This window comes from Thainema salinarum CENA647 (assembly GCF_057732415.1).
Window position 1 is genome coordinate 3683796 of the sequence record NZ_JBYJZJ010000022.1, and the last position, 56390, is coordinate 3740185.

Annotated in this window: 63 protein-coding genes (2 of these 63 cut by a window edge); 20 read left to right on the plus strand and 43 right to left on the minus strand. The window is 51.4% G+C overall.

The genetic code is table 11. The features are described 5' to 3' along the window. Positions 1-1315, plus strand: the 3' portion of a protein-coding gene (locus tag AC286M_RS22855) for an RluA family pseudouridine synthase (RefSeq protein ID WP_488206579.1). It extends 530 nt beyond the left edge of the window; only the last 1315 of its 1845 coding nucleotides appear in the window; its start codon lies beyond the left edge, outside the window; its stop codon occupies positions 1313-1315. A 69-nt stretch (positions 1316-1384) separates the two neighbouring features. Here the strand turns inward: AC286M_RS22855 and AC286M_RS22860 are convergent, their stop codons facing one another. After that, entirely contained in the window at positions 1385-1684 is a 300-nt protein-coding gene (locus AC286M_RS22860) for a DUF6439 family protein (RefSeq protein WP_488206580.1), read from the minus strand. Positions 1685-1870: 186 nt separating this feature from the next. Between AC286M_RS22860 and AC286M_RS22865 the strand changes: the two genes are divergently transcribed. Both AC286M_RS22865 and AC286M_RS22870 read left to right on the plus strand, forming a co-directional pair. Further along, positions 1871-2281, plus strand: a complete 411-nt coding sequence (locus AC286M_RS22865) for a sll0565 family protein (protein WP_488206581.1) — start codon at positions 1871-1873, stop codon at positions 2279-2281. 48 nt (positions 2282-2329) lie between these two features. Further along, positions 2330-4609 carry a CHASE2 domain-containing protein gene (locus AC286M_RS22870; RefSeq protein WP_488206582.1) on the plus strand — a complete coding sequence of 760 codons (2280 nt, stop codon included), beginning with the start codon at positions 2330-2332 and terminating at the stop codon, positions 4607-4609. Between the two features lie 79 nt (positions 4610-4688). Here the strand turns inward: AC286M_RS22870 and AC286M_RS22875 are convergent, their stop codons facing one another. Further along, the gene (locus AC286M_RS22875; protein WP_488206583.1) at positions 4689-4826 is read right to left on the minus strand and encodes a hypothetical protein; all 138 of its coding nucleotides are present in this window, start codon (positions 4824-4826) and stop codon (positions 4689-4691) included. Next, positions 4811-5434, minus strand: a complete 624-nt coding sequence (locus AC286M_RS22880; RefSeq protein WP_488206584.1) for a hypothetical protein — start codon at positions 5432-5434, stop codon at positions 4811-4813. Before AC286M_RS22880 ends, AC286M_RS22875 begins: the two co-directional genes overlap by 16 nt. Positions 5435-5752: 318 nt before the next feature. On the opposite strand from AC286M_RS22880, the gene AC286M_RS22885 reads away from it, so the two are divergent. After that, positions 5753-7180 carry a DNA cytosine methyltransferase gene (locus tag AC286M_RS22885; RefSeq protein ID WP_488206585.1) on the plus strand — a complete coding sequence of 476 codons (1428 nt, stop codon included), beginning with the start codon at positions 5753-5755 and terminating at the stop codon, positions 7178-7180. Here AC286M_RS22885 and AC286M_RS22890 read toward each other — a convergent pair. From AC286M_RS22890 to AC286M_RS22930, 9 genes are all read right to left on the minus strand, one after another. After that, positions 7172-7924 (minus strand): SinI family restriction endonuclease, encoded by a 753-nt coding sequence (locus AC286M_RS22890; protein ID WP_488206586.1) that lies wholly within the window; start codon positions 7922-7924, stop codon positions 7172-7174. The two genes, AC286M_RS22885 and AC286M_RS22890, sit on opposite strands and share 9 nt — an antisense overlap. Before the next feature lie 597 nt (positions 7925-8521). Beyond that, entirely contained in the window at positions 8522-8713 is a 192-nt protein-coding gene (locus AC286M_RS22895) for a hypothetical protein (protein WP_488206587.1), read from the minus strand. Between the two features lie 397 nt (positions 8714-9110). Further along, the gene (patR, locus tag AC286M_RS22900) at positions 9111-10181 is read right to left on the minus strand and encodes a heterocyst master regulator PatR (protein ID WP_488206588.1); all 1071 of its coding nucleotides are present in this window, start codon (positions 10179-10181) and stop codon (positions 9111-9113) included. A gap of 369 nt (positions 10182-10550) precedes the next feature. Continuing rightward, a complete protein-coding gene (locus AC286M_RS22905; RefSeq protein WP_488206589.1) occupies positions 10551-10763 on the minus strand; it encodes a ssl0294 family protein in 213 nt (70 codons plus the stop codon). 109 nt (positions 10764-10872) lie between these two features. Then, positions 10873-11832 carry an adenosylcobinamide-phosphate synthase CbiB gene (gene cbiB, locus AC286M_RS22910; protein WP_488206590.1) on the minus strand — a complete coding sequence of 320 codons (960 nt, stop codon included), beginning with the start codon at positions 11830-11832 and terminating at the stop codon, positions 10873-10875. A 144-nt stretch (positions 11833-11976) separates the two neighbouring features. Continuing rightward, the gene (locus AC286M_RS22915; protein WP_488206591.1) at positions 11977-13395 is read right to left on the minus strand and encodes a hybrid sensor histidine kinase/response regulator; all 1419 of its coding nucleotides are present in this window, start codon (positions 13393-13395) and stop codon (positions 11977-11979) included. A gap of 3 nt (positions 13396-13398) precedes the next feature. Then, positions 13399-14486, minus strand: a protein-coding gene (locus tag AC286M_RS22920; protein ID WP_488202786.1) for an ISKra4 family transposase whose coding sequence is annotated in 2 segments (ribosomal slippage) — positions 13399-14315 and positions 14315-14486 — 1089 coding nt in all. Because the reading frame shifts where the segments join, the coding sequence is not laid out codon by codon here. A gap of 29 nt (positions 14487-14515) precedes the next feature. Then, on the minus strand, positions 14516-15067 hold the full coding sequence (locus AC286M_RS22925) for a hypothetical protein (RefSeq protein ID WP_488206592.1): 552 nt from the start codon (positions 15065-15067) through the stop codon (positions 14516-14518). A gap of 173 nt (positions 15068-15240) precedes the next feature. Beyond that, a complete protein-coding gene (locus AC286M_RS22930; protein WP_488206593.1) occupies positions 15241-15684 on the minus strand; it encodes an RrF2 family transcriptional regulator in 444 nt (147 codons plus the stop codon). Positions 15685-16577: 893 nt separating this feature from the next. Here AC286M_RS22930 and AC286M_RS22935 point away from each other — a divergent pair. Continuing rightward, entirely contained in the window at positions 16578-16709 is a 132-nt protein-coding gene (locus AC286M_RS22935) for a hypothetical protein (protein WP_488206594.1), read from the plus strand. An 88-nt stretch (positions 16710-16797) separates the two neighbouring features. Beyond that, on the plus strand, positions 16798-17184 hold the full coding sequence (locus AC286M_RS22940) for an AbrB/MazE/SpoVT family DNA-binding domain-containing protein (RefSeq protein WP_488206595.1): 387 nt from the start codon (positions 16798-16800) through the stop codon (positions 17182-17184). A 311-nt stretch (positions 17185-17495) separates the two neighbouring features. Here the strand turns inward: AC286M_RS22940 and AC286M_RS22945 are convergent, their stop codons facing one another. From AC286M_RS22945 to AC286M_RS22955, 3 genes are all read right to left on the minus strand, one after another. Beyond that, the gene (locus AC286M_RS22945; protein WP_488206596.1) at positions 17496-18677 is read right to left on the minus strand and encodes a TRC40/GET3/ArsA family transport-energizing ATPase; all 1182 of its coding nucleotides are present in this window, start codon (positions 18675-18677) and stop codon (positions 17496-17498) included. 315 nt (positions 18678-18992) lie between these two features. Beyond that, on the minus strand, positions 18993-19886 hold the full coding sequence (locus AC286M_RS22950; RefSeq protein WP_488206597.1) for a tyrosinase family protein: 894 nt from the start codon (positions 19884-19886) through the stop codon (positions 18993-18995). Positions 19887-20089: 203 nt separating this feature from the next. Beyond that, entirely contained in the window at positions 20090-20605 is a 516-nt protein-coding gene (locus AC286M_RS22955; RefSeq protein WP_488206598.1) for a hypothetical protein, read from the minus strand. A gap of 405 nt (positions 20606-21010) precedes the next feature. Here AC286M_RS22955 and AC286M_RS22960 point away from each other — a divergent pair, with 405 nt between their 5' ends. The 4 genes from AC286M_RS22960 to crcB (AC286M_RS22975) all read left to right on the plus strand — a co-directional run bounded on the left by AC286M_RS22960 (position 21011) and on the right by crcB (AC286M_RS22975) (position 23824). Further along, positions 21011-21871: a hypothetical protein gene (locus AC286M_RS22960; RefSeq protein WP_488206599.1), complete on the plus strand. Its 861-nt coding sequence runs from the start codon at positions 21011-21013 to the stop codon at positions 21869-21871. Between the two features lie 73 nt (positions 21872-21944). Beyond that, the gene (gene pyrH / locus AC286M_RS22965) at positions 21945-22673 is read left to right on the plus strand and encodes a UMP kinase (protein ID WP_488206600.1); all 729 of its coding nucleotides are present in this window, start codon (positions 21945-21947) and stop codon (positions 22671-22673) included. Beyond that, positions 22660-23208: a ribosome recycling factor gene (gene frr, locus AC286M_RS22970; RefSeq protein ID WP_488206601.1), complete on the plus strand. Its 549-nt coding sequence runs from the start codon at positions 22660-22662 to the stop codon at positions 23206-23208. Before pyrH ends, frr begins: the two co-directional genes overlap by 14 nt. Before the next feature lie 202 nt (positions 23209-23410). Beyond that, complete coding sequence (gene crcB / locus AC286M_RS22975) at positions 23411-23824, plus strand: fluoride efflux transporter CrcB (protein WP_488206602.1); 414 nt, start codon at positions 23411-23413, stop codon at positions 23822-23824. Positions 23825-23845: 21 nt separating this feature from the next. Here crcB (AC286M_RS22975) and crcB (AC286M_RS22980) read toward each other — a convergent pair whose 3' ends face one another. The 4 genes from crcB (AC286M_RS22980) to AC286M_RS22995 all read right to left on the minus strand — a co-directional run bounded on the left by crcB (AC286M_RS22980) (position 23846) and on the right by AC286M_RS22995 (position 25971). Further along, positions 23846-24223, minus strand: a complete 378-nt coding sequence (gene crcB / locus AC286M_RS22980) for a fluoride efflux transporter CrcB (RefSeq protein ID WP_488206603.1) — start codon at positions 24221-24223, stop codon at positions 23846-23848. Positions 24224-24311: 88 nt separating this feature from the next. Beyond that, positions 24312-24851, minus strand: coding sequence for a hypothetical protein (locus AC286M_RS22985; RefSeq protein WP_488206604.1), 540 nt, complete (start codon positions 24849-24851; stop codon positions 24312-24314). Positions 24852-25009: 158 nt separating this feature from the next. After that, positions 25010-25573, minus strand: a complete 564-nt coding sequence (locus AC286M_RS22990) for a hypothetical protein (RefSeq protein WP_488206605.1) — start codon at positions 25571-25573, stop codon at positions 25010-25012. A 119-nt stretch (positions 25574-25692) separates the two neighbouring features. After that, a complete protein-coding gene (locus tag AC286M_RS22995; protein ID WP_488206606.1) occupies positions 25693-25971 on the minus strand; it encodes a GlsB/YeaQ/YmgE family stress response membrane protein in 279 nt (92 codons plus the stop codon). Between the two features lie 686 nt (positions 25972-26657). Between AC286M_RS22995 and AC286M_RS23000 the strand changes: the two genes are divergently transcribed. From AC286M_RS23000 to AC286M_RS23020, 5 genes are all read left to right on the plus strand, one after another. After that, entirely contained in the window at positions 26658-27872 is a 1215-nt protein-coding gene (locus tag AC286M_RS23000; protein ID WP_488206607.1) for an AAA-like domain-containing protein, read from the plus strand. Positions 27873-27927: 55 nt separating this feature from the next. After that, complete coding sequence (locus tag AC286M_RS23005; protein ID WP_488203724.1) at positions 27928-28419, plus strand: helix-turn-helix domain-containing protein; 492 nt, start codon at positions 27928-27930, stop codon at positions 28417-28419. After that, positions 28371-28958 (plus strand): transposase, encoded by a 588-nt coding sequence (locus AC286M_RS23010; RefSeq protein ID WP_488206608.1) that lies wholly within the window; start codon positions 28371-28373, stop codon positions 28956-28958. Before AC286M_RS23005 ends, AC286M_RS23010 begins: the two co-directional genes overlap by 49 nt. Then, positions 28946-29191: an AAA-like domain-containing protein gene (locus tag AC286M_RS23015; RefSeq protein ID WP_488206609.1), complete on the plus strand. Its 246-nt coding sequence runs from the start codon at positions 28946-28948 to the stop codon at positions 29189-29191. The genes AC286M_RS23010 and AC286M_RS23015 overlap by 13 nt, the downstream gene beginning before the upstream one ends. A gap of 217 nt (positions 29192-29408) precedes the next feature. Continuing rightward, a complete protein-coding gene (locus AC286M_RS23020; RefSeq protein WP_488206610.1) occupies positions 29409-30650 on the plus strand; it encodes an AAA-like domain-containing protein in 1242 nt (413 codons plus the stop codon). Here AC286M_RS23020 and AC286M_RS23025 read toward each other — a convergent pair. Beyond that, a complete protein-coding gene (locus AC286M_RS23025; RefSeq protein ID WP_488206611.1) occupies positions 30643-30936 on the minus strand; it encodes a hypothetical protein in 294 nt (97 codons plus the stop codon). The genes AC286M_RS23020 and AC286M_RS23025 overlap by 8 nt on opposite strands. 43 nt (positions 30937-30979) lie before the next feature. Here AC286M_RS23025 and AC286M_RS23030 point away from each other — a divergent pair, with 43 nt between their 5' ends. Beyond that, entirely contained in the window at positions 30980-32674 is a 1695-nt protein-coding gene (locus AC286M_RS23030; protein WP_488206612.1) for a GDSL-type esterase/lipase family protein, read from the plus strand. Between the two features lie 110 nt (positions 32675-32784). Here the strand turns inward: AC286M_RS23030 and AC286M_RS23035 are convergent, their stop codons facing one another. Then, complete coding sequence (locus tag AC286M_RS23035) at positions 32785-33837, minus strand: fatty acid desaturase (protein ID WP_488206613.1); 1053 nt, start codon at positions 33835-33837, stop codon at positions 32785-32787. A gap of 331 nt (positions 33838-34168) precedes the next feature. Further along, the gene (locus AC286M_RS23040; protein ID WP_488206614.1) at positions 34169-34792 is read right to left on the minus strand and encodes a fasciclin domain-containing protein; all 624 of its coding nucleotides are present in this window, start codon (positions 34790-34792) and stop codon (positions 34169-34171) included. A gap of 452 nt (positions 34793-35244) precedes the next feature. Between AC286M_RS23040 and AC286M_RS23045 the strand changes: the two genes are divergently transcribed. After that, positions 35245-36036: an SDR family NAD(P)-dependent oxidoreductase gene (locus AC286M_RS23045; RefSeq protein ID WP_488206615.1), complete on the plus strand. Its 792-nt coding sequence runs from the start codon at positions 35245-35247 to the stop codon at positions 36034-36036. Between the two features lie 156 nt (positions 36037-36192). Here AC286M_RS23045 and AC286M_RS23050 read toward each other — a convergent pair whose 3' ends face one another. From AC286M_RS23050 to AC286M_RS23090, 9 genes are all read right to left on the minus strand, one after another. Next, on the minus strand, positions 36193-36330 hold the full coding sequence (locus AC286M_RS23050) for a hypothetical protein (RefSeq protein ID WP_488206616.1): 138 nt from the start codon (positions 36328-36330) through the stop codon (positions 36193-36195). Between the two features lie 354 nt (positions 36331-36684). Beyond that, the gene (locus AC286M_RS23055; protein ID WP_488206617.1) at positions 36685-36951 is read right to left on the minus strand and encodes a hypothetical protein; all 267 of its coding nucleotides are present in this window, start codon (positions 36949-36951) and stop codon (positions 36685-36687) included. Then, a complete protein-coding gene (locus tag AC286M_RS23060) occupies positions 36948-38327 on the minus strand; it encodes a hypothetical protein (RefSeq protein ID WP_488206618.1) in 1380 nt (459 codons plus the stop codon). The genes AC286M_RS23055 and AC286M_RS23060 overlap by 4 nt, the downstream gene beginning before the upstream one ends. Beyond that, entirely contained in the window at positions 38317-39072 is a 756-nt protein-coding gene (locus AC286M_RS23065) for a hypothetical protein (protein ID WP_488206619.1), read from the minus strand. The genes AC286M_RS23060 and AC286M_RS23065 overlap by 11 nt, the downstream gene beginning before the upstream one ends. 578 nt (positions 39073-39650) lie before the next feature. Continuing rightward, on the minus strand, positions 39651-42146 hold the full coding sequence (locus AC286M_RS23070) for a hypothetical protein (protein ID WP_488206620.1): 2496 nt from the start codon (positions 42144-42146) through the stop codon (positions 39651-39653). Then, positions 42143-42643: a hypothetical protein gene (locus tag AC286M_RS23075; RefSeq protein ID WP_488206621.1), complete on the minus strand. Its 501-nt coding sequence runs from the start codon at positions 42641-42643 to the stop codon at positions 42143-42145. The genes AC286M_RS23070 and AC286M_RS23075 overlap by 4 nt, the downstream gene beginning before the upstream one ends. A gap of 1 nt (position 42644) precedes the next feature. Next, positions 42645-46535: a hypothetical protein gene (locus AC286M_RS23080; RefSeq protein ID WP_488206622.1), complete on the minus strand. Its 3891-nt coding sequence runs from the start codon at positions 46533-46535 to the stop codon at positions 42645-42647. After that, the gene (locus AC286M_RS23085) at positions 46528-47115 is read right to left on the minus strand and encodes a hypothetical protein (RefSeq protein WP_488206623.1); all 588 of its coding nucleotides are present in this window, start codon (positions 47113-47115) and stop codon (positions 46528-46530) included. The genes AC286M_RS23080 and AC286M_RS23085 overlap by 8 nt, the downstream gene beginning before the upstream one ends. 63 nt (positions 47116-47178) lie before the next feature. After that, positions 47179-47823, minus strand: a complete 645-nt coding sequence (locus AC286M_RS23090) for a hypothetical protein (RefSeq protein ID WP_488206624.1) — start codon at positions 47821-47823, stop codon at positions 47179-47181. Between the two features lie 205 nt (positions 47824-48028). On the opposite strand from AC286M_RS23090, the gene AC286M_RS23095 reads away from it, so the two are divergent. Further along, complete coding sequence (locus AC286M_RS23095; protein ID WP_488203413.1) at positions 48029-49228, plus strand: IS4 family transposase; 1200 nt, start codon at positions 48029-48031, stop codon at positions 49226-49228. 77 nt (positions 49229-49305) lie between these two features. On the opposite strand, the gene AC286M_RS23100 is transcribed toward AC286M_RS23095, so the two are convergent. The 9 genes from AC286M_RS23100 to AC286M_RS23140 form a co-directional block, all read right to left on the minus strand. Beyond that, on the minus strand, positions 49306-49764 hold the full coding sequence (locus AC286M_RS23100; protein ID WP_488206625.1) for a hypothetical protein: 459 nt from the start codon (positions 49762-49764) through the stop codon (positions 49306-49308). Positions 49765-49773: 9 nt separating this feature from the next. Beyond that, on the minus strand, positions 49774-50085 hold the full coding sequence (locus AC286M_RS23105) for an HU family DNA-binding protein (protein ID WP_488206626.1): 312 nt from the start codon (positions 50083-50085) through the stop codon (positions 49774-49776). Between the two features lie 9 nt (positions 50086-50094). Then, positions 50095-50520 carry a gp436 family protein gene (locus AC286M_RS23110; protein WP_488206627.1) on the minus strand — a complete coding sequence of 142 codons (426 nt, stop codon included), beginning with the start codon at positions 50518-50520 and terminating at the stop codon, positions 50095-50097. Then, positions 50520-50783, minus strand: coding sequence for a hypothetical protein (locus AC286M_RS23115; protein ID WP_488206628.1), 264 nt, complete (start codon positions 50781-50783; stop codon positions 50520-50522). The genes AC286M_RS23110 and AC286M_RS23115 overlap by 1 nt, the downstream gene beginning before the upstream one ends. After that, positions 50755-50943: a hypothetical protein gene (locus AC286M_RS23120; RefSeq protein ID WP_488206629.1), complete on the minus strand. Its 189-nt coding sequence runs from the start codon at positions 50941-50943 to the stop codon at positions 50755-50757. The genes AC286M_RS23115 and AC286M_RS23120 overlap by 29 nt, the downstream gene beginning before the upstream one ends. Continuing rightward, positions 50943-51359, minus strand: a complete 417-nt coding sequence (locus AC286M_RS23125; RefSeq protein ID WP_488206630.1) for a helix-hairpin-helix domain-containing protein — start codon at positions 51357-51359, stop codon at positions 50943-50945. Before AC286M_RS23125 ends, AC286M_RS23120 begins: the two co-directional genes overlap by 1 nt. A 79-nt stretch (positions 51360-51438) precedes the next feature. Beyond that, positions 51439-52383 carry a hypothetical protein gene (locus tag AC286M_RS23130; RefSeq protein WP_488206631.1) on the minus strand — a complete coding sequence of 315 codons (945 nt, stop codon included), beginning with the start codon at positions 52381-52383 and terminating at the stop codon, positions 51439-51441. Positions 52384-52389: 6 nt separating this feature from the next. Then, positions 52390-52776 carry a hypothetical protein gene (locus AC286M_RS23135; RefSeq protein WP_488206632.1) on the minus strand — a complete coding sequence of 129 codons (387 nt, stop codon included), beginning with the start codon at positions 52774-52776 and terminating at the stop codon, positions 52390-52392. After that, positions 52776-53867 (minus strand): hypothetical protein, encoded by a 1092-nt coding sequence (locus AC286M_RS23140; protein ID WP_488206633.1) that lies wholly within the window; start codon positions 53865-53867, stop codon positions 52776-52778. The genes AC286M_RS23135 and AC286M_RS23140 overlap by 1 nt, the downstream gene beginning before the upstream one ends. Before the next feature lie 130 nt (positions 53868-53997). Here AC286M_RS23140 and AC286M_RS23145 point away from each other — a divergent pair, with 130 nt between their 5' ends. Both AC286M_RS23145 and AC286M_RS23150 read left to right on the plus strand, forming a co-directional pair. After that, a complete protein-coding gene (locus AC286M_RS23145; protein ID WP_488206634.1) occupies positions 53998-54345 on the plus strand; it encodes a hypothetical protein in 348 nt (115 codons plus the stop codon). Then, positions 54342-55202, plus strand: coding sequence for a hypothetical protein (locus AC286M_RS23150; RefSeq protein ID WP_488206635.1), 861 nt, complete (start codon positions 54342-54344; stop codon positions 55200-55202). The genes AC286M_RS23145 and AC286M_RS23150 overlap by 4 nt, the downstream gene beginning before the upstream one ends. Before the next feature lie 135 nt (positions 55203-55337). Here AC286M_RS23150 and AC286M_RS23155 read toward each other — a convergent pair whose 3' ends face one another. The 3 genes in view from AC286M_RS23155 to AC286M_RS23165 are tightly spaced (each overlapping or abutting the next) and all read right to left on the minus strand, a layout consistent with a single transcriptional unit that may run on beyond the window. Then, on the minus strand, positions 55338-56102 hold the full coding sequence (locus AC286M_RS23155) for a YcbK family protein (protein ID WP_488206636.1): 765 nt from the start codon (positions 56100-56102) through the stop codon (positions 55338-55340). Beyond that, entirely contained in the window at positions 56080-56256 is a 177-nt protein-coding gene (locus AC286M_RS23160; RefSeq protein ID WP_488206637.1) for a hypothetical protein, read from the minus strand. The genes AC286M_RS23155 and AC286M_RS23160 overlap by 23 nt, the downstream gene beginning before the upstream one ends. Continuing rightward, positions 56246-56390, minus strand: the final stretch of a protein-coding gene (locus AC286M_RS23165; protein ID WP_488206638.1) for a phage minor head protein. Its footprint extends 1664 nt past the window's final position; 145 of the gene's 1809 nt are visible here — the last part of the coding sequence; the start codon falls outside the window, past its right edge; the stop codon is at positions 56246-56248. The genes AC286M_RS23160 and AC286M_RS23165 overlap by 11 nt, the downstream gene beginning before the upstream one ends.

The following is a 56390-nucleotide window of genomic DNA, read 5'->3' on the forward strand; positions in this document are numbered from 1 at the left end:
GTTGCGCCACCAATTGCAAGCCACGCTTAGCGGCAGCGAACTGGCCGCCGCTCTGGCACACTTAGATCGTCAGAGCCAGCAAGACGGAATCGCCCGCCGTCGCCTCAAACAGCAGCGCGATGCGGCCCTAAAACCTCTGCAAGATGAGGTCAATGCCGCAGATGCCACAATGCATCAGCTCAAACAGCAGCGTAAACAAATTTCGCGTCAGCTCCAAGACCAAATGCACGCGGCCTATCAGCTCACCAATTTTGCCGGAGAGTCAGTTAGCCTAGATCAACTAATGCCCGCTCTGCCGACGGGTACAGGCGATTGCTGCGCCCCTAAGCTGTTGCACTATGCTGCGACCCACGGATTGAAACCACTGGCAATGGCCGAATTCTGGTGGGACGGGACGTTTAAGACTGATACTAATCGTGATGCTAATCGTAACGGTATAACCGAGAGCGATACGGACAATAGCGGGAAGCAGTCAGGTTGCTTCTATGGAGCCTGCACTGAACGCTGCCAGCCGATTATGGGCTTTTTGCTATCGGGACTGACGCATTTTGCCGATGTAGTGGTTAGCTCTCACCCTAAATCCCTCTCCCACAGGGGGAGGGACTTTGAGGTTCCTGCACCTTTGCTGGACATCATTTACGAAGATGCCGATTTGATTGCCGTCAATAAACCTGCGGGTCTTTTATCAGTACCCGGTCGCTATCTTCACAATCAAGATAGCGTGCTCAGTCGCTTACGCTGTCAGTATCAAGAGGGTGAACCCAATAGTGAACCCAATCATGATGGCCTTAGCGCTGTGCATCGCCTTGATCAGGATACATCCGGCATTTTGCTGATTGCTCGTCATGCCGCCGCTGCCCGTCATCTCCGTCAGCAGTTTCAGCAGCGCCAAGTACACAAGCGGTACGTCGCTATTCTTGCAGGTCAGGTATTGGCCCAATCCGGGGTGATTGAACTACCGCTCCGTGCCGATCCGACCGATCGACCTCGACAGATTGTGGACTGGCAACAGGGCAAGCCTTGTGTCACCAAGTTTCAGGTGTTAGCTTCCGTACAAATCGCAGAGGGCTACCGTACAGAGGTTGAGTTTTTTCCAGTTACCGGACGTACCCATCAACTGCGAGTCCACGCTGCGGCACCAGAGGGTTTGAATGCGCCGATTTTGTGCGATCGCATTTACGGTACCCAAACTGTCGCTCACAGCGATCGGCTGTATCTACACGCCCAATCCCTGCAAATACAGCATCCCCGTACTGACAAGTGGCTGCACCTACAAACGCCAGGACCTTGGCCTGATTGGAAAAGTGAGGAGTGAAGAGTGAGGCGAGAGGAATTAGGAGTGAGGCGTAAATTCAATCTCACTCAGCACTCAGCACGTTTCTCCCTAATGGCCATGCGTGGGACAGGGTGGCGCAGAAATTGAGCGATCGAGCCAGCCTGTAGCCTGCTGTAGACGAGCGAGGGCTTCTTCCGGCTGATTGTTGAGCAGATAGACTAATGCTGATGCCGCTTGCTCTTGGGCGCGGGCTTTGCGGTTGCCCTTGAGGCGGTGCCAATCATTCGGTGCGATCGCAAGTTTTTCAGCCAGAACTTGAGCCAGCACAGCGGGGTCAGCCTGCCGCAAATCGTTTAGGTCAGGAGTCGGAACCGATTGGGGTACAGATTGAACAGTGGAGTCAGCCATAATATTTGTGAGAATGTGCTTTGCCATCAATATGCTGACTTCATTGTGACGTAGATTTTGCGCCTTGCGTCACTGGATTGAAAACGGGGCAAAGTGTGACGTTCTTTTTCAAAACAGTGAATTCAATCGCCAATTTAGACTATGTATAGATGGCCGTGCTGAACATAACGCTAAATAACGCCTTACATGTCTGCATCTCCACCTCCCTCCAACCCTGAATCACCAGAACCCAACGCTCCGGTTGAAGGATGGGATGAACTCGTAGCACAACTGCAAGTAACCGAGCAGTCGCTTCAAGAATTGCGGTTGCGGTTCGAACAGGTGGAAACTAGCTATCAGCACCAACAATATCTAGAGCAGCAGCAGCAGCGAGCCAAACAGGATCTAAAGCAGGCCAATGACGAACAGCAGCAATCCCGGCAGCAAGAGCTAAAACAAGAACTCAAGCGGGTGCAGCAGCAGCTTGATGAAGTGGAACTCGCGCTGGAAAGCCGCTTGTTCTCGTGGCGTAGTTTTCGGGAACCCTTTTGGCAAGCCGTTCGATTTGGTGGTATCGGGGTGATATTAGGCTGGATTTTAAAGTCTTGTGCTGGCTAGTTTGGCACTTGATTAGGCCATTAATTTGGTACTACAGCGGGATAACACATGCAGATCGACTGGCGGCACCTGATTTGGCGATGGCGCGGAGCCTTGATTGCAGCACCCAGCATGGCTGGGCTAGTTATCCTGCTGCGCCTCATGGGCCTACTGCAACCCTGGGAATGGAGTGCCTACGACTGGATGTTGCGATCGCGCCCATCAGAATCAATCCGCGATCGCATTGTCATTGTCGGAATTAACGAAGCAGATATTCAGGCATTAGGGCAAGCCAGCCTGCCGGATGCAGTCTATGCCGAAGCACTAGACATCCTGATAGCTCAACAGCCCCGCGCCATTGGGCTCGATATTTATCGAGATGTGCCCGTAGAACCGGGTCATACAGAACTCGTCCAGATCTTTGAGTCTACGCCCAATCTGATTGGCATTCAGAAAGTGGTCGGAGATGCCGAGCAGGATGTGGTTGCGCCACCGCCTGCGCTGCAAGCTAAGGGTCAGGTGGGTGCAAACGACATTATTCTGGACGCCGACGGTCGAGTGCGACGCGGCTTCATTTCGGTCACGGGCGCAGCGGGAAACGAGGTATTTAGCCTCGGTGCCTATCTGGCGCTGCTGTACTTGAATGCAGAAGGGATTGGGTTTGACATAGTTGATGAGCAGTCTTGGTGGCTGGGGGACAGCTTATTCACACCGCTAGAAGCCAATGACGGCAGCTACGTCCGTACCGATGCCGGAGGCTATCAGATTTTGCTCAACTACCATCATCCAGATCATTCCACCAGATCATCCGACACAATATTTGACACGGTTTCCTTAACCGCCGTGCTCAACCAGCAAATTCCTCCAGACTGGGGCCGCGATCGCATTATTCTCATCGGCAATCTTAGTGAAAGCTCCAAAGATGCCTTTTTTACGCCCTACAGCGGCGGAGTATTAGGTTCACCCCGACCGATGATGGGAGTAGAAATTCATGCCCATCTCACCAGCCAAATCCTGAGCGCTGCGCTGGATAGCCGCTCCCTCATCCAAGTGTGGCCAGATAGCGTGGAAAACTTGTGGATTGTAATCTGGTCAAGCGTTGGCGCACTGCTAGCGTGGCGATTCCGCTTACCCACTCAGCATCGGCTACGAGTAGCCGAGCGGATAGGAACTTTGGCGATCGCAATTCTCAGTTTGATCACCATCGGCTACGGCGCACTGGTTGCAGGCTGGTGGATTCCCGTCGTACCGCCGCTGTTAGGCTTGGTCGGATCTGCGATCGCAGTTATGGGTTACGTGGCCTATACGGCTAGCGATATTCGCCGCACGTTTGGTCGCTATCTCAGTGATGACGTGGTGGCGACGCTGCTGGAGCAACCCGGTGGGCTGCAACTAGGCGGCGAACGACGCACCATCACAATTTTGACCTCCGACCTGCGCGGTTTTACCACCGTCTCGGCTCAGCTCTCGCCGGAAATGGTGATCCGAGTGCTCAACTTTTATCTGGGCCGGATGGCCGATGTGATTACGGCCTACGGCGGCACAATTGACGAGTTTATGGGCGATGGCATTCTGGTGCTGTTTGGTGCGCCAACGCAGCATGAGGACGACGTGGAGCGGGCGGTGGCCTGTGCGATCGCAATGCAGCAGGCCATGCCCCAAGTTAATCAACAGATTACCGACTGGCAACTTTCACCTTTGGCAATGGGAATTGCGGTGCATCTGGGTGAGGTGGTGGTGGGCAATATCGGTTCCGAGAAGCGCGCAAAGTATGGTGTGGTAGGCAGCGCGGTGAATCTCACCTATCGGATTGAGTCCTACACCACGGGAGGACAAGTACTGGTGTCGGATGCAGTGCTGGCAGCAGTGCCTGATCTGCTCCAGATTGACAAGTCGTTTGAGATTCAGCCCAAGGGAGTGGCGGAACCGATTCAGATTCACAGCGTTCGGGGGGTGGCCGGAACGCATCAGCTCTATTTACCGACGACCGAGGAAACCTGGCAAGATTTGACAGAACCCGTGGCGGTTCAATATGCCGTTTTGGTCGGCAAGCAGGTGCAGCCGCATCAGTTTACGGGACAAATTCTGCGCCTTTCCCAACAGGGGGCACTGATTCAAGGTAATCCCACAATTCGGCGCTCGGCGTTAGATCCAAGCGGTATGGCAATTGCGATGCGTCCCTATCTCAATCTCAAAATCAGCTTTGTCTCAACTCATCCGCTGCTGCAAAATTTGGAAATCTATGCCAAAGTCCGCGATAAAAAGGCGAAAGCGGGCCAGTTTTTTGTCGAATTTACCAGTCCGTCTACGGCATTGGCTCAATATGTAACATTGCGATCGCAGAAGTAGTTGAAGTCACGCTTGATGGAAATGGTGCGTTCTAATCAACTGCGCTACAAACAGCAAAGGTTGTATTAAGGAAAGCATCCTACAAGAACTGCGATCGCACTAACGGTTCGGGTGAGCGGTTGCCAGAACCTTTGCAACTCAGCAAGTGGCTTAGGTAAATCTGCTGCACCCGAATTGTTAGATTGCTGGAAAGTGCCTTGATTAAGGGCAACCCCATGATGTCACAGCCAACAAACTTGCACCTTCGCTTTTTACCTTTTCTAAAGCTCTTGGAATAGCATAAAGAGCATCTGAAACATCCTTTGCTGCGTGATCATCAAATCCCGCATAATCTAACACCAGCTTTGATCGCTCAAAATAAGCCTCCCAGTCAACATCAAGAATACGTGAGACAGATGCTAGCGTTGTCTCAACTTCACTTGCATGAATTAGCATATTGCCGAGATGACCTGGAAGCTGAGCAAACCTTTCACTACCAATTCCCATTAGCAGAATAGCGGGCGGAGCTACGCGAGATTGCATGACCATCTCAACAATACTTTCAGGAGATAAAGGGAAATCCTCCTGCAAGATTCGATAACCTATCTCGTTAAAAGGTTCGTGATAGAGACTGGAACTCAAGTCTCCTCCTGCCAATACACCTTCTAGCACGGAGTAAGCATAATCCTCAGTTACAGGAATGGGTGGGTTCTTGGGTCGAGGTGCAAGGTTTGGCACTTCAGGAAGATCAGGTACTCCTTGCATTGCTTGCTCGAATTCTGACTGCACGACTGAAAATTCAGATTCCTCAACCTTACAAAACCACCAGAAAACATCAACGCCCATATTTTCCCTTGAGTAGCAGAACTTTGAATTATGCTTCCCAATCTATCTCAGCAATTAACTTTACTTTGAGAGCCAGGACAGACAGCTTTGAAGTATGTCTTTACCCAAAAATTAAGCGATCTAACGGTGAAGTTGTGCGGCGGCAGACAAGCTTGGCTTCTTACAGACAACCTCTGTTCCGTCCGCACCAACGCAGTGTTCGACGGCTGACGCTACTTTAGGCAAAACGCTGAGACAAGAACATTTGTTCACAATACTTGCAAGCATGCTGCTTTAACAGTAGCATGGGTACCTAGTTTTAGTTTCGCGCTCGAAAGCATGGCTACCCAATACCTCTCTGTAAAAGAAACCTCTGAAATCTTAAACTGCTCGGAGCAATATGTACGTCAGCTACTCCGGTATGGTGAAATCAGCGGGGAAAGGATTAGTAGTCGGTGGATTGTAGCATCAGAGTCTGTTCAGAGTTACCGTGTCAAAGGAGAGGATATAAGCTTAAAAATCCCTGATCATGGGCGACGCTCGTTTAGCAAACCTAAACTAAAAGCTTTGAGCTTTTTTTCTGGCTGCATGGGTCTGGACTTGGGGCTAGAAAAAGAAGGCATCCAAGTACTACTTGCTTGTGAAATTGATGCAGCCGCTCGAAAAACGATTGAGATCAATCGACCAGATATGGCATTGATTGGGGATATTCGGGATTACTCAGCCACAGAAATTCGAGAAAAAGCAGGACTGAGTTCAACTGAGGAGATTGATGTAATCGTTGGCGGACCGCCGTGCCAAGCCTTTAGCAGTGCGGGAAAGCGCCAAGGATTTAATGATGAACGCGGCAATGTCTTCTTGACATTTATCGATTTAATCACTGAGCTTAAACCGAGATTTGCAGTCATTGAAAATGTTCGAGGATTATTATCTGCTCCGTTGAAGCATAGACCTCACGAAATGCGAGGAAAAAATTTCCCATCCTTATCTCAGGATGAACAAAGAGGCGGTGCCCTGCTTTTTATCACTCAACGGCTCAGAAAGGCTGGGTATGGCATCTCCTTTAACCTGTACAATGCTGCTAATTTTGGATCGCCACAACAACGGGAAAGGGTCGTCATTGTTTGTAGTCGCGATGGAGAAAGACTTCCCTACCTCACACCCACTCATTCAGAAAAGGGTCTATATGGGCTGCCAACATGGAAAAGTTTACGAGAAGCCTTAGAAGGTCTTCCCAACGATGGACATCATTTTGTCAAGTTTCCTGAAAAACGGCTTAAGTATTACAGGTTGCTGAAACCCGGACAACACTGGCGGGACTTACCAGAAGAGCTACATCAAGAGGCGCTAGGAGCTTCTTATCATGCAGGAGGGGGAAAAACAGGTTTTTATCGTAGGCTAGCGTGGGATAAACCTGCCCCAACTTTAGTCACTCATCCAGCAATGCCAGCAACTGATCTGGCTCATCCAGAGGAAGACAGACCTCTAAGTATTGAAGAATATAAGCGTATTCAAGAATTTCCAGACGATTGGATTATTGCAGGCACCTTACTTGATCAATATCGTCAAGTTGGTAATGCTGTACCCTGCTCGCTAGGAAGAGCAATCGCTAGGATGTTGCTATCTCGTTTAAGGGATGAACAGCCTATCGCTTATCCAGATTTCCCGTATTCCCGCTACCATAAAACAGATGATGTCAGTTGGATGAGCGATATGGGCTGCCTTGAAGATTCCTCAACAAAGCAACTATCTCTTAACTTAGTTTGATGAATCCGATAAATCCTTCCAAGGATTGTCCACCTCAATAGCTAAGGCATCTGGATTGCCGAATAGAACCTGTTGAACAAAGGCAACAAAGTTTTCTTCTGAAAAGCGATCCGTGTTGTACTTGTTGCTGAAATAAAACCATCTATAGGAACCTGTTCTGGCATCAACCCGATACCATTTTTCAATGGGCTGATTAATTCTTACTCTGGAAGATGAACTGTTTTCCGAGTTGCTACGGTTTTTGACCTGTAAGAGAGAACCGTCAATATTGCAAAAATCTACGTGCCGAACAGATTCTCCCCAACAACAATACCAACCATAATCAGCGAGTTGCTCAGCCAGATACTCCTCTAGTAATAGTCCTTGAATATTTTCGGCAGACATCGATAACCTATGAGCATATTTGATTTGCTCAAGATGCTCTGTTGTTAGTCCGGTCAGTCGAGCGTTGATGATCACATCAACGATTGGATCGGCAATTGTGCCTGGGAGTTTTGAGATTCGTCTTGAAATTCGATTTTTGTAGCTATCGTTATACTTCTTTAACCAAGCCTTTGCTAGCGTTTCTGGGGTGCTGGCTTTTAGGGTTGGAGAAAGTCCTGGATTTCTGTAGCAGGCTGAGAGAATTGTTCGGTACGCTTCAAGCAATGGCTGATCTTGCTGAGAGAACGCATCTTCAAAAATCTTTAAAAAGTTTTCTTCAGAGCTTGAAGTGCTGATAATGCTATCGAAGTTAACAGGCATCTAATATTTTTCCTCTGATCATACAAATCATGCAACAGAAATGTCCACAATTGTACGCCACAGTGATTTTCCTGGGTTTGCTCCTCAAAGATTAAACGGTTGTTCTCGAACAGGCAAAGTCTCGGCTACTGCCTCAGCCGAGACTTAAAGCCGTCGAACGATTTGTTAGAGGGAAACATTCTGCCTAATATCCCTATTGGGATGGTTAGGTAGAAATCTGTCAACCTAACACCCGTATTTAGGTGGTTGGGGAGAAATTTTTCAGCCTAATATTCTTATTTGGGGTATTAGGCAGTAAAATTCAGTATGACCACCCCTACAACTCCAGGCTCACGCTGTTTAGAGAGTATTTATTATCCTTCAATATATCTTCACTCCATGCAGCCATCTCAGTGCGATCGCAAATCTTGTAGCAAATTTTGTAGGGTTCATTAATGATTAATGGAACGTAACGCCTTTTCTACTCAAATCTAAGAACTGCGATCGCAAACACCTTCCTAATCCTCAGCAAACTCAGTTGATGTAAAAAGCGCGATCGCGATTGAGACTGACAGGCAGGAAAAGCGCGATCGCACATCCGTTCCTGATCGCCATCCCCTACGGATTATCCTGCTCGGTTCCCGACCTGACATCATCGTCACGATCAAAAACCTGCATCGCCGTGGTTTTGCTGAAGCCAACGAATGGAGCCAGCCGATTCCATGCCCCAGCGCAGGCGACGTAGCGCAAATTCTCGTCCAGCGCCAGCTCGACGATCACATCAGTATCCTCACCCGCTATCCCTAGCACGATCAAACCTCAGATCTCAGCCTCCAGTCCCTTATCCCACAGGAGAAGAGGCTGAGAGCCGGATCGGAAGTCCCTCTCTTGCAGGCTACGGCTTATACACATCTAAATAGTCCTTCTCAATCCCGGACTGATCCCCCTAAATCCCCCTTAAAAAGGGGGAACTTTGAGCCAATTCCCCCTTTCTCTAGACGAAACCATGCCCGAAGGGCTATAGGGGGGCTAAGGGGGGATCTCAACGTCGAAACGAAGTCCAGGAGATTTATGTATAAGCAGTAGCTCTTGCAGAAGAGGGGTTCAGAGCTTCGGCGTGAGCTTAGTCAAGCGGTGAGAGCAAGGCTAGCAGAGCAGCACGCTAAACCAGTACCTCTCATCGGAAAAGTACTAGCGGAAAAGAGCGTTAACTAGATGCTCCAGGCGAATCATCAGAACTTGTGCGCTTAGCGGGCTTAGGAACGGGCTTAGACGCCCCAGAAGAACCGGATGGTGCATCGTGCGAGGTTTTCCTAAACGGTCGCTGTGGTGGGCCACCCCGACTGTTGCGATCGCTGCGTGGATCTCGACGGCGAGGCTTGCGGGGTTTCATCATCGCAACCCGTTCCGCCAAGTAAACTTCTAAATAATCGCCCTCTCGCCGCGCATTGATATCCCAAAAATGACCAACCGTTCTAGATCCCGGCAGCTTACCGCGCAGATTCAGCTTAAACACCTTAGTTGAATCCGTCGGTCGCTTAGGCGACTGCAAAATTTTAACAGTAACGGCTTCCTCGTCCTCATCGTAAATGATCACCTCTCCCCGAATCGAGAAATAGTTATTGCGGGGTTGAGGTGGCTGTGGCGGACGCAGCGCCAAACCCGTTTCGCTTGGTTCAGGTTCCTCTTCCTTCGCCTGTAGCTTTTCCGGTTCCCAAACGCCAACAATTTGCACATGCAGGTCGTTCTGCTTTTCACGGGTACGCGGATAAACAACCCACAGGTGATCCTGTTCCGGATCAAGGTGCTTCTTGACCAGACTGGTGACGCGACCGAGTAAAACCGCATCAATTTTCACATCACCCTCGGCGATGATGTTGCCTCGATTGAATTGTTCTTCAGACGGTTCATAGCGCCCCCGCACCAAGCCAATCGCCCGATACTGCAGCGGTTCACTCGGCGGTGGAATCGGCTGCTGGCGCGGTTTCTTCTCAACTCCAGCCGCCTCAGTAGTGGATTCCGTCGTAGACTCTGCTACCGCAGAGCCATCAGCTTCCTGAGTCGGCTTAGCCGCAGAAGCCGATGGCTTAGAGGCCGATGGCGGTTCAGATGAGTCAGTCGTGTTCTCTGCTGCTGGCGGCGCAACTCGACCTGATGGCTTCTTCGCCTCAAGTCGCTTAGGAGATTGAGATGAGTCAGAATTAGCATTAACCGTTGAATCCATTTCCTTTGGATCCGATTGTGGTGATTCCGAAAATCGATCTGTCGAAGAACTCATAACACCTCCCAGTAGCAGAGACGAAGGCTTGAAGCATCATCTGCTGCAACAACCTTTCCCATTTAATTAGCATCACTATCCATGCCATCTTACGCTAACCCTAGCAGTTGACACGGTACGTTGAACGGTTCTGGCAGAATTCTTTGCCAATTCGGCGATTTAGAATCTGACTGATCATTCAACGTCTTTATACAGAATCCAGACGATTGGTTGAGAAATCCGCAAGATTTCAACAATTTAGCCGTGAATTCATGCTGAAAGCAGACTGCTATAAAAATGGCAGCGACATTGCTTAAGCTGCAATGGCGTAACGGTTAACCTAGCAGAGGATAGCAGAAATTTCTACAAGATTAAGCATTTCGTGAAGCTTCAATCAATTTCAATGGTCTGTGGCCCCGTACTTTTGCCATTGGGACTATCGGTTGGCATTGACACACCAGCGGCTCCCTGCTGCGTTAGCCAGCTTTTGACCGGATCATCAGACAAATTGATTTTAAGTACGCCGGATGCAAATCCACCCAAGAAGGCAACAGGATGACCAACCAGCTCTTTGAGTACGGGAGTTAATTCGTCTAAAAACATGGCTTTCTACGTTAACGTTTAGCGTCCTTCTGTCAACTGTATAATCTCAAATCGAGTTCTAGGCAAGACCTGTCTTGATCTTAGAGAGTTTTGCCCAAATGCGGTACGTCTAAAAGATAGTTGAACTCAACCTGAATGCGATCGCAACTAAAAGCCAAGTCAGCAAACTCAGACGAGTAAGACGCATCGCTTGGCGAATGATGGCAACAGTAATCGGCTGTAGGGGGTCGCCCAGCAGCGGCTTGTGCTTGACTTGACCGTGATAGATATTGATCCCGCCAACCTGAACGCCCAGAGCCGCCGCATAGGCACATTCGCTCCAGCCTGCATTGGGGCTTGGATCAGCCGGGGCATCCCGTCGGCAGATGTGCCAAACCTGCCGGGGCTGTCCCGAAAGCAGGGCGATCGTCAACACCGTTAAGCGGCAGGGTAACCAGGTCAGCCCATCCTCTAGGCGAGCGCTAAACCAGCCCAAGTATGTATAAGGTGGCCGCCGATAGCCAATCATCGAGTCTAGAGTACTAGCGGCTTTATACCCCAAGGCCAGAGGAGCGCCGCCGATACCCGGTAAAAAAACGGCACCTGCGATCGCATAAAACAGTGGCGCAGTCGCTCCATCAGTGGCGTTTTCCGTCACCGTTTCAAACACGGCTCTGAGGATTTCGGGCGCAGATAGCGTAGCGGTATCCCGCCCCACGTAGAGACTCAATCGCTGTCGTGCCTGCTCCAAATCTCCGGCCACATAGGGGCGCAGTACATCTTCTGCAGCCCTACGTAGACTTCGGCCAGCAAAACAACTGGCCAGCAGAATTGTTTCAACCACCCAGCCCAGTAGTGGGTGAATATAAATCGCTAAAACCACCAGTAGCCAGCCCACCAGCCCACTGCCACCAATGACTACCAGCCCCAGACCGATTCCAGCCAATCGCTGTCCCCACTCCGATTTGATATGGCTCAGCAGCAAATGGCTGCTCGTCTGAATGACCCAGCCCATACACTGAACCGGATGCAGCCAGCCCCACGGATCTCCAATTAAATAGTCCAGCCCTGCCGCGAAAACTAGGGGCACAGGAACGATTTCTACATAGCTCTCAGGAGACAGCGCAAGCATTTTGGGCAAAACATCCAGGATTTATATCGAATCTGCTATTAAATCCCAAAGTCGGATTTTGCGAAAGGTGCACAACCTGCTGGCACATCACTCAGGCTAGTTTTAGCACGCAGATTCAACGCCACTGCTTTGACTGCGTGACCGACAGGACTGTAAAACAGCCACGAGCCGATCGATCTGCACAGGTTTTGGCAAACAGCAATAAAAACCGGCTTGCTGAATTCGCGCCTGTTCCTCTTGACTCGCATAGGCGGTAACGGCAACAACGGGCAGATTGGCCAACCGAGGCTGATTCTGTAGATATCGGATCAGCACATAGCCATCCTGATTGGGCATGGCAATATCGCTTACGATCGCATCCGGAACGGTCAACTCCAATAGCCGAATGGCCTCTTGCACACTGGCAGCAGGCTGCACCTGTGCGCCATAAACCTCCAGCGTAAAGGCCAAAAACTCCCGCGAGGAGTCATCATCTTCAACCAGTAGCAGAGATAAATCGCTCAAATTAGGTAATAGAGCTACGGCACCCTTTGCCTCATCAGTTTTTCCATCGTTCGTTGCACTGTCAGATACTATCCGGTTAGAGGCTTGACCGTCAGAACGTTCCGCTTGATCCGTCTGTCTCGTTTGACTGGGCACAGACGAGATTGAAGTCGGGATGCGATGATTGTTGGAAGGCTCCGAATGTGGCAATGGTATCGCTGTGAGCGGGGTCGCTGATTGACGAGATGAATTCAACGCCGACACATAGGGCAAACTCACGGTAAACGTAGAACCTTGGTTCAATCCAGGACTATCTGCCGTAATTGTGCCACCGTGCAGCTCAACCAGATGCCGAACAATTGCCAGTCCCAGTCCCAGCCCATTACGCGATCGCGTAATGCTGCCATCCGCCTGCCGAAAATACTCAAACACATGGGGCAGAAAACTAGCATCAATCCCCTGTCCGGTGTCAGCCACGGTAATTTGAACTTGGTCATCATCCGTTGTCAAAAATACGTCAACCTGTCCCCCACCGGGTGTAAACTTCACGGCATTGGACAATAAGTTCCAGACAACCTGCTGTAAGCGATGCGCATCCCCCTGAATCACATCGTTATAGTCTGACAGATGAAGCTGAATAGCCACATTACGAGCATTCGCTGCAGGCGTAACGCTGTCTACTGCAGTCTCAATCAGATGGCGCAAGTTAACGGGCTGAATTACCATACGCACCTGCCCCCGCACAATGCGCGACATATCTAAGATGTCTTCAATCATGTGGGTTAATGATTGGGCATTACGCTCAATCACGTTGATTCCTTTTTCAAGCGTGTCCGACGAACAATCTCGTCGCTGAATCAACTGTGTCCAACCTGCGATTGCATTTAGCGGTGTGCGCAACTCATGGGACAGCGTCGTGACAAATTCATCTTTAATGCGATTCGCCTGTTCGGCATCCTTGCGAGCCTGCCGTTCACGGTTCAGTAACTGTCGCTGCAGCCGATTGGCCTGTTCCAATTCCTGTGGGGAGTAGGTCACCTTCTACAGAGAAAAACATCTCTGAGGTGAGAGCCTGCCGTTGAGGTAAGCACAACGATGCGCTAAAACCTGCGGCACCCGCTCAGCGTTCCAGGCAGCGCCAGGGATCTTCGTGCGTTGGTTAATTTGCTTCACCCAGGACTCAACATCCCCCGAGCCAATCGGCCACCCTTCTTCTTGGTAGTAACGATAATTGGGGATGCGGTCACGATGCCGCTCTAGATAGCCACAGAAGCGACGTGCTGCTTCCGACTCGCTCACCTCAAACACATTCATAGCAGCGTCTACTTGTCCCTGCCAAAGAAAGCTGCGAGCGGTTTCGAGTGCTTCTGGAGTGGCTTGGACTTGATGCAAATTTTCCATCAGGTGAAACCAATCGAGGATTTCGTGACGTTGGTGGTCGTTGCCAATCTGGGCATAGATGCCCCAAACCCCATCATGACCATCGCCCAGGCAGTCCACTATCGGGGCTAAGGGGAGGTCATTTGCCCACTCAATCAGGTGTTCGTTGTCTTTGAACCAGGCCATGCCCTGATGCTGCTCACCCAAATTCAAGGCTTTATATTCGCGCCACTCAGCCGCTTCCCCCAGCGGCGTGCGCAAGCGAATCATGCCGCCATCCAGGCTCATTTGCTCAACCGGGACCTCACTCGTGGGCAGCTCGAAGTCATGGCGCGCCTCCAACCGCTGCTGCGTTTTCGCACTCACCCGTCGTCCCGTTTGCACCTCTACTTCAATCGCCGCTTGGGCATAAGAAACAATTGCGCTTTGGCGCAGACAGCACAGCTCTAAATAAGGGCTGACCTGTTGTCGGGGACGGACACCGAGTTGTTTGGCCTGTTCACTACTGAGGGATAACCGGCCCAGAATGCTCTCTAGTTGGCGGGGATATCCTTCGTCGGTGCCGGTAACGGTTTGGCAAAAAACTCCCCAATGACTGGCGTGACGTGTTCTTGCACTTGAGCGCGCACCGTTGATTCGATGGCTCCCAAATTTGCCATCGGCTGGTTTTGCTCACAGGCTTCCTGGTACAGTAGTTCCGCGATGCGTTGACTGCACTGTAAGAGTTCTTGGTGTTCCGCTGGCGTCATTAGAGCACCCTCAAAATATCGCTACAGTCTTACTCTAATTTTTCTCTCAAGAAAGTGACCTGCTCCCATTCCTGTGTCCGTTCCGCAATCCGAAACTCCAGCTCATCATTAATTTTTCGCACTTGCGCTTCTGCCTGCTGCCGCGCTTCCACTTCTTGCTGCAGCGACTGATTGGCGGCCTCTAGCTGAGCCGGGCTAGGCAAAGCTAGGGCTTTGGGCACTAACGGAATCAATTGAATCGCTGTGTAAACCGACACCGCCGCTGTCATCGCTTTGATGTAGCCCGACAGCCAATAATCTGGCTTCCACAGCGTCCAGATTTCCATCAGGTGAGTCGTACCACAGGCAACAATAAATGCCCCAAACAGCAAAAAAACCCAGTCAAACGGTAAATCCTGACGGCGACGCACAAAATAAAGCAGCGTAATTGGAATCGAATAATATGCGATCGCAGTCAAACCATCCGACAATACATGGAGCCAAATTAGATTAGACTGCCAAAGGTAGCAGGAGCCGTGAGGCATATACTGCCCCAACCATTGAGCAGCAAACGACTGTGAAGCAAGCGACAAATCCGTCATTCTTAACCCAACTTTTAAAAGAAAAGATGAAGCAACGTTTCATTAATTAGACTGAACCGATTTAGCTTGAGTTTAGCTCTATCTACTCTATCTAATAGACAGACCCAACAGACCAACGCAAAACTCACCCTAAATTCCTAACCCAAGATATGAATTTGGATACGCTTGGGAAATTAGACGACAAAACTTATCGCTTCACCTTGAGCCGCCTGCCAACTGCGCGCATCAAAATACAGATCTTCTAAAGTAATGCCGTGCAGTGCCGCCTTAAGATTCTGATGTAAACGGTTCCACAGCGTAAATGTCACCCAATCTTCAGCATGATCAGCCAGTGGTTCATGTCGCGGTAGCGGCTCAATCGTTTCTCCAACCGCTTCTAAAATTTCACCCAGCGTAATTTTGTGTGGCGCACGGGCAAGCTGATATCCACCTTGAGAACCTCGTACCGAACGCACTAATTTTGCTCGCCGCAAATCAATTAGTAATTTCTCTAAATAGGGCGCAGGAATATCTTGTCGCTGAGCAATTGTTCGCACAGCTACAGGCTGTCGGTTGGGTTGGAGACACAAATCAAGCAATGCTTTTACGCTGTAGTGTCCACGAGTTGTTAGCTTCATGCCCTTTAGACCAATCCTGCCGCATTCATTCTTGTTCTACACATTGTAGGCAATTCTGCAAACCAGTCGCTGACAAGATAGCTAACAGATAAACATTAAGGGCTCTCATCAGATCACACCTCATCCAACCAAAACACGAAGCTGGTATTTGGGATTGCTGATTTTAAGTATGAATTGTGGTGTGGGGGCGGTGCCCACACACCACAATTCATATCCAGATTAAGCAGCACCTGGTATTTCCGGACAGGATCGGCATACCCGATCACACGATAGAGCCATCCATCTCTGCCATCTAAAAGTAGATCCGAAGTTATACGGAAGAGGCTATATAGAACAACGGCATAATAACGTATAGACTTGCCGATTATTGATATGAACTATCTGCACAATTGTTCTACCGCAACAGCGGCGAGACAGTCCGCTGGTAGTTAAAACCGACAGGAATCCAGTATGTTTTCAACCGCTTAATAGCGGTTACTTTGCGAGTCTACTTAGCCACCGAGGCAGCTAGAGGCAACTGAATCCAGCCTGAAGATAAAAGGGGGATTCTCAAGTAAGGCACCTTTGTCCTGAACGTTAGATGCATCGATGTCTGCTTACTTAGCATTTCTCAATTCACCGAAAAATATGTCGCAAACTCCATTCATAAAAAAATATTTTCCAGAATAAAATAATTACTAGAACAATCACGAAATTTGGGTATATCATAGTTTTACAAGCGATTTTTTGCTAAACTTCAGTTTGATCTATTCAAAATTGGTATTTAAATGGGCATGAATACTTAGAGGTTAGAGCTAATAGCTTGGGCAGGGGACATTTTAAAACTCATTAACGACTCTAACAGTGCATCGTTTAGGTGCATTGCTCAGGTTGGGTATGGCAGAAAATGAGCGGTGCCTGCTTGTCAGGAGAGAAGCAAAGAATTTGAAATAAATGCTTCATCCTTACGGCAGCAGTACGGCGGCAGTCGGCAGCAGTACGGCGGCAGTCGGCAGCAGTACGGCGGCAGTCGGCAGCAGTGGTGACTGTCTTTCGCTTTGACTATGTCCCCAAGCGCCTGCTCGCTTTTGTCTGATTGTTTTTGTTTTGTTGTAGAGTTGAGAGCATCATCAAATGGCAAAAAAGAAGAAAGAAACTCCGCTAGTTGGCGAAGAATTACTCACCAAAGTTAAAGAGCTAGGTAATCTAAGCAAGGAAGATAAAGCGAAAGCCTGTGGTTACTACACAACCACTAAAAGCGGCGTCAAGCGAGTCAACATGATGAAATTTCTGAATGCGCTTATTGACGCAGAGGGAATTGAACTTGATGGCAAGGCATCAGCCAATGGTCGGGGTGGTCGCAGTGCGAGCTATCGGATTAGCGTTCAGTCAAATGGCAATCTACTCATTGGTTCTGCCTATACCCGGCAGATGGAGCTCAAACCGGGCGATGAGTTCGAAATTTCTCTGGGTCGCAAACATATTCATCTGAAGCAGCTTGATGAAGAAGAAGCGTCATAATTCACTGAGTTTCAAGGAACTGGCGCTGAATCAGTCTTGAATCTGTAAAGACAGAAGCTATTGCGAGATGCAGAATTTGTATTTCGTCAGTGCTGTAGTTGCCTAAAAACCGAGACAGGATACTTTGTCCCCACATTATCTGGGCAGCAAAATATCCTGTCTCGGTTTCGATTTGCGAGTTGTAGCTGAGAAAACGAGGTAGAGAAGCGATCTTAACCGTAATTCTCTACCTCGTTTTTTACTTGTTGATAATTGACGCCAGATTTACACTATGCCCATGCTGAGCTGACATACTAACATCAGTTCATCCATCAATTCATCGCAGCGAAGCGAATTTTTAGATAGTCTTCCTCCATTTTGGCTCCGGCAGGTTGCATGGCTGCGAGGGCTTGAGGTAGCACTAAATTCCGCCGGTGATTACCGATGCGAATATTGAGTTCGTCGGCTGATTTGCTCAGCTCAATCTGACTCTTAGGAATACCCGGCAAATAAACTTCAAGGCTGTATTCGTTTTGATGTTGAATCACCTTGAGAGTCGTTTCTTTGTAATAGACTTGCGCCGGATCTTCGTCGCCGTACAGCGTCTCTTTTAGCCGCTCCAGCGCCTCTAAACCACACATTTCCTCGGAATAAAGAGGAACCTCTTTCACCGGTAACGGACGGAAGTTTTCGTGAATTTCGTGTCGGTACTGCTGCTGATTTTCTTTCCAGCGTTTGAAAAATGGATCACTAACCGAATCAGGAATAATGCGGTTGGCCACCACTAGATCAGTTCCAACATTGTAGAGGCTCAGATAAGCATGGGCTCTGAGAGACTCTTTGATCACCATCTTTTCGGGATTTGTGACCAGCCGAACAGAAGTTTGGGCCGTATCGGTCAAAACCTTTTCCAGTGCTTCAATCTGCTCATAGAATTCGTAGGGTGCATCCATTACCTCTTTATTCGGCAAGGAAAACCCTGCGATCGGTTTAAAGATCGGTTCAAAGACGGGACGCAGCGCAGAGGACATGGCCTGTAGCGGTTTGTAAAAGCGACGCATATACCAACCCGCTACCTCAGGCAGACTCAAAAGTCTTAGAGCCGTGCCTGTCGGGGCCGAATCAATAATCAGCACGTCGTACTCACCTTCGTCGTAGTGGCGCTTCATCCGCACAAGACTGAAGATCTCATCCATACCGGGCAGGATGGCTAACTCCTCGGCTTCTATACCTTCGAGCCCTCGGGCTTGCAATACTTGAGTGATGTAGCGTTTAACGGCACCCCAGTTTCCTTCTAGTTCCATCAGAGCATCTAGTTCGGCTCCCCACAAATTTGGGCGCACTTGCCGCGGTGCATGCTCAAGTTCCATATCAAAGCTATCGGCTAGCGAGTGGGCCGGATCGGTACTGAGGACAAGGGTTTTATAGCCAAGTTCTGCACAGCGGAGCCCCGTTGCAGCGGCAACTGACGTTTTGCCGACGCCACCTTTTCCGGTCATCAGAATTACGCGCATGAATAGTCGAGTCTCCAGTCTCAGAAATCTTTACATTATTTTACCGTTGTTGAGCGGTATCAGGGGGAAAGACAAGACCACAAAGCGCGATCGCAACAAGCATATTGTCACGCCAAATCCGACGAGAAAACCCGATTAGCGCTGTGAACTCAGGTTAGACCTGAGTTCACAGCGCTAATCGGGTTTCAGGTTGGGCTTCTTGATACCAAATAATAGACTTTATCGGAAATTGTTTTGTAGCGTGGCTCCGCCGCGCTACAAAACAATTTCCGACCCCAAAAACTTTATTTCCAATAAAGTCTAATGTGCAGATTGCTATGACAGCAGATCATCTAGCGCATCATAGGTGTACCACTGACTGGCATCTAGCATCGTTCGGGGCGTAATGTCAGACCCGTGATTGAAGAACGTGTGCATTGCATCATCAATCCGATGGAACTGATAATCGTCTGACTCACTTTGAGCGGGCATATACGCTGCATTGGGATGATGCTGCTGCCACGCGGCCCAGATACGATCGACATTGCAGTGATGCAGAAAGAAAATTGGATCATTGGGCGAGGTAGACACGGCCATATCGCCGCCAATCCAGACATGAACTAAGTTGTGATGACCCAAACCGCGCCAGCCTTCCAAATGATTGCGGAAGCTGTCAACGGTCATACTATAGGGCGATGCATCATAGGTAGAGCGACTTTGGATCAGCTCTCGTACTTCCGCCAGATTGGCGATTCGTCCACCCCGACCCAAAGCACGACGCAGGGGCCGATCAACGGTGCGGGGATTTCGCTCAGTCGGATTGGGTTCCAGCCGCACTCGCCAAGTCCCATTAGTAAACTGTCCCGCTAAGTCGCCACTCCAGATTCGGGAAGTTGTGGGATCGGCCAGTTCCGCATCGGTAGCCCAGTTCCAGTAGGGCAGCCGAAAATTATCGTCACCGACAGCGTCACGCAGATAGAACTCAAACATCAGCAGCATGTAGCGGTGCCAGGGCAAAAATACCGGGCCAGAGTGAGCCGCGTTGCGGCTGTTCTGCGATGGCGGCGTGGACAGCATCATGGCCCGATGATGCCAAAAGATGAAGAAGTCGTACATCGACAAGTTAGTCCGTCCCGGCCAAGGCATTATGGCGGGATCTTTCATTCGCTGAACACCTGTGATGAACTGCTCAGCAGCGGTGGCATTACGTAGAATATCGTGGCGGATCATGGGGGCTAGGTCTCCAAATGGTCAAAATCGGTGAGTCTTGGGTGATTGACGGTTAACAGCGCGTTGGGTTTTGTACCGCAATTTCAACCTATAGGGTGATACAAAGTCCGGTTGAAACCCGATGATTTATGTTTGGCAACAGCTTGGCTAGGCCAAGCTGTTGCCAAACATAAATTAAGTTCTGATACACAGACTTGACATGGTTAGTGATGGCCATGATGGCTGTGATTATGAGTGGTGTGATCTGCATGATGGTCAGATGCGTCTGTCGATTCCTCTGTTGCGGATTCGTGCTCAGCAGGCTCATGTAGCTCATCCGGGCGGCCATCTTCTGGTGTGAACGACTCTGGGAAGCGATCCATTAGGGCTTTGACTAAATCCACTGCGGATTGGTACTGCACATAGGGTGTGGTGTGGCAGAATAGCTGCCCGTCGTTATCGACCATCGCATGGAAATGAACCGGACGATTGTCGATTTCAATTTGATAGCTGGTCGTAATTTTGATCTGATGACCATTGTGTTCAGCTAGCCGCACGCTGGTCAGTTCGTGATCCATACCGTGATCGGTGGCATATTCTGGATAGCGATCGCGGATCCAATCGGGCTGAATAGCAGTAGTTGAGGGATACTCAATATCGGCCAGCAGCGCATTATCTGGCTTTTGGAGATGGATGGAATTGGGTGCCGGTTCAGGTGTTTCGGGCGTGGGATTAACCATGTTGGGGGCTGATATCTTTGATGACATATTGACTTCAGTCTCCGAATGTAGGCTGTTTTGAACAGTAGGTGTTGCTGAGTTCAACTCAAACTTGGGTGGCAACACCGAACAATTAGTTCACTGTTCTCCATCTTCGGGAATAGATCCGGGTACTCACGGCACCCGTTTGGGTAAGTTTTGTGATCCTTATTTTGATTTGCATTCTTATCCAAGAAGAAAAGAAAAGAATGGGACATTACCCCATTCTTTTCTTAACTACTAATCTGTCAACTTGATTTCACTGGGTTCTGATCAGAACGGATTTGGTAAAACCCTGATCAATTTTTAATGCCTTTTAATGCCGGACTGGAGAGGAATCCCGTACTATTTGTAAAGATTCAATCGTAATAGATATACGGGACTCAGATGTTTGTACAAAATCGGCTGGCGCACACTCGTCAGCGCTGGCAGCGCATTGTGCATAACTTCAAAACTGTCATCGAGCAGTCTAATTTCGACCGCTTGCAGCAATCGGGGCGCTGGTTCTTAGCTGGCTTGGGCTACATGCTGCTGGTGGCCTGGAATGAGCGGCTAATTCTATCGTTGACGGCTGGACTGATCGGCATGGTAGCGGCATTTCAAATCCAGCAAGGACAATGGCGGTTACCCAGCCTAAATTGGCAGCAGTTCTTCGACGTACAGCGTCACCCGCTGCGGATGGCGCTAATTGCGGGTGGTGCAGTCATGCTGACGACCTATGTGGCGCTATCCATCGGCCTGGAGTCGGGGCAAACCTGGATTTCGATGGGGTGGCTGTTACAAAGCGGCCTGATTGGGATCTTGCTGCTGACGATGGTGCAAGCTGCCAACGGCAGTAATCTGCTGGGCAATACGCTACTCAGTGCTGATGATGAGCCAGCGCAGGTTGACCAACTGCTCAGCCAGTTGCGCCATACCGACCCACTCCAGCGGCTAATTGCGGCTCGCCGACTGCTGCAGCTTGCCGATCAGCTGCCAATGGATCAGGAATATGCGCCATCGGTGCCGTTGCAATCGCACATTCGCGACTGTTTTCAAATTGTGCAGCAGCAGGAAACCGATCCAATTGTGCAACAGGCGTTGGCCTCTGGATTAGTGGTGTTGCAGCCCAAAGCCCAGCCCCAACTGCAAGCCGCGCAGAATCAGCCTGTCACCGAGCCGTCTGCCACCGAGCCGCTTGTAACATTGGTTCATCCAACCAAGCGAACGGTGCCGTTTGATGCGGAACAAATTCAGCAGGATTACTAAAAACTGGGATTCCATGCCCGAGGACTGCTATCTTATGTGGGAGATAAACTCTAAATATTAAAGTGAAGTTTGGATGGGCACCAAATACCAGCGAGTGTTGCTAAAACTGAGCGGTGAAGCGCTCATGGGCGACTTATCTTACGGGATCGATCCAAAAGTCGTTCAAGATATTGCCAAAGAAGTTGCCATTGTACACAAAGCAGGTGTGCAGGTGGCAATTGTGGTCGGTGGCGGCAATATTTTTCGAGGCATTAAAGGAGCAGCAGGCGGCATGGATCGGGCAACAGCCGACTATATCGGTATGATTGCCACCGTAATGAACGCCATGACTCTGCAAGATGCGCTGGAACAAATTGACGTGCCGACACGGGTCCAAACCGCTATCTCCATGCAGGAGGTGGCAGAACCCTATATTCGGCGACGCGCCATTCGCCATCTAGAGAAAAATCGCGTTGTCATTTTTGGTGCAGGTTCGGGAAATCCGTTTTTCACCACGGATACAACTGCAGCTCTGCGAGCTGCTGAAATCAATGCCGAAGTTGTCTTTAAGGCAACCAAGGTGGATGGAATCTATGATTCTGACCCAACCAAAAATCCAGACGCTAGGCGGTTCCAAACCTTAACCTATAGTTATGTGTTGACGCACGACCTGAAGGTAATGGACGGAACTGCGATCGCGCTGTGTAAAGAGTACAGCATTCCAATCGCCGTCTTTAATTTGTCGGTGGCTGGAAATATTCAAAAAGCGCTGATGGGTGAGCCTATCGGAACAATTGTGGGAGGTTCTTGTGAAGTTAGCTGAAGCTGAAAGCCATATGCAAAAGGCCGTTGAGGCAACTCAGCGAGCATTCAATACAATCCGCACCGGGCGGGCAAACCCGTCCCTGCTGGATAAAGTCACGGTTGACTATTATGGCGCTCAAACTCCATTAAAGTCACTGGCCAATATCAGTGCACCGGATGCCAGCACCATCATGATTCAGCCCTATGATCCAGGCAGTTTGTCATTGATTGAAAAATCAATCTCAATGTCCGACGTCGGACTAGTGCCGAACAATGACGGATCGCTGATTCGTCTCAACATTCCGCCACTGACCAGTGAGCGTCGTAAAGACTTTGCCAAACTAGCCTCTAAGTATGCTGAAGAAGGCAAAGTTTCGATTCGCAATGCCCGCCGTGATGCGATTGACGACATCCGCAAGCAGGAGAAAAACAGCGAAATCTCCGAAGATGAATCTCGCAGTTTGCAAGACGATGTGCAAGGGCTGACGGATAAATACACGGCCAAGATTGATGAATTATTGGCTGCCAAGGAAAAAGACATTATGACGGTCTAGTTTGCTGATCGGTCAGACATGCTTAGATTTAAGCAATTAGGATCTAAACGATCTCAACATAATTCTCAATACAGTGAAGGAGCGCACATGCGCTCCTTTGTTTTGGTTATATAGCGCTATGTGCTTAAGTAAAAATATATGCCTTAACCTACGGGCGCAGTGCCATAACGAATTTGAGACAAGATAATCTTCTGGCAAGCAGATGTTAGAAAATCCAGCTATTCGAGCACCAATCGCCATTAGTTTAGGTGCGATCGCAGGTGCACTCTGTCGATATGTTTCAGGTCAGTGGTTAGGCAACTCCATCGACATCAATTTTCCAATTGGTACCCTGCTGATTAACCTAAGTGGATGTTTTCTGATGGGACTTATCACAACGTTGGCGACAAGGCGATTTTCATTTCATCCTGAGCTATTCCTATTGATGACAACGGGTTTCTTGGGAGCCTACACCACTTTCTCATCCTACGAGTTAGACAGCGCGAATTTGTTAGAAGCTCGAAACCTACAGGCTGATTTCATTTACTGGATCGGCAGTCCAATTCTAGGTTTTCTGGGTTTTGCTCTAGGAACTCTCCTTGCCAGGCAAATCGAGACATCGCGATCGCAAAATTAATCCAGTGAACGCTGACCGTAATCAAATCAACCGATGTCCAAACCAAATGCCTAGCTCAACGCACAAAAAGCCCAATACAGGGCTACTCAGCCAGTAGAATAACGCAGTCAGCTTTTGAGCACTCCCAAACAGGTTAGCGGCGTCCAAGATGTAGGATGAAAACGTTGTATAGGCTCCTAAAAAGCCAACGAGAATGGATTTCTGAATTACGATAGGTACTGCATATCGAGTCGTTAAAACTGAGACAACACCAATCAGTAATGACCCTGTCAAATTCACGAATAACGTACCACAGGGAAACCGATTGCCCCGTTTTTCGATCCAAAACAGGGTGAGATAGTATCGACTCAATGCCCCAAAAACGGCACCAACGGCAATCGCTACAGAAATCCAGCTCATATTCTAAAAAACCAAATGATTACGTAAAGTTGGACATATCCTAACTTTCACGTAATCATTGGAGTTATTTCTAGCCGAAATAGAAAATTTAGAGAGCGCCTTCGCTACCAGTGTAGTACACGTTGACCACCGTTTCACCGTCTGTATCGACTACACACTGCCACGGTGCTTCGGCACCTGGAACAGCAACCTGTACACCGATTCCTGATTCTGCATACTCAACTCGAATAGTTGAAACATCGCCGACACCTGTCTGATTAGCAACCGCCGCCAAACAGTTTGATTCAGCAGCGCTCACTTCATTCGAGTCAGAAGCCGGAGCTGACCCTGTACCGAGATTGGGATCATGGAAAAAGTAGTTATAAAATTCTGTTCCCGTCATCTTGTTAATGACCACAACGCGCTCGGTGTCGTAGTCGTACATTACGCGAACTTGGTCATCTTCACCAACGAACATATTGCCTTCTGTACGGAATAAATAGCCGTGAAAGATGAATTCCCCTTCGCTAATCTGCATCACAATTTGGTTGGGATCCCAGCTAAAGCGAGTGATGTAAGTAACCGGGGTATAGGACTGCGCAATTAGGTTCGATGAACTGTCTAGAGCTTGTGTCCGTATTGGATTCATAATGCCCATAACAGGAAGGCAAGCGCTACCTAAAACTGTGAGTGAAAAAGCCAATGTTCGTGCTTTAATCGGTTTCATATCAATAATTTTTGTAGTTACAGAGCAATTCAGCAATTTTTGACCAGATTGATTATGCAGAAGTAGCATGCAATCTATATCTATTCGCCGTCACTCGGTTGACAGTAGTACCACTCCACTTCAAAGATGTCTTGATAGACTCCATTTGAAGTAATCACCTCAACACATTGACCAGTACTGCCTTCAATCCAGTAAGTAGCAACACCATCGCTGAGTTCTTCACCTGTGACGTAGTTGTATCCCCGATCTTGCAGTGCTTGTTCACCGGAGCTAGCCCGCACGCCAATTAAGTCTGCCACGCGACGATGTACAGAACTGCCAGTATCTTCGGTATGTGCCGGATCGCCTTGGTCACAGTCAAATGCGGGGGAGGTGACGATGCTGGCATAGCGTCCGTTTTCAGTCCGCACGGTAACGCACTGCCCCGTACTGTAATTTGTCCAATAGCTGTACACAGCGTCTGAACTAGAATTATCGGCCCAGCGAAACTCATAGCCCCGATCCTGTAGAGCCATTTCGCCGTCGCGGCCCCGCTCACCAACTAGATCCTGTAGCCCAGATACCGGATCTTGAGCACTGGCTTTTAATCCTAAAGCCGTTAAAGTCAAACCTGCGATCGCAGTTATACAAAACAAACGCTTCATCGATCTTTCCTCACAACAATTAAATGAATACAGCACTTCTTAGGCTGTGGAGCATCGCAATATTTCTCCGCCACAAGCGGAGAAATATTGCGATGCTCCACAGCTTGAGAGTTTTTGATTTAGGTATTAGATGCCCCTCGGCGGGTGACGAGTCCCCAAATGAAAATGAGAATGATAGCCCCCACAATCGCCAACCCAATACCACCGAAGCTAAACGAAACCCCTGCTAGCTGAAACGCTCCAGTCGTCAGCCAGGTATGCAGCGTTCCGCCAATAAATGCGCCGACAATTCCCAAGAACATGGTGGCGAAGATGCCGCCGCCTTGCCGACCGGGATAAATGAGTTTTGCGATCGCACCTGCAATCAGTCCCAAAATAATCCAAGCAATGATGCCCATAGGTTTCTCCTCAAAAGCGAGTTTTATGCTGTCTATTCAAACCACAATCATGAATTAAAAGTTAATTTTTCAGATTTACTAACAAAGCTGTGTATTAACCCAAAATAATCTAGGCGCATATTTTTTGACCAGCGTATAATAAAATATTTTTCTAAAGAAGATGTAAGTTTTTACTGTTTTGTCATCAGAATTTGCATTTTGAAAAACTATGCAGAAATTAAAGCCTAAACTCAGCCTAAACTCAAAACATTTTATTTAAGGCAGTTAAACGTAGAACTCTTATCTCAGGTTTACTCAAATCTTGAATGACTGTTCAACTTATCTCAAGCTTTGACGCAACAAAGTAAGCAGCCAATCACGCGTTTTGTATAGTTTTAGTATCCTGATTGAGAAGACCAAGCAGGAAATTAGTTACAAGGAGTCGCGTTTATTGATTAGAGCGAGAAAAATATTGAAAAAAGGACAATCATGTTACATGATGAAGAGTCTTAGAACAGTTTTAACGATAAGCATCTGTCTCAGAAACTAGATGAGCCAATTCTGTCTTTAGAACCTGTTACCCAAACTGTGGCTTAAAACTGGAAAAGATATTTTGCAATCACAACTCGTCCCAAAATCCAGTTCTGTAGTTCAATCTGCAGGGGGTCCGATATGAGTTATGCGGCTGACCAAATTGTTTGTACACCATGAACCAGCCCAACGAGCCCATCAAACGTAAACGGGGATTTGTTCTTAATGCCCAGGCTCTACGTCGTCTCAAACAAGCAATTGAACAGGCTGAGGCTCTGGAGAATAACGGTAATCGCTACACCACAGAAGATCTGAGTAAGCGTACTGGTGTTTCCCTCTCAACCATTAGTCGGCTATGGGCAGCTCGATCCGGTGTTGACAAACGGACATTGCGTTTGATGTTTAGTGCGTTTGGTCTAGAGCTGACGGAAGCTGATATTTACCGACCTGGTGAATTTCCGGCTGAACAAACTCGATCAGTAACTTATACGCAAACTTATACACAGCAGCCATTAACGGCTCAAGAATTGTTATCTCAACAGAAACTGAGTAGCGGTTTACCTGGCCGGATTGCCTATCCCAGCGGCCCAGTCCCCTTAAATTCTCCGTTCTATATTCCTCGTCCGCCACTAGAAGAACGAGCCTGTGCAGAGATTGCCCATCCGGGTTGCACTGTTCGAATTAAGGCCCCATCCGGATTTGGAAAAAGCTCATTACTGCTGCGGGTTTTGGCACGGGCTGAGGACTTAGGATTTGCGATCGCACTGATTGATTTACTGCAAGCAGAGCCTGCTATTTTGTCAGATGCAGGCAAATTTCTGCGCTGGTTTTGTGGAGCTGTTGCCCTCAAGCTAGGTAAAAGTGTAGATGTGGAAGCATCCTGGAGCGATATTCTCGGTAATGCGCTCAGTACAACGGTTTTCATCCGGGAGCAAATTCTCGCTACTAGCCCCACTCCTGTTCTATTGAGCATCAAAGAATTCAACTGCCTATTTGCCTATCCAGCAACCGCTCAGGCGTTTCTCCCCCTCCTGCGGTCTTGGTATGAAGAAGCCAGCCACGATGCCCTATGGCAACAGCTACGGCAGGTGGTCACCTATGCAACCGATAGCTATTTGCCGCTAGATATCAATCAGTCTCCGTTTAATATCGGTCTGCCTATTCTGCTGCCGACGTTTACGGCTGAGCAAGTGAGCACTCTTGCCCGTTTATATAACCTGTCGCTATCTGCCGTAGAGTGTGATCAGCTAATGGCGCTTGTGGGCGGTCATCCAGAGCTGATCCGCATTGCGCTCTACCATATCAGCCAGGACAATCTGTCATTGAACGACTTAGCTCGCAGTGCTGTTACACCAAACGGTATTTTTCACAACTACAGCAATCACAAATAGGTAATGAACGAGGGAGAATAGAATAAAGAGTTATCCTCACCGAAGTAAATCAGCCATGACCTCCCTGGAAGAATTTATCCAAAGTAATCCCTCTGCCCAAGAACTGAAACGCGCCTTGGCCGTGCAACTGCACCAGAGAGGTCAAAGCTATCGGGCGATCCGAGATATCCTACAGGTTTCTCTGGGATTTATTAGTGCGAGTCACCAGCGCTATGAAGAGCGAGGAGTCGAGGGACTGAAATCCCACTACTGGGGCACCCAAGGCTATTTAAGCGCCGAGCAGAAACAGGACATCTTTGAGTGGTTGCAGCAGAAAAACTGGTGGACACTAGAGGAGCTTGTTGAGCAGATTGAAGAGCGCTATGGAGTGCTCTATCGCTCAGCCCAAAGCTATACCCAACTGCTCAAAGACGCAGGGTTTAGCTGGAAGAAATCCCACTCGGTGCATCCGGGCCAAGAGGAGGCCAAAGTCGAGGCAAAAAAGCCGAGATTCAACAGTTGCTGGTCGAGTGGCGAGCCGAGATCGCCAGTGGGCAGGTGCGAGTGATGTTTCTCGATGAGTGCCATCTGCTCTGGGGAGACCTCCGTGGATATGGATGGAGTCGGCGCAATCAGCGAGTGGACATCCCCATTGCCTCCATTCGAGAGCGGCAGACCTACTATGGAGCCTTGGACTATTTGAGCAAGAGCTTTGTTATTCATGAGTATGAGGCAGGCAATCAGCACAATACCGTGGCCTTTCTGAAGTATCTTCAATCTCAGTATGATGAGTCCACTCGCTTTTTCATCATCTGGGATGGAGCCAGCTACCACCGTTCCAAGGTGGTTCGCAACTACCTGAGTCAACAGAATCATGGTACTCGAGAGCAGCACTGGAAACTCACTTGCATTCAGCTTGCGCCTAATGCACCCGAGCAAAATCCGGTCGAAGATGTTTGGTTACAGGCCAAGCGATTTAGTCGTAAATTTGCCCGCTTGTGCCACTCCTTTCGCTCGGTCAAACTCCTCTTTTATCTGGCGACTCATCTGCAAACCTTCATCTTTGAGAAAGCCTTCATGTATGGTTACTGTTCATGTCCTGTTTGAGATTGCTGTATCTACAGCAAATGCTGGTGTACGTGCAGGATGGTCCCGAGCAGCTTGCCCAACTGCGATCGCTAGTGATGAGCGACATTCCTGTCAGCCTCGATCCCATCCTGGCCTATCAACTGGAAGGAACAGGGCTAATTAAATCTATTGATAACGGTTGGATTATAGAGCCCAATCTCTACCGTGAATATTTTCGTAGAGTATTGTTTGGCAATCAAAAAGCCCCCTAAGAAAACATATTTTTTAAGTCATTTAGGTTATTTAAGTCATTTAATTGCTTTAAGTTGGATGTCGCTTGTCCGCATCTTTAATTTGCCTTTTGCCACAGTGACCACCAGGTCACCATTTAGAGGATTATTATCAATTTATTCAGTTATTTATCTTTCACCTTCAAGATTAGGTTTTAGATAGAAAATAGAAGATTCCCAACTTGTAAACTATTTCACTATGTCCTCTTTTCGCTACAACGTCGGAGGTTGTCTACAAGCTGATGCGCCCAATTATGTGGTGCGTCAGGCCGACATTCATCTGTATCAAACATTGCAAGCCAGTGAATTCTGCTATGTTTTTAGCTCTCGGCAGATGGGCAAATCATCATTGCTAGCGCGGGTGAAAGACCAGTTGCAGCATCAGGGTGCCCGCTGTGCCTATCTGGACATGACCCGGCTGGGCAGCGATGGCCTCACCCAGTCTCAGTGGTATGCCGGAGTGCTCATGAGCTTGCTCCAGAGTTTGGGGCTGTCGAGCCAGTTGAACTTTCGCGAGTGGTGGCAGACAGATCAAGACCGATCCCTTATGCAGCGGCTGAATCAACTGGTGGACGAGGTGCTGCTGCCAGCCACAGGTGAGGCTCCCCTCTATATCTTTGTCGATGAAATTGACAGTTTACTCAGCCTGCCGTTTTCGACCGATGATTTTTTTGCCTGGATGCGGTCTTGCTACAATCAGCGATCGCATGATCCGCGCTATCGGCTCCTAACCTTTGCTCTGTTCGGCGTGGCCACTCCGTCAGACTTGATTGCCGACAAGCAACGTACCCCATTTAATATCGGTCAAGCGATTCCGCTTGCTGGTTTCACCTTAGAGGAAAGCACACCACTACAGCCAGGATTAGCACCCTATATCGACAATCCGCCAGCAGTACTGAAAGCCATTTTAGATTGGACAGGCGGCCAGCCGTTTTTGACGCAAAAGCTGTGCGATATTGCAGTGCAGACGGCGCAGCAGGCGGAAATGATACCGCTATCGCTGTCGGCCAGCATGGTAAAAGTTTGGGTGGATGGCCTAGTGCGATCGCACATTCTCGATCACTGGGAATCCCAAGACGAACCGATTCACCTGCGTACCATCCGCGACCATCTATTTTGGTACAAAAATCGTACCAGTCGTCTACTCAGTATCTACCAGCAGCTTTTAGATGGTGTCCCGGTTGACACCGACGACAGCCGGGAGCAAACAGACCTCATTCTCTCTGGCTTAGTGGTGCGGCAGGGGAGTCAGCTCGCCATCAAAAATCGAATCTATCGCGAGGTTTTCACGCCTAAGTGGGTCGATCATCAGTTCCACCGCCTACGCTCCTATGCCGCCACGCTTGATGCCTGGATCGCCTCTGAACAATCAGACGCTAGAAGGCCACACCAAACGCGTCAATGCGCTCACGTTCATCCCTGCGAATTCCGGTTTACCTAGCAGACCGGGACACCGTAATCGCTTCAGCAAGCTGGGATAACTCTAACGGCAACAAATCAAATTTTGAATTTTGCTTCTGCCTGGGTGCGTGATTATTTACGAACGTTGCCAGAGAAAAACGGCAATCGGGATTTGTGTGCAAAGCAGGAATCACAGGTGCAGCGAAAATAAAAATACTCACATCTTGCACCAGTGATGCGGCGGCAAAATAACCCTGCTGGGTTTTAATACGAAAATATGAGGCTTCTTGAAGTTTGTCCTGAAACTGAAGTGCGATCGCTGTCAAAGAAATAAACCCTGACGTAAATTTTGCAGCGAGTAGCAACTTTATGGGCGACGTATGTTTATTGGCAGCCAACCTGCTGGCTTCAAGCTTGGCCAACCGTTCAGCCTCGGAGACCGTTCAGCCACCCCAATCCAACACGGCGACACTGACAGCAGCGAACGAAGATACCGCCAGTGCGGAAACCGAGTGCCAGCCCGCAACCCAAGCGAAGCTTTCGCTCAAGCCGGAATGGATGCCGCCCGAATCTTCAACTGCACCAGCGCCTCCTGCCACCGTCATCGGCCAAACGATCACCGCTCAACCCACGTCCCTCCAAGCCAACTCCGTCCAATCTTCTCCATCATCAACCCCTGCACCATCCTCTTCACGATCAACTGCCTCACTACCAACTCCATTATCATCAACCCAATCCAACGACCCAATAACATCTGCGATCGCACTTCCCTCTATTGCACTTCCCTCTATCACACCACCAGCAGCGCTTGCGCCTGAAATCTCGCCACCGGAAACGATTCAACTTGAACAACTGCAGCCGGAAAATACTCGACCAGAACCTGTTCAGCCGTCTGCCAGTAATCAGGATAGTCAAGAAGATCAGGAATCTTGGCCGTCTCTGCTCCATCAGCGGCAAGCATCGGACTCCGTCAGACCCGGCACGCGAGTAACGACTCAAACAGTGGCCTATTCTGAACAGCCAACTCCAGAAAATTGGCCGTCTCTGCTCCATCAGCGACAGCAGCAAGTTGAGCAGACTAGACGGTCAGTACAAGCGTTAGCTCCAAGTTACAGCTCTCAGCTATCTGCATTGTCAACGCAGCCCACATCAACGCAATCTGTGTCAACCACATCAACACAATCTACTGAATTTGAAACGGCTGTTGATCAAACATTACTGTCGCCAGAAGTGCGATCGCAAATCACGGGCGTGCCTCTGCCCAGAAATCAAATTGCCAGAGGTGCGATCGCACCTCCCTCGCTTCCGATCCCCTCCATCTCACCCTCTCCCTCAACTCTCAGGCCCCGCTCCGGTAGCCAAATGTACGCGCAACGCTGGGCTGCCCTCCGAGCAGGCCAGCTCTACACGCGCATCCCCACCGATCAGTTTGCGGCTCAGTGGCAGGGCGCAACCCGTCAGCCTACCTATGAGGACTGGAAAGCCTTACTGGCGCAAGAAGCACGGGTAATAGCAGGTAGCCAGGGTTCGAACCGATTAACGGTGATGCTGGGCGACTCACTGCTGATGTGGTATCCCACCGATCAACTGCCCCGCGATCGCTTTGTGCTCAATCAAGGCATTTCGGGCGACACCAGCCAAGGAGTGCTACAGCGTCTTTCTTATCTTGACCATACCCGTCCCAGCGATATTCATGTGATGGTCGGCATTAACGATCTCAAAAATAGCGCTGCCGATCAAGACGTACTCATTCGGCTTCAGCAGATTATGCAGCAGTTGCGATCGCATCATCCTCAATCGCAAATTTATGTCCATTCACTTTTGCCAACCCGCCTCGCTAATCTGCCCGCGTCCCGAATTGAGCAGTTCAATCAGCGTTTATCCCTGATTGCCCAGTATCAACAGGTGCGCTATCTCGACCTTGCTCCCTACTTTGCCGCTGCCGACGGTAACTTACAGCCCAATCTCACAACGGACGGGTTGCATCTCAACGCTCAGGGATATGCAACCTGGCAGGTTGCCATTCAAGATGCTCAGCGAGCCGCAGTATATGCTCAGTATTAAAAACAGAAGGAGGTTTTGCTACAGCAAAACCTCCTTCTGTTTTTAAGGTAGGGACACGGCATTGCCATGTCCCTAACCCCAAAGATTTCACCTTGTTAAATCCACGTTCCTTAACGCTTCGTTGGCGCTTGATAATAAATCTTACTTCCTCGATCCGAGACGAAGTAGCAAGAGCGATAGCCGCGCCACAGTGCTCGCCAAATCGGCTCGTTAGAATACCGATAATACTGACCGAGAACGGGCTTGACCGCTTCTGTCGCCTCTAACAGGTGGTAGTGAGGAATGCTCAAGAAAATGTGATGCACAACATGAGTGCCAATGTTGTGATGAATCGGGTTAAACAGTCCATAATCCCGATCAATACTGGACAGCGCCCCCTTGAGGAAATACCAGTCTTGGCCACGATACCAGGGAATATCGGCATCGGTATGGTGAAGGAAGGTGACGAGATCAAGCCAAACGACGAAGATCACGTAGGGCACGATGTAGTAGGTTGCTAGCCACACCCAGCCAAACTGGAAGCCCAAACCCACCAAAACTGCAAACATCGCCATCCAACATAGCGTGCTGGTAAGAACAGCCGACTTCTCATGGGGACGAAACAGGGGACTGCTAGGCAGGAAGTGCGATCCCTGCTTGCCCGGCGAGCGCTTAAACAAATACAGCGGATAGACAAACAGAATCAAATGAAAACGAGCTAGCTTCTCGTACCAGGACATTTGCTCGTATTTGCTTTCAGTGACAGGATACCAGCTTTCATCCGTATCAATATTGCCCGTATTGGCATGGTGCGTCCGATGGCTAATGCGCCAACCGTGGTAGGGCACCAGAATGGGCGTATGGCAGATATGTCCGATGAAATGGTTTAACCCACGATAACGGGAAAATGAACCGTGGCCACAGTCATGACCAACAACAAACAACGCCCAAAACATCGTGCCTTGGGCGAGCCAGAAGATAGGTAAAAACCAAGCGCTATTGATCGTAGCGGCTAACCAATAGAGGCCAGCGATGATGCCAAAATCTAACGCTAAATAAGCTAAGGAACGTCCGAGGCTGGACTGAAAACAATGAGCAGGAATAGCATTGCGGACATCTTGAAGCGTAAATGGCAGTCGCTCACGCTCTTCTGTCGCAGGCCGAGTTAATAAATTTGTGGTCACGTTATCGAAATTCTCAAAGAAATAAACACTGGAACATCCGCGCATCCCAGGTCAAATCTACTGAGGTGCGCGATCATCCACTGGTCGCTTATTGTAGTGCTTAACGTTACTTAATGAATAGAGTAAAACTGCTGTAACCCTTAAGAAATAACTTTATTTCAATAGACTTTATTGGAAATAAAGTTTTTGGGGTTGGAAATTGTTTTGCAGCGCGGCTCCGCCGCGCTGCAAAACAATTTCCGATAAAGTCTAATAAAAAACGGAGCAAAATACACTTTGCTCCGTCTTGCCTATTTATGAGTCCTTTAAAGGTACAGATAGAGATGCCAGCCTACCAAAGCGCCCGAACTGGCTCGTCTGAATCGGGTTCTTCGGCCATCAGCCGATCCATCAGTTCAGCCCGCGTAGCAGGCGGAATCAAGACTCGATTGATGGCGTGAATGACACCATTGCTGGCGTCAATATCGGGGTTAATCACGCTGGCATCGTTGACAATTACTTGGCCGGGATCAACCCGAACAGCAACTCCACCATTGAGCGTATCGACAACGCCCGTTTCTAATTCGTCTGATGTCACTTCATCGGGAACAACGTGATAAGTGAGAATTTCGGTTAGCAAGTCGCGGTTTTCCGGCTCCAGCAGTGCTTCTAATGCACCATCCGGCAGGTTGTCAAACGCCTCATCCGTCGGTGCAAACACCGTGTATGGGCCTTCGCCCGATAAGGTATCAGCTAAACCTGCAGCCTGCACAGCTTGAACTAGCGTATCAAAGCTGTCGCTGCCAGCCGCAACATCAACGATCGTGCCCGGTGTTTGAGCCAGCAGCATACCGGAGGGAGCCGCTTGCCCAGCGGTAGACGCTGGAGCTGCGATCGCAGCTTCTCCAATTAGACCAGCGATACCAACCACAGTTGCGATCGCAGCAGATTGAGCGCAAAGTTGCCAAACTTTCATAGATATAAGCTTTTTTTGCCTAACTACGTTCATATTCTAGAGTTACTGCCCAAAATTCACACGCATTAAACAGTGACCTAACCCTAAAATCTTTCGCAGGATAGATTAAATCGGGGAATAAGGAAATCTAAGTAAGGTAAAGGTGAAGGGTAAAGAGTGAGGCGTGATGAGAAAACAGGTCTGTAAAGGCTGTAAAGGGCTGTAGAGGAGGTTGTAAAGGGTTGATTGCTATAAAAAGCGAGGCGTGAGACGTGCGGCGTAAGACGTACAAGGAACACGGAGACGGAGTTAGTAATGTGAAATTCTTGAGGTAGGGGCACGGCAATGCCGTGCCCTACGAGTGGGATGATTGACAGGTTATTTAATCCACAATCCAAAGCCAATTTCATGGCATTCTGAGCCCTCTATTCCAGTCTCCAAAATCTAAAATCCAAAATCTAAAATCCAAACCTATGACTTTTTCGGCCCAAAACCCTACTCCAGTTGCCATGATCACAGGTGCATCCAGCGGGATCGGAGCTGCGATCGCACTTCGATTAGCCGCAGGAGGATATCGCTTAGCGCTTTGTGCCCGGCGAGAGAAGCAATTAGAGCAACTAAAAGCAGAATGCATCACCAACGGTCAAGCCGCTGGCTTAACTGACCAGGACGTTTTGATTCAGGCGGTTGATGTGCGTCAAGAAGACCAGATCTTAAGCTTCTTCGACCAAGTTCGGCAGCAGTGGGGCGGTGTCGATGTGCTGATTAACAACGCTGGACTCGGTCATAAAGAACCGTTGATGGATGGCAAGACTGAGGCGTGGCGCGAGATGCTGGAGGTGAATGTTTTAGCGCTGTGTATTTGTACGCGGGAAGCGATTCGGGATATGTGCGATCGCAGTGAATATCGCAATTATCCGGGGCACATTGTTCACATCAGTTCCATGTCGGCCCATCGGGTGCCAGGAGGTAGTGGCGTCTACGCGGCGTCTAAATTTGCGGTGCGGGCGCTAACGGAGGGACTGCGCCAAGAGTTGAGAGCGGCAGATAGCGATATTCGGGTTTCGTCAATCAGCCCAGGATTTGTTGAAACAGAATTTGCAGAGAAGTATCACAACAGTTCGGAAAAAGCGCATGAGGTGTATAGTCAGTTTTCCGTGCTCCAGCCACAAGATATTGCAGAAGCGGTGTGGTACGTCCTATCGCAACCAGCTCATGTGCAGGTGCATGATATTTTGGTGCGGCCAACTCAACAGAAAAGTTAGATCAGAAAAGATAGAAGCGAGTTGAGTACGGGGATCACGTGACAGTAGTCCGTGAGATTGCGGTGAGTGTGTAGCTGTAGCGAACGTGTAGATATAGCTAGCGAGAATTGAGTCATCTTCGAAGCGCTCGTGTCGCCCTGCGTGCTCTCAAGCAGGTTAGGAAGCGGGCTGAACGGATTGCGGATAGGCCCGAACGAGTAACCAGGAGCGATCAATGCCTTTGCCGTTGCGCTGCTGATTGGTTAATCGAGCGGGGCGTAACCACATCAAATTTTGAAGCGACTGAGAGTTCATAATGCGTGGCCTTTACGTTCTGTAAACAATTTCATCGTAGATAGATTTCACAATCTCAGCGACCGTAATAGCCGAACGTTTTGTTCCCGTTTCGAAAGAGGTCAGATCTGCGATCGCGTACTTATGCGGAGGAGATCCAGTCAGTTGAAAGTGAAATTATCATCAGTTGCATACATGGCAAGGGATTTAGTCTAACGCAGGATCGTAAACATTTGTGTCATATCTCCTGTTGTTTCGAGCGCAATCAAGTGAAGTTGGTGGTCATGCCTGTGGCGCGTCACTTAGTTTGAGATCCAGAAGTCATTTAGTTTTGGATCGTCTTCTACGTGTTACATAACTTAAGTGTATTAGATGTCACATCCAATCTCCTGAGCTGTTTGAGCCTGTCCTGAGTTGGGTGATGGTGGGTGGTGGGGTGGTGGACTTGATGGGTTTAGCATAATCGGTTGAACCATCTGATTTCCTCACCCGCCATGATGAGTTCTCGGCTGAGTAGCTACTCGGTTGGGAAGAAAAGACTTGCTGAGATGCCTGATCAAGATTACGCTCGCTCACTTGCTGGAGTCGTGAGGAGCGCTTGGTGTTGATGGCGTTGGCGAGGAGCTGTTGAGCGTTGATCATGGTGCGGCCCAGATAATTGTCACGGATGCTGTCTGATCATTGGCGGGTGCTGGCGATCGCAACTTTACGGCATTGCGATTGGCTGTTGTGACTTCTCCTAGAGTACAGGAATCGCCACTGGTTGCAGACTGTTCGCTGATTTCAATGGCGGCTGATTGGTCAACGAGGGTATTCAGGTCGCCTGTAACTGTTCTCAGCTTACCCTGATAGAGGTTGCTGGTTGAGTCTTCGCGATAGGCGTCGATGCAAGCATTTCCGGTTGTTGGAGGGTTGAGCACATCCAGATCGAGGATCAGCAGTGAAGAGCGCCAATCAATTCCAGCAGGTGGGTTGTCGGTGGCGTAAGTTGCGATCAGTTGGTCGTTTAAGAAATAGTCGATCGCGATATCCCCCTCGCCGCGAATGTAGCGCACAGCAGTATAGAGACCGCCGTTGTCATTGGCGGCATACAGCACGGATGGGAACAGATACAGGGCTTTGGTGCCTGTAAAAGAGATGGAACCAGAGCCATTGCCAGGATCTCCGGTGTCACCAGAGATTGAAAACAAGATGTCGATGTCTGTTTCAATGCAGGCACTGTAAGTTAGCCCATCGCTGCCTGCGTTGGTGGCATCTTCGATAGTGATAGCGGCTATTTCAACTCCACCCCCTTTCTGCACGGAAATGCTACCAGATGGGGAATTGGATGATTTTGAGATCTCCAGCGTTGCAGACAGATCTACTTTGTATTGATGAAGGGTTAGGTCATCCCACAGCCGCACAGTAGGCATTGCTGTCCCCCCTCCAACAGCACTGATCACGTTGTAGCTGATTGTGGTTCCTGATTCGCTGATTGTCCAATCGTCTTCTGCTGTTCCGATGTCTTCAAAGTCGCTGCTTTGAATGGAGCCGTTGATCGGTTCGGTTTGAATGGTGTCTGGGTTGATGTAGTAGAACGGCTCTATTGCTGTTGGTTCGTGCGTGGCTGGGTATCGCTTCAGTAGTCTGTTTTCGGTTCCTCCTAGCCACAACTCGGTGGCGACTGAGCAACCCTCAGCATCAAGGTACTCAATGCTGTAGACAATCCAGAACTCAGGAAAGTCGATAGCAATGGGCCTGAGTAATTCTGGTTGCTGGCGACGATGCGGCATGGCATCGACTGAGGTTCCGTCGCTCAGGACTGAACCGGGCAATGCTCCGTTGGTGCGGCTGGGTAAGTAGGACTTTGAGCCATCTGGGCCAATCGCAACTGCGGCTCCGAGTTCGGCGCTCCAGCCTGCGATTTGCACTTGCTCGATTTGCTGTCTATCTCTGAGGCGCTCTTGCCGATGCAAATCCTCCAAGCGAGCTTGGCGCTTGGAGGCAACGGCGTTTTCGAGTACGTTCTCAGAGTCCATAGATTAGCAAGTGGGCGATCGCAAGATATTTGCGGCAGTTCCATTTCAGGTAGAGCCAGCAGGTGCGAAAGATGTGGCTTTCGTTGGAGAGGGCGTAGTGAAGGGCGTCGGCGTGCTCGGCTTCGTCAGCGGCGATCAGTTCAAGCTTGTCACGGATGGCGATGCGGCGTTCGGTTTTTGCCAGCTCTATATATATAGATGTCTGAAGCGATTCTAGGACGGACATGAAGACGAGCTGATTGGCCCAATCATAGCTGCTGGCTTCGCGTCCGGCGAAGAAGATGCGTGCTACTTTAAATCGCTTACTGAGGCCATCGGCCTGAAATTTGTCGGCGGTGCCGAGGTTTTGAGTAGCCCATTCGGGCTTGTCTTCGAGCCAGCCAGTGGGTAAGGAGGGGATGCGAACGCAGTCGGCAAAGCCCTCCAAAATCCGAGCGTGACCAAATTCGGCTTTGGCCTGTTTGTCGAGTGCCCAGCCGAGTTGATAGTTGCCCTGGGCTTTGGCTCGCTGGCTGGCTCGCCAGCAGTAGTAAAAAACTCCTGTTTCGATTTTGGCGAGCTGGCCATAGATGTCGGGTAGAAGCTGGAGTTTTGGCGCGATCGCACGCGCAATCAAGTTATGGAGAATCGACATCAGCCGCAGCGCCTCCGACGTTGAAGTATGGGATAAACGGGTGAGTGCCACCGTCGTTAATGGTTTGGGTGGTGTCAAACCGTTCGTAGAAGACGAGCGATCCTTCGGCATAGCGTAACCGCAGATCGCCAGAACCAGCACTTGACCAAGTGACTTTGGTGGAGAGGCCAACTTCTTCGTATAGCTCGATTACGTCAGTGCTGATGGCTTTGGCATAGTGGAGAATCGTGCTTGATAATCCCCCTGGCATAGTTGCACCTGTGTCAGGGGTGACCATAACGGGTTTACCATCGGTGAGACCGTGACCCGCGATCGTCAGTTGATCACTGGTGGCGTTGACGGAAGTGATCAGGGCGTTGCGCGTTGCGGGGGCATCGGCCAAAATCACCACGTCGTCATACTGGATTGCGCCACCGCTGGCATTGACGCTGGCAGCGCTCCAACTGGTTTCGGATCGGGCTTGGCCAGCATCGTAGGATTCTGAGCCACCGCTGAGAGCTGGAGCGGCATAGCCAAACTCCTGAGCGACTTCGGTGGCGATCACGTCGGCCATTGTGGCCGTGCCTGTCCAGGCAGCATCTTTGCAGAGAATTAGCCTAAACGCACTTGGGGCTGACTCGCCAAGGAGATAGGCGCGAGCGAAGGCAGAGAGCAGGGAGTTAAAGGGGAGCCAAGTCATAGTTACTTCCTTACGAGTAATCCATCAGCATCAGCGAGTTACCCGACCACAGAACACAGCAGCCGTCGTGAGAATCATCGTTATCCGGGTTCCGAGCAAAGACCGATAGCCAATGGTGAGTGGAGCCGATGAATATGGTGAAGCTGCCGCCTTCGGGGGGAAGCTCAGCCACCCAGACACGACCAAAGAGACCAGTATTCGGTTCTTCATTCCACTTGAAAATCTGAATCGCGTCAGTGCCTGTCGAGATGGGCAAGCCTTGTGGAGTGACGGTAAAGGTATAGGCTTGGCCCCAAGTCGATTCGGGGAAATAGACGGCTTTGCCGCCGAGGGCACACTCGCCCGTACAGATGACTGAGCCTGCCACATTGACCTCCTGTTCAATTTCAATTTGACCGCCGATGCGAATACCGCCATGCAGTTCGCGAGTCGGCTCAACGTAAACGCGACCGCCGATGCGAATACCGCCATGCAGTTCGCGCGGATCGGCTGGCGCAATGCTGTAGGGATACTGCCGAATTCGGCCACCGATCCGAATGCCGCCATGCAGCGGATAGATCGGCTGATAGGGCGGGATGACAGTGCCGGACTCGTTGACGGTGCCGACGTAAATTCCATCGGTGGAGACGATGCACTCGGTTGGGGTGATCACCCACGTCGTCGCGTCCATCAGGTAGCGTCGAGTGACGCCACCCTTGATCACATCGAAGGGCATCAGCGGATAGTAGCCGAACAGCTCATCAATCAGCGGCATGTCCACCCGGTCTCCCAGGTGACGTCCGATCAGAATGCGGCCATGCAAGTTTGCCAATCGACGGCACTGAGCCGCACCCAACCCGGTCAGCGAGCCGTAAAGGCTATTAGCGCGAGGCGCATCAACGCCCGTTTCGCCATGCACATAGGGACAGGTGAAGTCGCGCACTCTGGGTTTAAATTCGCCGCCATACTGCTCAAAGCGAGCCTCACCCGTGACCGGGAAGTTTTGCTGAGAGTAGCGCGGTAGTCGGTGCTCTGGAGCTGGAGGATTGGTTTGGCCAGAGTTGGAAAATTCAACCACCTCTTCACTGGCCGAAAGACTGGTGCCAGATAGCACCAAATCTTCAACCGACAAATACTTGAGCGCTGAAGGACTGGCCAAGCCAGCCGCCTTTTGATTCAGGTAGCGACGCTCCCATTGATCAGTTCGGATCTCTGTCCACTCCTCAGTGGTTCGTTCAGCCAAACTCAAGCCGCTGGGCACACCGACAAACACTTCGTTGTAGAGCTGCCAAAGGATCGGGGTGTCGCGCAAGATGTTTTCTAGCGTCAGCCGTCGCTCGGTGCGCTGGCGAGGATTGCGCCCCCAGCGATAGATCGTCTCAATCGTTTCGCCCAACCCCATAGAAGTAAGGCTGCTTTGAAGAATTTGCCAGATGTCGCTATCTGTTGCCGCCTGCACGCTCAGATACGTTTTGATCCGCACGATGGCAGGCCGATCGATGTCGGCATCATATCGGCTGAGTTCGCCCGCTTCGTCCTGGTCATAGCGCCAGCGCTCAACCTTATACTCAGAGTCCGTCAGACTGAGCGGGTTCACGCCATAAACAAAAGTGCCAGAGGAGAGCAGCCCAAAGGGAACTTCTTCGCGGGTGCGCAGGGTGCGGCGACCTGTCGAAAAGTTGACTTCGTCAGTCACGCGCTTGCGCTTGAGGACGATCGTGCTGCCTGCGTACTGGCTTTGAATCACACCCGCATCGCCGTACTCTTCCGAGGTGTAGCTATAGCGGCTGGCGTTTTGTTTGACAGTTACGCCCTGGCCGTTGACCCGAACAATCTCCGCTGGTCGCTCGGCATCGTTGAGGCGATCGCACCGTGAGCAGTTTTCGCCAAAGGTCAGGGTAAAAACTGGAGCGGCTTCAAAGTCAGGCGCACGTCGCTCAAACACCTCGTCGTTTCGCACCCAGCCAAAGGCCGAGAGCGAGTAGAGCATCTGGCCAGCCGCGTCGATGTAGCTGCCGGAAATCTGGGGCGGGTAGTTGATCGAGTAGCTGGGTAAACTGCCAGCAGTCTCAACGGTTCCCATCCCGGCACGGAGCGCAAGAGTACCAGCGACGCTGGAGATTGTGCGACTGCTGCCAAGGGTGACACCTGCATCGTCTGGGTCGGTGGGTTCGCGAAACTGGATCAGCGGAATGAGGCAGGCAACCTCTAGGCTGAGTTGCGGCGCTTGGTAACTGTGGCTGATGATCCGCAGTCGCCCGCGTGGGTGCAAAGTCAGATCGCCGGATTTGTCGGCGACATAGACAAGCACTGTCTGGCCACGCCACCAGCGCGAGGTGTTCAGTCGGTCGTCCAGGGATTCGGGAAAGTCGGGCACGTCAGACAGGATCAACGTGCCCGTAGCTGGGAGCAGACCCGATTCTCCCAACGCGGCATCGGTGAGGGTGAGTGAAGAGAAGCACTCGGTAAAGTCATACCCACCGATTAAAACTTGAGTGTTGCGGCTGGTCAGGTTCACTGTCGTCACGACGGAACCTCCACCAATTGAAAGCTGACCAGCTTCAGCAGATCTCCGTCCGGCAGTCGTCCGGCGTTGACTTTGTGTTGCTCTGGAATTTCCAGCTTAGCCGCGACGACGGGGAAGCCGTAGGTGTAGCCGTAGCTGGTGAGGGTGTCGGAGCCAGCAAGTAGAGTTTTACTCGGCGTGACTTCTGGGGTCGTGAACTCTAGCTCGTCAGTCACTTGCACCGCGCCTTCGACTTGGCTCAGGTAGAGTGCATTGCTCCATTGGGCGATCGCTTCCAGCAGCAACGCATCTTCTTCCGTCAGCAGCGCGTTGATCGCCCATACATATCGGGGCGAGGTGATTGGCCCAGTGACAATAGCCGCTCCCTGCTGGGTGACATCCGACAGAGTCGTCCAGCCGATAGTGCTGCGCTGATAGCCGTCGTCGTCAAAGGTCGAAATCGCCAGAGCGGGAATGCCGCTGCCGACTGCCTCAATCGTCAAATCCCAACGTGCCATCCTAAAGCCCTCCCATCCGAGCAACGGCTCGGCTGTGCATGGCACTCAGTTCGACGGCCTGAGCGAATCCGTTATCGCCACCCTGGATCACGTAGGTCGCTGGCGCAATCGGACGGCCACGCTTGGCAACCATCGACTGTAGCGCTTTGAGTTCTTTGACCACTTCACCGTAGGAATTCACGGTGCTGTAGTTGGCGCTCAAGTTGCCCATCGGGGTCATGAGCGCAGCCGTTTGTTTAGCTGTCAGCACGTAGCCCGACCGACCGGGCACAATCAGCTCCGGGCCTTCTTCACCCACAACATAGGGTTGGCCAGCGGCAACGGGGCCACCGTGACGCCGGAAGCTGATCGACTCAAACGCCTCGCGGATTTTCACCGCTGTCTCCTCATCCTTGCGGCGTTGCTCTTCTTTGAACTGCTCTTCTTTTTGCCGCTCCTCTTCCTGCTGGGCAACAATCTGATCGAGGCCCGTGCTAGCCAATGCAGCCGCAACGAGATCTTGCGCTCGCTCGGCATCAATGCCACCACTTCGCGCTCTGCCCTCTAGCTGATCCTGCGCCGCGACAACGGACTGAGCAATCTGAGCCGGATCGCCACCCTGCTCTGAAATTTCAGTCAGCCGATCGACGATCGCATTGAAAGCGCCAATTTCGTTGCCAAACAAATTGATGCTGGCTCCACCTCCTCCACCGCCAGCAGATGCACCCGTGCTAGATGATTGAGCCTGGGCACTCGCCTGCGTAGCTTGCCCCTTCTCTTCTTCGGCCTGGATTTGGCGAATCTTCTCAGCGGTGATCGCTTCTTCGGCTGAGAGATTTTGGCGGAGCTGATCGTTGACCTGCTGCTGGAGGGCGGCATCCTGCCGAGCCTGATCAAGCTGTTGCCCTCGCAGGTTGGCAATCTGCTGGAGGTTGGCGATCTCCTCTGCACTGGCGTTTGCCGCCTGAGCTTTGGCTACTGCGATCTGGGCCTCAATGGCGGCAACCTCAGCGGCAATGATTTGGCGCTGGGTTTCCAGATTGTTTTGCTCGATCTGGAGTTCGAGCTGTTGGGTTTTGAACTCTTGCTCTTGCTGAAGCTGTTCGACCTGGAGCTGGCCGAGTTCGCCCCGAATCCGCTCTTGATCGGCGAGGTCGCCCTCGGCCTCAGCTTCGGCCAGTTTGCCCTCAAGCTTCAGCCGTTGCAGGTCGATTTGACTCTGGGCAAATTGGTTTTGCAGTTGACCAAGTTCGCCTTGTCGCTGGAGTAGATTCGCCTCAGTTTGAATAGCTTGTTGCCGAACCTGGGCAGCGGTCTGAGCGGCTTGAGCCTCGGCATCGTAGCGAGCGATCGCCTGTTGCTTCAGCCGTTCTTGTTCGGCAAACTCTTGCTCCAGCAGTTCGAGGGTGAGACTGGCAGTGGTCTGTTTGGCCGTGCGGATTTGTTCCTCGCGAGCCTTGGCCGCGTCGCCGCTCACGTCGAGTTTTTCCAGCTCTGTAATCCGCTTTTGCTCAGCGGCAATCTGCTGCTGGATGGTTTGCTGCTGGAGGGCGACCCGTTGAGCCTGGTACTGCTCCTCAGAAATCAGCCCTTGGTTGAGCAACTGCTGGAGAGAGGCCAGTCGGTTAGTCTGAGCGAGTTCAACGTCCTCGACGGCACGTTGAGCGACCTCGCCAATTTTGGCCAGGGATTCTTGCTCAGCTTCAGCGGCTCGCTTCGCGGCTTCCTCTCTCGCCTTGGCCGCTTCGTCAGCGGCATCCTTCTGAGCGTCAACGGTGGCCTGAGCAATCTGCTGGCGATCCTTGGCAAGGTCTGTCTCCAATTGGAGAATCTGCTGATTGAGTTCCGCTTGCTCGTCTGGGTCGGTCGATGCAGCGCGGGCGGCATTGAGTTCGGCCAGTGCTGACTGATTGGCTTCGACTCGACGGCGCAGGGATTCTTCTTCAGCGTTAGCCAGTTGCTCTTGTGCCTGAGCCTGGGTGATCGCGCCATCGGCCAACTGCTGGGCAATGTCGGCTTGAGCGTCAGCCAGGTCACGGTCAATAATTGCCGTCGTGTTACCCAGGGCAGAGCCGACGCGTTCCAGTGCTGAAACCTGTTCTTCCAGCGCACCGCTCAGATTTTCGGTGGCTGGGGTCGCTGCCTCGATCCGGGCTTTGTACTCTTCCAGCTTTTCAATCTGGGCATTCTTCAGCCGAATGTCTTCTTCGGTCACTGGCTTCTGCGCTTCCAGCGCGGCCAAGGCGGCATCAATGCCGTTCACCGTCGATTCAATTTTGGCAGGGTCAACGGTCACGCCATCTTCGAGATTGTTAGCAACTTCAGCAGCAGCGAGGCTGACGTCACCCAGTTCGTCTATCAACTCTAGGAACACAACCCTCGATCTACTTACAGCAGTTTCCGCTTGTGTTGCCAAACCAGGGATTCTGGATCGAACTTCGTCAAACGCTTTTTGGACTGGACTCAAATCATCAGCAATTTGCCCTACATTTATGTCGGCAACTTCCTGAAGCGCTGCTGATGCCTCTTCGCCGGATGTAGCCACCTCGGCATTTGTCTCGGCCATTTTCGCCAAGGCATCTCTAACCGAGTCGGTTGCCTGACGAGTTTGAGATGCGGCCTTATCAGCCTCTCGGAAAGTATCCACTACCAAAGCCACACTCGCAGCCGCGCCAGCCAACAGACCGAGCTTAGCCGCATTGGCAACAATGGCCGCTGTCTGTGCCTGTTGGGCAGCGGTGGCCTGTCCGGTCGCGACGGCAAAGGCAGATTGAGCGGCAGTCTGGGCAGCAGTGGCCGCTGTGTTGGCAACCTTAGCCGCTGTGTTGGCAGCTTGGACAATTGAGTTTTTTGTGTCCAGCGCAATCTGTTTGACCTGCAAAGCGTTGTAGGCAACAATCAGCGCGACGGCGGCAGTGAGCGCTGTGCCCAAGCCACCAATGCCCAAAATGATTTTCTGCACCGCTGGATCGGCGTTGACGAAACTGGAGACGAGCGCCGTTGCCGAGTTGGTCAGCGCGGTGAGTTCTTCCTGCACCAACCCGCCCATGATCTTGCGAACGTCGTTCAGGTTTTCGCCGAGGGTATCTTGAGCACCCGCAAGGCCAGCAGCAGCGGCGACACCCGCGCCGCCGTATTGCTCCTCAAGTACGTCGAGGATCGCGGCCTGAGCTTCGGCCTGTTTGCCCGCTTCGACTAGGCCGATGATGGTCTCGCGCTGGGTTTCGTTGAAGGTGGTTCCACTTCTGGCCAGAGCCGTCAAACCGCGCTCTGGATCTTCGAGGGCTTTGGCGACCTGGATGATGTTGCTGTTCAGGTCGGTGCCCATGACCTCGGAGAGATCCTGAGTCACCGCTATGGCACGAGTGAATGTGTCGCCTGTGATCGTCCGAAAGCTGAGCAAGGAGCGAGACGCTTGCAGAACTGCCTCACGACTGGTCAGGGTGGCATCGCCGAGCTGTTGGGCGAACTCGTCAATCTCCTGAGCCGTCACCCCTACCGCGCCGCCTGTCCCCTGGATCAGTCGCTCAATCACGCCGATGGTGCGCTCGTATTGTGCGGCCTGGTCGATGCCCTCAGTGAACAGATCGCCGAGGCCAGACGCCAACCCAGTGAGCCGACTGACGAGCTGCTGACCGATACCTTGGCCGATACCCTGAAAAATCTCTTGCAGCTTGGAAGCCTCAGTCCCAACGTTTGAAGCGGCGGTTTTGGCTGAGGTGAGTTCATCAATTACGGTTCGAGCTTCGGAAGCCGTCAGCCCATATTGCTCTTGCAAAATCCGAGCGGCGGCAGCGGCTTCTTCGTTGCGCTGTTTGATCGCCGCTGCTGCTGATTCGATTTCGCCAATGGTCGCCGTGACCTGCTGACCACCCTTGGCGGTGATCGTGAAGCCGAGTTTGAGATTAGCCATTGGGTTGCCCCCCCTTCAGACGCTCCCGTGCTTCCTTCCGCTTTTTGCTGGCCCACTCTTTCTTGTCGGCCTTGCGGCGATCCTCTGGGGTCTTCTGCAAGTCGGCCTGGGCATCCAGGATGGCAAGGATTTCCTTGGCGGGTTCCGATCGGCTTAGCTCAATCGCTTCCTGAATCGATCCGCACCGCAGAGCCAGCGCGGCGATCAGTTTGGCCTTGGTCATGGTTTCGCCGCCCGACACTTGGCGAGGGGCGTTGAGTTCCACCAGCCAACCGGGCTGGAGTTCGCCCGCTTCGTCATGCCGATAAAACAAAAGCTGCTCCATCATGGCAGGGTTCACCCATTCGGGCTTGATGCCATTCAGGAGCAGACAGCGATTCACCAGGTAACGGAAACGGTCATCGCGTCGATAGAGCGCGTCGATAGTATCGTCGGTCGGAGTGTCGGCCAGGATTGCAGCCAGCTCACGGCGACGCTCTTCAAATTCAAACACCCCTTCAATGGAACAGCCGTAGAACGTGCGGGTTTGTCCGTCCGCACCCTCAAACTCAACTGCGTCAAATTCCAGGTGTTTGATCATGAGTCATCTTTCAAGAGGGGTGAAATCCCTAAGAGGGGTTGAGGTCAGTTGCAACTGCTAAGGTCACACGACAGCGGTATCCATGTTGTACATGGCAAAGGGTTGCTCCCAGCCGCTGGGCGTGATCGCCGCGAAGGTGATCTCCAGCGTCGGCACATCGTCACTCAGGTTGATGGAAGGGCGACCTTGGCGCTGCAATTTGGGGAAGTGGATTTTGAAGTTGGCGCTTGACTCAGGTGAGTACATCTCGCCCCAGAATTCAATCTCGCCGTACTTCGTCGCTGAGCCAGCGCCGCCATAAGCTTCGATGGTGCTGTACTCAGTTGGGGTGATATAGGTGATCTCAGCTCCAGCCTGAGCCGCATTGAACACGAGCTTGTTGCCCGTCGTGTCTATGCCGACTTCGCCATCGCCAGGGGTGGCAGGGGTGGCAGCGCGAGGCATGTAACCGGGGATGATGCCCGACTGGTAGGAGTTGATGTAGACGAAAATCTGGTTCGTGTTGGCAGCGGTGATCGCCGCGTTGGCGATTTCGTAGTCTGCTGCGCTGGGAACTGTCGCCCGATTCAGAACTGGGATGATGATGTCAGTGGCCGACTTAGCAAACTCATCCAGTGCAAAACCGAGTTGCGCCCAGTCTTGGTACTGGCTGGAGATAGTGAGGGTGTTCGTCACCTCACCTTCGGCGGAAGATTTGGTTTGGCGCACGCCACCAACAAAGCCCTTGGCCTCTCGCGGGGTACTCTCCGATGCGTAGTTGAAATCAAACAAGAACAGCTCGATCATCCGCTGGTCAGTTGGGCCTGAGCCCTAACCGGGTGACAAGCGAGTTCAGAACCAAGGTGGACAAAGCTTTGAGAGAATAACAGAGGCAAAGAAATAGGGAGCCTTGAGCAGACTCCCCCAACCAAATATGTTTCCTGCATTCTACCAAACCACCCTCCAAGCTCATCTGAGCGACCCGCAGTATTTGACCCTGCAGCTCTTGTTATGTTTGCTACAGGCCCATCGTCAGGTCAAACTGTCAGTTTTAGCCAGTGTCTTTCCTCAACCGATTCAATATGGCAGTCGAAAACGGAACTTACAGCGGTTTTTAGTCTTGCCTCAACTGAGGGTCAAACTGCTGTGGTTTCCGCTGGTGAAATACTGGATTCGGCAAGAGCAAACCGGACGGGGATTGAATCGATCCCAACGCCGCCGCCTCAAACAACTGAAGCATCAAAAGTATGGCTACTGGATTCTGGCGATTGACCGCACTCAGTGGAAAGGGCGAAATATCTTCATGGTCTCTCTGATCTGGGGCACCCATGCCCTGCCCCTGTATTGGGAGGTCTTAAAGCAAAGCGGCAACAGCGACCTTCGGACTCAAAAACGACTGCTAAAAGCCGTTTTCCCCCTGTTGAAATCCTACCCCGTCTTAGTGCTTGGAGACCGAGAGTTCCATAGTCCAAAACTAGCTAAATGGCTAGACTCCAGGGGCATCATGTTTGCCTTGCGGCAGAAGAAAGACCTTCATTTTCAAGTGAGTGTGCAACAGGAGTATACCGTGGTGAAAGACTTGGGCATTCAACCCGGCATGAGACAGTTCTATCGGGGCATCTTGGCCAACAAAGGCGATGGGTTGGGTCCCTTTAATTTGGCGATCTATTGGAAACGAAGCTATCGTAACAAAGGCCCGAAAGACCCCTGGTATATTCTCACCAATCTGCCTAATTTGAAGCAGGCCATTGAGATCTATCGCTGTCGCTGGGGCATTGAGCAGCTCTTCAAGGACTGTAAGACTGGGGGCTACAACTTAGAGGACACCAAGGTCAATGAACCCCGATTTTTAGCCTTGCTCTTACTCATTGCGATCGCGTACAGTTTGGCCACCCTACAGGGGCAATGGATGCGGCAACTCCGCATTGACCACTATGCTGGACGTATTCAAAAACACCAAGATAAAACCTTGCGACACAGTGAGTTCAGCTTGGCTCTCTATGGGCAACGGTGGACGTATGGGATGGAACTGTGGGCCAATCAAGCGTTTCAGTTGATGGCGCTCAAACCCCACAAACGCCTCTATTTTCAGCGGGGTCTCCGTGCCCTATCCTTGATGCAGCAAGCTATCTAGCTATGTTGTCACCCTTTCAGGCCTGAGCCAAGCTGGGTGGTTTTGGCGTACATGTCGCCGAGTCCGCTGAGCATGGGTTAATTCCTCCGTTTCCGATAGGTAGCGTTGATTGCGTACAAACTCATGAAGTCCCAGATTTGATCGACTTGATCAACTAGCACTTGATCTCTCATATAAAAGCCCTGCTGACCAAATTCATAGTTTGGGGCGTCGCCATTCAAAACAGGGATAAAACCCGACATAACATCCCTGATCTGATCCAGCAAAGGGTAAGCCTCGGTGTGGGTTCGCAGCCCTGTCCAGAGCGTTCGTAGCTCAAAGTTGATCACCCCTTTCTGGATCTGGATGGTGCGGTTGATGGTTTCTGGTGACTCGAACGGACTCCGCACATATCGCACCGTGACCATCGCCTTTGTCCGAACTCTGCCCAGCTCCTTCAGGGGATCGCCATCGGGGTAGGGAATAACTCGCGCCGTGTCCGTGATGCTGGCTTCGGTCAGTCGGTCGATGATGCTGGCTTCCAGTTCCTTGAGCATGAGGCGGACTTAGTAAGAGGCGATGTTGGCGGCAACGGTTTTCTTGAACATGTTGCCCGCCGAAAATTTGGGCGTCCACTTGGCCGGGATGATCATGTCGTCGCCGCTCTTAGGATTGCGGCCAATGCGTTCCTTCTGGAACACGGGCTTGAATGTGCCGAAGCCGACGAGCTTCACTTCCTCGCCTGCGGCTACTTTGTTGACGATCACATCCATGACCGAGTCGAGGACAGCGGCAACGTCTTTCTTGGTGAGCTTGGTGTCGCTGTTGTTCTCGAACAGGTTCTTGGTGGTTTCGTCGATTAAGTCTTGTTTGTGCATGGGTTGGGTCTAGTAGTCTGCAAGGGTGTCTCTGGAAAAGATGGGGGTGAGTGTGCTGGTGTAGACGGTGTCGGTGCTGGTAGTGAGTTCGCCTGTCTCGTCGATGCCGAGGCTGACTTTGCCAGCGGCCAGGTCGCGGAGCCAGCGGATCGCGTCTTCGTATCGGCGGCGAACGTCATCGCGAGGATTGTTGTTGTCGAGCCGATATCGAGCAATGTCGTAGTTGAGCCGGATCAGAACTTTGGGCGTCGAGGCCAGCGGCAACGAGTAGCGAGTGACCAAGTAGGAATCAATCTCCTGAGCGCCGTCGTCGAGCGCCTGGTCAAGGGCATCGGCGTTGATCGTCGTCGCGGTGGCATCTTCCAGGTTGGTCAGCTCGATCAACTCGATTTCACCAAAAGCGTCGATCATGTCGATGTCGGTCGCGTAGGGCATCAGTTTCCACCTCGGCCCGTTTTGCGGTTCACGCTGCCTCGGCTGCTATCGCGGCGAGTACTGCCGTCGCAGTCGGTTCTAGAGTCATGACACTCGTTGGTCACTTGCAGCGTTTCAATTTTGTCGAGATGGGAAGGCGTGGGAGGCAGGCTGGACTTTGCCAGCGCCCAACCTCCCACGCCGCCAGTCAGGGCTGAGCTGATGATGATCAGCGATAGGAGAAATCGCAGTTCGTTAGGAGTCAGATGTTGGAGAGCTTCCACTGGTCTTGGTCTCTTTGAGCTTGTTCTGGTTGAGCAAGGCTTGAGTCAGCTTGGACTCAGGATCGAGGGTGACTTCTTCGCCAGGGCGATAGGTCTTGCCTTTGACCACAAGGTCGGTGCGATTGACGACGTAGGTTGTTTGCTTGGGTTTGGTTGCCATTAGAGTTCCAGTTGGCTAGCGATTTGCGCCCACTTGGTTGGGGTAAGGTTTGCTGCTTTGCGGGCTTGCTCCAGGCTGGAGAGAGGCCGAGCGGCAATGATTTTTTCGGCGGTCGCCTGACCGATGTTTGGAAGTGCGATCAGGCCGTCGATGCTACAGGTGTTGAGGTTGAGGATTACATCGTCTTTCTCCTTCGTCTGCAAATGCGACATGCGTGTCGCATTTGGCTCGGTGGTTTGTTGGGAATCAAAACGCTCACGCGTGAGCGTTTTGGATTCGGGTTCAGTGCCGAGAATTTCGACCGTCTTAGTCGTGACCAGATATTCGGCAGTTTCGGGTAGCAGGTGGATCAGGTCGCCAGGACGACACTGCTGCTGGTTGTGGCTAAGGGGTCGCAGAACTCGGCACTGAACCATTGGTCTAACTCGCTAGGAATTTGCTAGGGTTCCAATCCTCACCCAGGCCAAAGGCCGAGTGCTGTTTTGCTAGGGAAACTTAGGCGACTGCGTCTTCAATGAAGAAGGCAAGGTCAGCAGCGCTGATCACTTCTTTCTGAGAGTGACCAACTCGAACTCGCATACCACCGCGCATACCGACATCTTTGTCTTCCATTGAGCCAGCGATGCGCTCTCCCCACTGAGCCGTGAAGCCAAATGTGGTTCCAACCTGTGGGCCAGCGATCACATTGCGATAGAGGAACAAGCCGTTATTGCCCCAGATGCGTTGGATGTTTGGGTTTTGTCCAGGCGCTGCCACGTTGTAGCGACCCACGCCGACATGGAGAGCGTCGATCTCCAATGCTTCGGCAACCTGCTGACGAGAGACCATGCCCTGAGCGTCGGAGCCAGCGCCCGTGCCTTTGACGTACTCAACGACTTTGGGATGTTGCCGGACAATCCGCCAGTAGTTGTTGCCCAGGATAAAAATGTTGGGGCGCATCAGGGGAATGTCGAGCCAGCGGAGCCAATCATCAATCGGGTTCGTGTTGCTGTAGTCGCTGTGCTGACTTGTGCCCGATAGCTGATCTTTGTTGTCAGCGTCGTATTCGTCTGGGTCAAACACTTTCTGAGCCACGTACAGCTCACGCCGAGCCAGCAAAATATCGGTGAGATATTCTGTGGACTTTGCTTGCGGATCGTAGCCAGGGATATTTTCTGCGGCCATGATGTCTTGCATGGGCACGCCGACATCAAGCGCGTCATCGCGGGTGGAATCCGTTTCGTCGCTGGCCGAGAAATCAATCTGGTTTGGCTTGCTCTTGCGCCCGACACGAGTTTCAGGAATGGTGTAAGACTCTGATTTGGTGTGCTTCAGATACTTGAAGGTTTCAGAGGGGACGGGGGTGATCGGCAGTACTTCATCAGCAATAAACGAATTATTGCGATACATGATGCTGACTGCCGTGTATTCAGCATGTTTTGGGAATGGATAATTGGTCATCAGTTCTTACGCTCCTTGAATGATGTGAGGGCAGACAAGAATCGGGAACTGATCACCGCTGACTGCCGCTGCCATCGCATAGCCAACGACGTTGTTGTTTACACCCGCAGCGGGTGCAGCCGCAACGCACGCACCGCCCGTCGTAGCCGTGATGCGATCCATGAAGGCGATGGTGCCGCCCGCGCGGCCCGTAGCGATGCTACCCACCAGAAACGCATCCAGCGTTTCACCATCAGCCGTGTCCACTTCCGTCGAGAGGCCAATGATCGGAGTGGTCACGCCAGTGGCAACCGCTAGCTCTCCATCCGCCGATCCTTTGGTAAGAAGCGTGTACTTGGCCACTGCTCCATCGGCGACAAACGCCTTGCAAAGTCCATCGGTTTTTCCAGCCATCACTTACCTCCCTTTTGCTTGATGTGTGAAATGGCTTCGGCTGGCGAGACAACAATGCCAAGCCGCTTCTGTTCTTCCATGAAGGCCAGTCCTTCTTGCACTAGCTCTTCTTGGGTCATCTCCCCTCTAGGCGGCTTTTCATTCGGCAAGTCCTTACCCACCAGCGGAGCGCGATTGGTCAGAAACTTTTTGAAGGCTTCGACCGGGGTGGCCGTGACAGTCCCATCGCCCTCGGCAAAAGACAGGTCATCCGATGGGGACTTATCCAGATGCACCAACAGCTCGACGACACAACTTTTTTCGGCAGGGTGCAGGTTCTTCTTGTCCTTGACCAGTTCTTCGGCAAAAGCTAGATGCTCTCGCCGCGCTGCTGCTGCCTCGCGAGCGGCGATCGCCGCTTCCCGTTTTTGCAGCTCTTCAGGAGTTGGGGAATCGCCCATAGTTTTTTCCTCGCTAGGTTCAGCAAAGCCAGTAGATGCTTGTTCTAATTCGGGCATAGGTGGCCGCATCGCAATCTCACGAATGAGGTCAATGTTCCACGTCGAGATCACGCGGTCTGCCGTTTCGATATCGGCAGTCTCAATGATCCAGTCCCGAATGCCTTGAAACAGATCAGCCAGAATAATGTCTGGCGTTTCGGCAAAGGCAATGTCCTGCTCAAACGTCAGCAGATCATCTTCGCCCTCGCCCTCTGCAAACTCGATGTCAGCCAGCCCCTTAACGGCGGGTGGCTGTGCGCCCAGAAAGCCCACATCTCTCAGATAGAGCTGACCCGGCGTTGGGTTATAGCGCGACTCTGGGTTGTAGAACCGCGCGGAAATCTTTTTGTAGCGACCCGCTTCCACTGCTTCCTGAAACGCCGGATCGACTTGAGCAGGCACAGCCTGAAGGTCGCCATTGGCAAACGCCAGCGACTTCACCCAGCCCCAAGCGGGCGCGGTGTGAAGCGGATGACCGATCACAATCGGAGCCTCGTGCAGCTTAGGCGAATAGTTGGTCGCACAGGCGCGCACCTGATCATCCGTGTAGGTGTCAGTCACGCCACTGTCGGAAGTATGTCGCCCTGGTCGAAAGATGTGCAGCAGCTTCATGGGTGCCCGCGATGCGATTGGACATGCCCATTATTCGCTGTTACAAAATCAGCTCACAGGTATGTCAACATACCTGCCTCTATAGTTTTCAGCCGATCAACATGGAGTCATTCTACTCAAGATTTATCCTATGACAAGCTTATATGGCTTCGCGCCCGACAACTCGGTAAAAGGCGTCCAGACCGACAACCTCGGCAACCTCAAGATAACCCCTGGTTCTCCGATCAGCGGAGGGAAAACTGTTGCAACCCCTGGCAGTCCTGAGCCACTAGCAGCCGACGTAGAACTCGTTTCAGGCTTGGTCACAATCAAGGCACTCAGCAGCAACACCAATGAGGTTTTTGTTGGTAGCGAAACCGACACTCTCAGATTCCCGCTAGCTGCTGGCGAAACTGTGACAACCACTGCGGCTAACCTTAACCTGATCTATTTGGATGTCACGACTGGCGGTGAAGGCGTGAGGTTTGTCGCATCATGAGTTTGCTTAGAATTTTTCCGGGTTTGGCAACGCCTCACCCATTGCCGCCAGAACCCGATGCAGGGGGCTTGGACTTCAGCGCTTTCGCTGCATTGCCTGCCAGTGATCAGGCAGCTCTAGAAGCTGCTGGAGTGACCCAGACGCAGCTTGATATTTTGGCCGCTGGTCAATTTTGGAGAGCAGAGCCTGCTGATTTATATAGCGACACGGCTGGCTCTACCCTTATTTCAGGCACTATTGGGGATAGTGTCGGCAGTTGGAAAGAGTGGGACGGGGAGCTGCTGGTTCGTGGTACTTCAGCACCCACTTATCAAGCAGATGGAGTGTTCCTCAATCGCGACTCCGATCATCGCCTCTACTTGAACTCGGCTCAGAATCGCTACGGGGCGCAAACTGACAAAACTATTTTCTTGTTGGCAACGTTGGCTAGTAACGCCAACACCTATCTGCTAACTAATGACCCCGAATCAGCTACAGACACTTGGCGACTGGAGCGAAGTGCTGGGTTCACCAACAACTTGCGATTTAGGGTAAATGGTCGAAGTGCCGTGACATCTGCTGCAAATACGTTCCCCTCTGACGTTCAGCAATTCATCCGCGTCAAGATCACGAACAACTCAGGTAACATTGCCCTGTATCGCAATGGTTCACTTATTGTCTCTGACACTATTTCACCAGCAGCAGCTTCAAACCCTAGCCCCAACTTTCTCCAAGTAGCCCGCATCAACAGCACCTCCAGCGATGCCACAATGCGGATTAAAGCTATGTTTATCTACCCTGGCAGGCTCAGCGATGCGGACGCAGCCAGCATCGAACAGTTAATTGAAACCTTGGAAGGAACCAATCTACTCCCTTAGTCCAACCAGAATCGCCTACAAGCCCATTCAAAAACCCCTTGATGATTTAGTCAGCGTCATCAAGGGGTTATTTTTGTTCTCGGCCCCTTAGCGTTGCGCTGAGCACATGTATTAGCGCACGGACGTACTACCGGATTACCAGAGATCCACGACTGGCCCACCGGGATATCTCCACCGCACCGGGCCACCAGGCCGCAAGTCCAGATGCACAAATCCGTTGCCAACGGCCAAGCCGCCATTGCGGTGATAGCCCTTCAGCTTACGGAACGTCTCCGTCACAGCTTCACCAGAGATCCAAAAGTCGATCGCATCGCCCGCCATGTGTCGAGAGCGGGAAGCTCCCCCTACGGCGCGGTTCGTAATCGGATCGCGATAGGCCGAGTTCACTCGCACAGGGCGATCGCCTAAGAACTCGCGCACCTGATCCATGTACTTACACAGCTTGACGATCCGCTCCGTCACTCCAGCGTCTACCGGAATCCGCTGGCCGTTCTTGGTCATTTCCGCCCAGGTGAAATTTGAGCCAAGGTAAACAGGCTCAAGAATGCCAACCTGCCGACTAATCCCCGGCAGTGAGATTTTGCGACCAGTGTTCGCGGGCTGCGGTGCAGGCTCATCTTTCGGATCGTTTGCAATCTCCACGCCCTCAATCTGGCAGTGCTGAGCATAAACAAACCAGCGAAGCGCACTGGCCCCCTGCTGAGGCGCGGCCAACTGCACAAAGTAATGATCGTCATAGGGCGACTTCGGATCGCCCTCAAAGGCATAGTGATCGGTGATCTCCAGCTTGGTTCCCTTCGGCACAGCCAGCAGTTGCTCAGGCAGTCGATTCACCTTCAGCAAACTGCTCTGCACGGGCTGCGCTTTCAAAAACGTGTCAGCGGTCACGGTTAGCTCCATTGCGTCGTCCTCTTGGTTTTGGTTGCTCGTCTTCGTCCACTCGCCGCACCACTTCGTACATCACCCCGTCATCGTCTAGGGCATTGCGAATTTCTTCCGGCTCTTGCTCCGCCGAATTGGGCACGGTCTTTTCTGGGGTCTGATCAGCGTTCATTGGTCGCATCCTCAAGATAAATAACCTGTCTGTTACCCTCCGATTCTACTCGGGTTACTCGGCCCTGCCAGCCGTGCGGCAACACCACCTCTTGCTCAAACGCACGGGTGCTGGCTCCGCCAATGTCGCGCCCC

Coding starts and splice junctions, on each gene's coding strand:
- AC286M_RS22930 (WP_488206593.1), bottom strand. CDS start 15,684: ATGAAGCTAACAACTCGTGGACACTACAGCGTAAAAGCATTGCTTGAT.
- AC286M_RS23110 (WP_488206627.1), bottom strand. CDS start 50,520: ATGCCCTACGCGACCGACATCGACATGATCGACGCTTTTGGTGAAATC.
- AC286M_RS23015 (WP_488206609.1), top strand. CDS start 28,946: ATGTCCTGTTTGAGATTGCTGTATCTACAGCAAATGCTGGTGTACGTG.
- AC286M_RS22950 (WP_488206597.1), bottom strand. CDS start 19,886: ATGATCCGCCACGATATTCTACGTAATGCCACCGCTGCTGAGCAGTTC.
- AC286M_RS23160 (WP_488206637.1), bottom strand. CDS start 56,256: ATGAACGCTGATCAGACCCCAGAAAAGACCGTGCCCAATTCGGCGGAG.
- AC286M_RS22940 (WP_488206595.1), top strand. CDS start 16,798: ATGGCAAAAAAGAAGAAAGAAACTCCGCTAGTTGGCGAAGAATTACTC.
- AC286M_RS22955 (WP_488206598.1), bottom strand. CDS start 20,605: ATGGTTAATCCCACGCCCGAAACACCTGAACCGGCACCCAATTCCATC.
- AC286M_RS22860 (WP_488206580.1), bottom strand. CDS start 1,684: ATGGCTGACTCCACTGTTCAATCTGTACCCCAATCGGTTCCGACTCCT.
- AC286M_RS23075 (WP_488206621.1), bottom strand. CDS start 42,643: ATGGCACGTTGGGATTTGACGATTGAGGCAGTCGGCAGCGGCATTCCC.
- AC286M_RS23055 (WP_488206617.1), bottom strand. CDS start 36,951: ATGATCAACGCTCAACAGCTCCTCGCCAACGCCATCAACACCAAGCGC.
- AC286M_RS23005 (WP_488203724.1), top strand. CDS start 27,928: ATGACCTCCCTGGAAGAATTTATCCAAAGTAATCCCTCTGCCCAAGAA.
- AC286M_RS23065 (WP_488206619.1), bottom strand. CDS start 39,072: ATGCCGAAGGATCGCTCGTCTTCTACGAACGGTTTGACACCACCCAAA.
- AC286M_RS22985 (WP_488206604.1), bottom strand. CDS start 24,851: ATGAATCCAATACGGACACAAGCTCTAGACAGTTCATCGAACCTAATT.
- AC286M_RS23145 (WP_488206634.1), top strand. CDS start 53,998: ATGACAAGCTTATATGGCTTCGCGCCCGACAACTCGGTAAAAGGCGTC.
- AC286M_RS23045 (WP_488206615.1), top strand. CDS start 35,245: ATGACTTTTTCGGCCCAAAACCCTACTCCAGTTGCCATGATCACAGGT.
- AC286M_RS23040 (WP_488206614.1), bottom strand. CDS start 34,792: ATGAAAGTTTGGCAACTTTGCGCTCAATCTGCTGCGATCGCAACTGTG.
- crcB (WP_488206603.1), bottom strand. CDS start 24,223: ATGAGCTGGATTTCTGTAGCGATTGCCGTTGGTGCCGTTTTTGGGGCA.
- AC286M_RS22995 (WP_488206606.1), bottom strand. CDS start 25,971: ATGGGCATCATTGCTTGGATTATTTTGGGACTGATTGCAGGTGCGATC.
- AC286M_RS23020 (WP_488206610.1), top strand. CDS start 29,409: ATGTCCTCTTTTCGCTACAACGTCGGAGGTTGTCTACAAGCTGATGCG.
- AC286M_RS23125 (WP_488206630.1), bottom strand. CDS start 51,359: ATGGTTCAGTGCCGAGTTCTGCGACCCCTTAGCCACAACCAGCAGCAG.
- crcB (WP_488206602.1), top strand. CDS start 23,411: ATGTTAGAAAATCCAGCTATTCGAGCACCAATCGCCATTAGTTTAGGT.
- AC286M_RS23000 (WP_488206607.1), top strand. CDS start 26,658: ATGAACCAGCCCAACGAGCCCATCAAACGTAAACGGGGATTTGTTCTT.
- AC286M_RS22875 (WP_488206583.1), bottom strand. CDS start 4,826: ATGGGGTTGCCCTTAATCAAGGCACTTTCCAGCAATCTAACAATTCGG.
- AC286M_RS23085 (WP_488206623.1), bottom strand. CDS start 47,115: ATGATCAAACACCTGGAATTTGACGCAGTTGAGTTTGAGGGTGCGGAC.
- AC286M_RS22960 (WP_488206599.1), top strand. CDS start 21,011: ATGTTTGTACAAAATCGGCTGGCGCACACTCGTCAGCGCTGGCAGCGC.
- AC286M_RS22990 (WP_488206605.1), bottom strand. CDS start 25,573: ATGAAGCGTTTGTTTTGTATAACTGCGATCGCAGGTTTGACTTTAACG.
- AC286M_RS22885 (WP_488206585.1), top strand. CDS start 5,753: ATGGCTACCCAATACCTCTCTGTAAAAGAAACCTCTGAAATCTTAAAC.
- AC286M_RS23150 (WP_488206635.1), top strand. CDS start 54,342: ATGAGTTTGCTTAGAATTTTTCCGGGTTTGGCAACGCCTCACCCATTG.
- AC286M_RS23135 (WP_488206632.1), bottom strand. CDS start 52,776: ATGGCTGGAAAAACCGATGGACTTTGCAAGGCGTTTGTCGCCGATGGA.
- AC286M_RS22880 (WP_488206584.1), bottom strand. CDS start 5,434: ATGGGCGTTGATGTTTTCTGGTGGTTTTGTAAGGTTGAGGAATCTGAA.
- AC286M_RS22890 (WP_488206586.1), bottom strand. CDS start 7,924: ATGCCTGTTAACTTCGATAGCATTATCAGCACTTCAAGCTCTGAAGAA.
- AC286M_RS23140 (WP_488206633.1), bottom strand. CDS start 53,867: ATGAAGCTGCTGCACATCTTTCGACCAGGGCGACATACTTCCGACAGT.
- AC286M_RS22925 (WP_488206592.1), bottom strand. CDS start 15,067: ATGACGGATTTGTCGCTTGCTTCACAGTCGTTTGCTGCTCAATGGTTG.
- pyrH (WP_488206600.1), top strand. CDS start 21,945: ATGGGCACCAAATACCAGCGAGTGTTGCTAAAACTGAGCGGTGAAGCG.
- AC286M_RS22905 (WP_488206589.1), bottom strand. CDS start 10,763: ATGTTTTTAGACGAATTAACTCCCGTACTCAAAGAGCTGGTTGGTCAT.
- AC286M_RS23155 (WP_488206636.1), bottom strand. CDS start 56,102: ATGGAGCTAACCGTGACCGCTGACACGTTTTTGAAAGCGCAGCCCGTG.
- AC286M_RS22865 (WP_488206581.1), top strand. CDS start 1,871: ATGTCTGCATCTCCACCTCCCTCCAACCCTGAATCACCAGAACCCAAC.
- AC286M_RS23130 (WP_488206631.1), bottom strand. CDS start 52,383: ATGACCAATTATCCATTCCCAAAACATGCTGAATACACGGCAGTCAGC.
- AC286M_RS23105 (WP_488206626.1), bottom strand. CDS start 50,085: ATGCACAAACAAGACTTAATCGACGAAACCACCAAGAACCTGTTCGAG.
- AC286M_RS23095 (WP_488203413.1), top strand. CDS start 48,029: ATGTTTCCTGCATTCTACCAAACCACCCTCCAAGCTCATCTGAGCGAC.
- AC286M_RS22870 (WP_488206582.1), top strand. CDS start 2,330: ATGCAGATCGACTGGCGGCACCTGATTTGGCGATGGCGCGGAGCCTTG.
- AC286M_RS23060 (WP_488206618.1), bottom strand. CDS start 38,327: ATGGACTCTGAGAACGTACTCGAAAACGCCGTTGCCTCCAAGCGCCAA.
- AC286M_RS23080 (WP_488206622.1), bottom strand. CDS start 46,535: ATGGCTAATCTCAAACTCGGCTTCACGATCACCGCCAAGGGTGGTCAG.
- AC286M_RS23100 (WP_488206625.1), bottom strand. CDS start 49,764: ATGCTCAAGGAACTGGAAGCCAGCATCATCGACCGACTGACCGAAGCC.
- AC286M_RS23030 (WP_488206612.1), top strand. CDS start 30,980: ATGGGCGACGTATGTTTATTGGCAGCCAACCTGCTGGCTTCAAGCTTG.
- patR (WP_488206588.1), bottom strand. CDS start 10,181: ATGAGTTCTTCGACAGATCGATTTTCGGAATCACCACAATCGGATCCA.
- AC286M_RS22945 (WP_488206596.1), bottom strand. CDS start 18,677: ATGCGCGTAATTCTGATGACCGGAAAAGGTGGCGTCGGCAAAACGTCA.
- AC286M_RS23050 (WP_488206616.1), bottom strand. CDS start 36,330: ATGAACTCTCAGTCGCTTCAAAATTTGATGTGGTTACGCCCCGCTCGA.
- AC286M_RS23120 (WP_488206629.1), bottom strand. CDS start 50,943: ATGGCAACCAAACCCAAGCAAACAACCTACGTCGTCAATCGCACCGAC.